Here is a 55,198-nt window from a genome sequence, read left to right on the forward strand (position 1 = left end):
ATAACATCGCCGCATCCGCGCTGCCAGTGTAGGAGCCCGCTTGCGGGCGATGCGTGGGTGGCCATCCAGCAGAATCGGCAGTGACGCCGCCATTCGCCGCGGGGTCGCGGTTCCTACGAGGCCCAGTGGATCATCAACTCGGTAGGAGCCCCGCCCCCGGGGCGAATCGATTGCGGCCGTCAGGCAATCTGCCGGTTCGCTTACCAATCGCCGGCAAGCCGGCTCCTACGGTCCGGTACCCCGATAACATCGCCGCATCCGCGCTGCCCGTGTAGGAGCCCGCTTGCGGGCGATGCGTTAGTGGTCATCCAGCAGAATCGACAGTGACGCCGCCATTCGCCGCGGGGTCGCGGCTCCTGGGTCATCAACTCGGTAGGAGCCCCGCCCCCGGGGCGAATCGATTGCGGCCATTCGGCAAACTGCCGGTTTGCTTACCAATCGCCGGCAAGCCGGCGCCTATGCAGATGATGCCCGGGGCGAGCTCACTACATGCAGCATTGCTTGTATTTCTTGCCGCTGCCGCAGGTGCATGGGTCGTTACGGCCAACCTTGGTTTCGTCCCGACGTACCGGCAGCAACGGTTCGAGATGTTCCTGCCAGTAAGCGTAGATCGCCACCGCAGCTGGTTCGAGGGTGGCGACGGAGGCATCGTACTCATCGTCTGACATGGCATTGAGCGCTTCCGAGCCGCTCTCCGCACCGTGCAGAATGATCACCGCCAACGAGGCTTCCAGCGCCTCGGGCAACCCGTCATCCAGCCAACCGGCAGTATTCGCGCCATGCAGGTAACCCGCACACCACTCGGAAACGATGAGCTTTTCACCCTTGCCGTTGTTGTCGGCCAGGAAGATCGCCTCGTAATCGTCCGGCTCTTCGCCAAGCATGTAAGCCGCTTCGCTCATCAGTTCGATGGCCAGCTTCCTGAAGGTTTCCGCCTCCTTGTCGCTTGGCCAGCGGGGCAGTTTGTCGGCCCAGATGGCCGGATACCAGACCCCCGGGTCGATCTGCCGCGGCCCGGAGACGATCCCGGCAAAGAAACCATCCAGCTCGCTGGCGGACAGAACGGAATCATCGTTGCCGTACTTGAGCAGCAACTGGTCGAGCTTTTCGAGCCCCTTGTTATCCATCGAAAACGCTCCCCGGCAAAAAAGGCCGCTAATGTCCCACAGTTAGCCATCGCCCAAAAGCCTTGCCGGCAATTGTGCCGATCAATGCCCTGCCGTGATGGCTTCGATGAAGCGCTCACGCAGCCAGATCGACCCCGGATCATGGTGCGCCCTCGGGTGCCAGGCCATCGAAAACTGGAACTGAGGAATATCGAATGGCAGGTCGACCACTTCGAGCAGGGAATCGTAACGAGCCAGCAAGCGGCTTGGCATGGTTGCCACCTGATCACTGTGCGCCAGTACCAAGGCGACCTGGTTGTAGCTGGGCACGGCCATGGCGACGTGGCGTACACGCCCCAGATCCGCTAGAACATCGTCGATGGCGGTATGAAAATGCGCCCGTTGCGACACGATCACATGCTGCAGCTGGCAGTACTCAGCCAGGGTCGGCACCACCTTGCCACGCGGGTGGCCAATGCGCTGGGCCATCAGGAAGTGATCGCTCTTGAGGAAGCGAATCTTCAATACATCCGGAATCCTGGCCGCATCACCGAGAAACAGATCGACTTCACCGCGCGCCATGCGCTCGACCAAACCTTCTTCGCTCGCCGGTATCGAGGCAATGCGCAGTCCCGGGTTTTGCAACGCTGCGGCCTGAGCCATTACCGAGAGCCCGGCGATGGTGAATACGTTGTCGTTGGCAGCGATGACGAAGGTTCGCCGCGAGGTTGCGGGGACGAACTCGCTGTCGCTCACCACCGCCTCACGCAGGCCTGCCAGCGCCTGGCCAAGCGGCCCGCGCAGCTCCAGCGCTCGCGGGGTCGGCACCATACCGCGCCCGTTGCTGGATGGCATCAGCAGTGCATCGCCGAACAACATACGCAGCCGCGAAAGCTGCCCGGACAGGGTCGACTGGCTGATATTCAGACGCCGGGCGGCGCGGGTGACATTCTGCTCTTCCAGCAGCACGTCAAGCGAGATCAACAGGGGAAGCTCCGAGCGTCTGATATCCAAATCACCAATACCTCGTATGGAATCTGCCCACTAACACCCCTGAGCCTGGCGGCGTTAGCTTAGCAGCACCAGAGAAAACAACCTATGTTGGCTTACAGGCATCCTTAATACCGATACCTGATCGAGCCCGAGCGAACCAATCGACAACGGAGCATTCATGTCTCGCACGCCCCTCGCCCTCCTCCTCAGCGCCCTGACCCTTGCCACTGCAGGCGCGCTCCCCGCCCATGCTGCACAACCGGCGCTGGCAGCGAGCGCAACAACCGAGCAGGCCACCCAGGCCGGTTACTACCGCTTCAATGTCGGTGAGCTGCAGGTCACGGCACTGAGCGACGGTTCGGTTCCGGTGGACAGCCATGCGCTGCTCAAGGGACTGTCCACCGAGCAGATCGACAAACTGCTCGCGCGCGGCTTCCAGACCAATCCGGTGGAAACCTCGATCAACGCCTTTCTGATCGACACTGGCAAGCGTCTGGTGCTCGTCGATACTGGCGCAGGCACTCTTTTCGGCGCCCACACCGGCGGCAGGCTGCTAGGCAGCCTCTCGCGGATCGGCGTGAAGCCGGAGCAGATCGATGACATTCTCATCACCCACCTGCACAGCGACCACAGCGGTGGCCTGGTTCAGGGCGGGCAGATCGTGTTCCCCAATGCCGTGGTGCATGTGGCCAAGAGCGATATCGACTATTTCCTGGCCGCCGACCGCCAAAACGGCGTACCCGGTTATGACAAGTCCTACTTCAAGATCGCCAGCGACAGCATCTCGCCCTACCTGGCATCGGGTCAGGTGAAAACCTTCGAGGGCAGCAGTGAAGTGCTGCCAGGAATCACCACGATCCCGGCTCCAGGCCATACGCCTGGGCACAGCAACTTCCGCCTGAAGAATGGGGAAGACAGCATCACCTTTATCGGCGACCTGGTGCATGTCTATGCCGTGCAGATGCCCAACCCTAAGGTCACCATCGATTTCGACCTCGACCAACCGAGTGCCTCCGCCCAGCGCAAGAACCGCTTCGATGCCTTCGTCGCACAGCGCGAGCGCATTGCCGCTGCTCACCTGCCTTATCCCGGCATCGGCCATCTACGCCAGGACGGCCAGGGCTATGCCTTCGTACCGGTGGATTATCGTTTCCGGCCGTAGTGCTCCTAGCTTTCCAGGGCAGGACGGCACCTAAACGACCTGCGAGGGCTGCAGAGTTGTGCAGGCTCGGCGCCTGCTGGCAGGGCTGGCCGCCGGCTACAGGCAACCAACCGGCGGCTCGGGGTGCCCTCCGCCCCGCAGGCCGGTACAATGCGCACCTCGACCGTGCTCAGCCCTATAAAGAAAAAACATGTCCTTGCCCAAGAACCACCTGGAACTGCTCAGCCCTGCCCGTGATGTCAGCATCGCCCGCGAGGCCATCCTGCATGGCGCCGACGCCATCTACATCGGCGGCCCGAGCTTCGGCGCACGGCACAACGCGTGCAACGATGTCAGCGATATCGCCGGGCTCGTGGAGTTCGCCCGCCGCTATCACGCCCGGGTGTTCACCACCATCAACACCATCCTGCATGACGATGAGCTGGAGCCAGCACGCACGCTGATCCACCAGCTCTACGACGCGGGCGTGGATGCATTGATCGTGCAGGACCTGGGCGTGCTGGATCTGGACATTCCGCCGATCGAGCTGCACGCCAGCACGCAGACGGACATCCGTACCCTGGGCAGGGCCAAGTTCCTCGATCAGGCCGGTTTCTCGCAACTGGTCCTGGCCCGCGAGCTGAACCTGCAGGAAATCCGCGCCATCGCCGATGAAACCGATGCAGCCATCGAATTCTTCATCCATGGCGCGCTGTGCGTGGCCTTCTCCGGGCAGTGCAACATTTCCCACGCCCAGAACGGCCGCAGCGCCAACCGCGGCGACTGCTCCCAGGCCTGTCGCCTGCCCTACACCCTGAAGGACGATCAGGGTCGCGTGGTAGCCTTCGAGAAGCATCTGCTGTCGATGAAGGACAACAACCAGAGCGCCAACCTGCGCGCGCTGGTCGAAGCTGGCGTGCGTTCGTTCAAGATCGAAGGCCGCTACAAGGACATGGGCTACGTGAAGAACATCACTGCCTACTACCGCCAGCGTCTCGACGACATCCTCGAAGACCGCCCGGATCTCGCCCGTGCCTCGAGCGGCCGCACGGCGCATTTCTTCCTGCCCGACCCGGACAAGACCTTCCACCGCGGCAGCACCGACTACTTCGTCACCGACCGCAAGGTCGATATCGGCGCCTTCGATTCGCCGACCTTCACCGGGCTTTCCGTTGGCCACGTCGAGAAAGTGAACAAGCGCGACCTGATCGCCGTTACCTTTGAACCGCTGTCCAACGGTGACGGCCTCAATGTGCTGGTCAAACGCGAAGTGGTGGGCTTTCGCACCAATATTGCCGAGTTGAAAGAAGAGTTCGAAGAAGACGGCGAGAAGCGCTGGCGCTATCGCGTCGAGCCCAACGAGATGCCGGCGGGCATGTTCCGCCTGCGCCCCAACCATCCACTGAGCCGTAACCTCGACCACAACTGGCAGCAGGCACTGCTCAAGACCTCCGCAGAGCGCCGCATCGGTATCCAGTGGAAAGCAGAACTGCGCGAAGAACGCCTGACCCTGACCGCAACCAGCGAGGAAGGCCTGAGCGCCTCTGCCAGCCTGGACGGCCCGTTTGGTGCGGCCAACAAACCGGAGCAGGCCCTCGAAGGGCTGCGTGATCTGCTCACCCAACTGGGCACCACCATCTACCATGCCCAAGGCGTCGAACTGGATGCGCCCCAGGCGTTCTTCGTACCGAACTCGCAGCTCAAGAGCCTGCGCCGCGAGGCCATCGACGCGCTGACCGAAGCCCGCATCGCCGCCCACCCGCGGGGCGGGCGCAAGGCCGAAAGCACACCGCCCCCGGTTTACCCGGAGTCGCACCTGTCGTTCCTGGCCAACGTCTACAACCACAAGGCTCGCGAGTTCTACCATCGCCACGGCGTACAGTTGATCGACGCAGCCTACGAGGCCCACGAGGAACTGGGTGAAGTGCCGGTGATGATCACCAAGCACTGCCTGCGCTTCTCCTTCAACCTGTGCCCGAAACAGGCCAAGGGCGTCACCGGCGTGAAGACCAAGGTCGCACCGATGCAACTGGTACACGGCGATGAAGTGCTGACCCTGAAATTCGACTGCAAGCCTTGCGAGATGCACGTGATAGGCAAGATGAAGGGTCATATCCTCGACCTGCCACTACCCGGCAGCGCCGCGGCTCAAGTGGTCGGCCACATCACCCCGGAAGACCTGATGAAGACCGCACGCCAGCGCGGACCGCACTGAGCGAGGTGAGGGACCTGTGTAGGGTGGAACACGCTGCATCGTTCCCCTATGGTTAAGGCCAAGGCCGAACGCTACAGCGAAGAACCCAGACAGGCGGGCACACCGATGAGCCCGCCTCGACTATCGACAAGGATGTTGCCGCATGACCCGCTGGCTGGATAAACCCTCGATGGACAGCGACGAACTGATCGATCACGTGATCGAGCGTTCGCAGCGTTTCTTTGCCCGGTACTCCTCTCCTGTCGCCAAATTCTGTCCGCCATTATTCGGCTTCGCCATCTTCCTCTTCTACTTCAACCGACACGGGTTCTACCCGACCTTCGATCTGTTCCAGTTTTCCTCGTTGCTGCTGGCCGCAGCCATTCTCGGCTTCGTGCTCATCGGCACTTACGTTTTACTGCTGATGGTTCCCGGCGCCTGGCTGCACTACGGATTCACCAACTCCCCCGCCATCAAAGATGACCTGCGCTATATCCGACCGTCCAGCGACAGGCAGACCTATCGGTTTGTCGGGATTTTGATCGGCCTGGTCTACATTGCGCCATTCGCCGGCAGCGCGCTCAGCGTGATGTACGTGACAATCAACTACACGTCGCTATTTCAGCCGGCAATTTTTCTGATCCCAGCTCTGGTCACCCTGGTCTCCGGGCTGGCGGTGCAAAAGCTGCTGGAGCTGCGCAGCTACAGTTTTCTACGCTACATGTGGTCCGCCTATATTCCGGCCGTGATCGTTGCGCTCTTCAGTTTTCTGATCATTCGCGACGCAGCCACCGGCATTGACCGGATTGAGAGCGGCCTGCTGCGGGCCTGCGTCGTCTACGGCACCCCGCTCTTGATCAGTGCCTTGGCTGGACTCTGTGCCATCAGCTTCGTGGCCGGTTGGAGCTTCACCCTGCACTTCGCCACTTTCTTCGCGCTGCTGATCGCCTTCTACAGCGGTCTGTTAACCGCGTTGCCTGACAAGACCATTGGCAGCATCGGCCTGGGCAACTACCAGGCAGAACGGATCATCTTCGACGACGCGTATTGCGACGCAGAAACCAGGCAGGCGCTGGCGCTGGATGAGCGGTGCTCGCTGGAAAACGTGCATGTGGTCTGGCTGATGGGCGACACACTGTCGTTCAAGGCCACGGCAGAGAGTGACCGGTTGATCCAGGTGCCGTCTCGCTTCATCAAGCTCGTGATCAAGGCGCCCAAATGAGCCGAGTCACCCGCGTCAACGCGCCCAGCGATCACACGCGGCGGTGGCTCATCCGCCAATAGCCCTGAACGATCTCGAACGCAGCCCCCACCCCTGCTGCATACCCGCGGCGGCCAGCAGGATCGCCGCGACACCCAGCCACTGCAGCATGCTCAGTCGATGGTCGAACGCGATCCAGTCGACGGCGATCGCGGCGACCGGGTAGATGAAGGACAGCGCACCGGTCAACGCCGTGGGCAGTTTCTGAATGGCACCGTACAGCAGCACGTACATGCCGCCCGTGTGCACCACACCCAGGGTGATCAGAATCGACCAGACCTGCTCACCATGCGCAAGGCTGGAAAGGTCGACCAGCGGCGCCAGCACCAGTACGCCGACGCTGACCTGAATCAACGCGATCAGATGCGGCGGTACGCCCGACAGCTTCTTGATGATCAACGCTGCAATCGCATAGAGAAACGCTGCGCCAAGCGCCAGGCCGATGCCCAGCAGATAGTCGCCGCCCCCCTGCTCCTGGCTGCCATGGGCACCGACGATGGCGAGCATGCCCAGGAAAGACACCGACAACCATGCCAGCTTCTGCAAGGTGAGTTTCTCACCGAGAAAGATCGCCGCCAGGCCGACCAGCATGAAGGGCTGTACGTTGTACACCGCGGTGCCGATGGCGATCGAGGCGCGCGAATAGGAGGCGAACAGCAGGAGCCAGTTGCCGACGATGGCCAGGCCACTGGCAACCGCCAGCAACAGGGTGACGCGGGTCAGCAGGCCGGGGCGCAGCAAGCCCATACAGGCGCAGACCAGCAGCAAGGTCACGGCGGCGAACACGCAGCGCCAGAACACCACGTCGATCACCGGCAGGCCAGACAGCATGACCAGCCAGCCGATGGTGCCGGAAATGAGCATGGCGGCAATCATTTCCAGCGAGCCTCGATTCACTTGCTTGTCCATCAGGGAGCTCCTTTTGCAGTGCGCAAAGTATGGCAAGCGCACCGGGTGCCACTCCATGGCGAAAGAAAGGCAGAAACCCCATCCAGCCTTTACTATCATGGCACTTAGAGAAAAAAGCCTAAGGTACGACCATGACCGACGAGATCGACCATCTGCTGATCGTTGCGCTGACCGAAGACTCCCGGCGCTCGCTCAAGGCCCTGGCACAGATCAGCGGCCTGTCATCGCCAAGCGTCGCCGAGCGCCTGCGCAAGCTCGAAGAACGAGGCGTACTGAAGGGCTATGGTGTGGATATCGATCCCCGTGCCTTTGGTTACCAGCTACAGGCAATCGTGCGGATTCGCCCGCTGCCGGGGCAGTTGCATGAGGTGGAGCGGCAGATCGAGGCGACCCCGCAGTTCACCGAATGCGACAAGGTCACCGGGGAAGACTGCTTCATCGCGAAGCTTCACGTTCGCTCGATGGAGCAGTTGGACGAGATACTCGACCGCATCAACATCCATGCGGTGACCAACACCGCCATCGTCAAGAAGACCACGGTGAAGCGGCGCCTGCCGCCGATGTCGTGATAGCCATCGGCGGCACAGCGGCCGTCTTTCTCCAGCGCAGTTTCCCTGGTTGAAGAGCTACTTCAACTGGCTGGCGAAACGTTCGACCGCAGCCAGCACCTGCTTGGCGCCCTGGCGGATTTCGACGATCACGTCACCGGCCTCGTTGGCAAGCTCCAGACCCGCTTCGGCCTGGGTGCGGCTGCTGGCCATGTCACGCACGGCGGCATCCACCAGTTTCTGGTTTTCCTGAACCACGCCGACGATTTCCTCGGTGGCGTTGCTGGTGCGGCTGGCCAACTGCCGAACTTCATCGGCGACCACGGCGAAACCACGGCCCTGCTCACCGGCCCGCGCTGCCTCGATAGCGGCATTGAGCGCCAGCAGGTTGGTCTGCTGGGCGATGCTGCCGATGGTCTGCACCATGGTGCTGATCAGCACTGACTGCTTGCCCAGCGCTTCGATACCCTGGGACGCGGAGGTCATCTGCTCGGAAATCCGCTGCATGGTCTGCACCGTGTCGGTGACCACCTGGGCGCCGCGCTGGGCGGTGGTGTCGGTCTGCTGGGAAATTCCGTAGGCGATACCGGCGGCGTCGTTGACCTCTTCCTCACGATTCACCTGGTCGGTGATCACCGTGGCGAACTTGACCACCTTGTAGAGCTTGTCCTGGGTGTCGTGTACCGGGTTGTAGGTCGCCTCCAGCCAGACCACCCGGCCGTGGCTGTCGATGCGTTTGAAACGGCCAGCGACGAACTCGCCACGGTTGAGGCGCTCCCAGAACTGCTTGTACTGCGGAGTATGGGTTTCCTGAGGATCGCAGAACAGGCTGTGGTGCTTGCCCTTGATACGCTCCAGGCCATACCCCATGGCCTGCAGGAACTGATCGTTGGCGGTCAGCACGTTGCCACCGAGGTCGAACTCGATCACTGCGGTGGAGCGCAGCAAGGCGTTGATGAAATCCTCGTTCTCACGTGCCCGGTTCATGCTCTCGGTAATTTCCGAGCCGAAACACTGGACCCGTCGTACCACGCCGCTCTCGTCCAGCACCGGTTGCCAGCAGGCCTGAATCCACACCAGCGCGCCATCGGCACGCAGAAAACGGTAGCGATCACTTACCGATTTGCCGGTTCGCACCGCCTCGCGCAGGTTCTTGAAGCACGGCAAGGCCTTCACGTAGGCCGGCACGATATCGGTCATCGGCCGACCGCCCAGTTGTTCGGCGCTGTAGCCGACGAAACGGGTGAAGTTGGCGTTGCAATCGATGATTCGATACTCGGGATCGACCGTCAGCATGATCATCTCGGTCTGGATACCCTGATAAAGCTGCCGCAGCAATGACAGTTCGGCATCCTTGGTCTGCAATTCTTTTTTCAAGCGACTACCGAACATGCTCTTTCTCCATAAGCAATAAGCAATCTTGTCGAAGGTCATCGGCCGCTCGGGCATTTAATTGAGCGAACTTGGTAAACGACGCGAGCGCGTGCTGCGCCTGCCATCAAGCATAGAGGCCAGGTGCGCGGCCATGATGATTTCGAAGCAAATAATGCCGCGCTGCCAGCCGGCGCAGAACGGGGGACGAATTGACATGTTTTTTCCGCCGAAGGTGCCACACGCCCATCAATACCTCGGTAACCGAGGCCGCGGTTGCGCTACTCTGGGCACATCATCGACACGGAGCTTACGCATGGCTTACCCACCCTATTTGCAGGCCGGTGATCGGGTCGTGCTGTTCGATGGCGTGTGCAAATTGTGCAATGGCTGGAGTCGCTTCCTGATCCGCCATGACCGTGCAGGCAAGCTCAAGCTGTGCAGCGTGCAATCCCCGCAAGGCCAGGCGATCCTGGCCTGGTTCGGCATGCCGCTGGACCATTTCGACACGCTGCTCTATGTCGAGGGTGATCGGGCGTTGAAGCGCAGCGACGCCATTCTGGCGATCCTTCGACAGTTGCCGGCTCCATGGCGCTGGGCGACAGTGCTAGGTGTCATACCGCGGAGCGTGCGCGACTGGGCTTACGATCCCATCGCCCGTAATCGCTACCGCCTGTTCGGGCGTCACGATCATTGCCAGATGCCTCGCCCCGAAGACCGCGAGCGCTTCCTGCATGACTGATGCCTTGTTGGCGCGCCTGACCCTGGGGGTGATCTTCATCTACCACGGCCTGGTACCGAAGCTGCTGTTTCTCAGCCCCACCGAACTGCGCATGCTCGACGCCCATGGCCTGCCTCACGCCGTGGCTGCGCTGGCAGGAGTCGCCGAGATCCTGCTGGGGCTGGCGATCCTGCTGCTGCGTCGCCAGCGCTGGCCGCTGTGGTTGGCGCTGGCAGCGCTGATCCTGTTGCTGGTGGATGTGGCGATCTTCGTTCCGGCGCTGCTGGCGGATGCGTTCAACCCGGTGACCGTCAACCTGGCGGCCAGCGTGTTGTGCGTGATAGCGCTGCGAGCCAAGCGCGCCGAGTAGGCGCGACTAGTTGCCGCCCCGCTCGCGCAACAGACGTGCAATTTCCGCCTGACGCCGATAGGCAGGTGCCTCGACCGCATTGAAATCGCGACTGTAGCGCGCGGCGAAGCCGGCGGTGCCCCACTCCCGATACTGCTGCACATGCAGCAGCTCGTGGGCCCACAGCGCGGCGTCCTGCCCGGCCATCTGCGCATCGCGAAACACGATGATATCGATCAGGGTGACGGCCTTGATGTCGGGGTTCTGCATCACGTTGCGCGCGGCGCTCAGCTCATCGAGGTCGCCTACCTTGTAGCGCACGGCGTCGAGCAATTCGGCGGCATAGAACGGCAGCAACTGGCGACGGATTTCAGCCGGAATCGGCAACGTGCCCTGGCGCGCCGCCGATTCGCGCGAGCGCAGGATCCAGCTTTCCAGTGCAGCCGCACTGATCTGCCCCGCTTGTTCCTGCATGGGACCCAGCACGCCGTTCGGGTCGGGTACGCAGATGCAACCGCCCAGGCAGACCTGGGTTTCACCGGGTGCACAGGCCAGCGCGGGGGATACCTGGAAAACCGCTAGAAGGACGAACGCCAGACCGCGTTTGAACATGGATCGCTCTCGATTACGCAAAGAGGCGACCTTGGCGTCAGCGGCGCAGAATGTCCAGCCTCTTGGAGACTGTTCCCAATCTCCATTCCGGGCGTTATCTACTTTGACTGCGACGTGGCGAAAGCGGACGGCCGACCGCCACTTGTGGGCACGGGCCATGCCCGTGATTTCGCGGGCATGGACTGGGCGTCCCCGCCCGCTCCCACAGGTACTGCATCGATGGCCGCTTTTGCCTTGTAGTTACCCGTACGCATGCCCAGAAAGATCGTGAACAGGCTCTTAGGTGTCAGCTCAGTGAGTCCAGGCCCAAAGCCTTGACGCAAGCCTGTAGCGAGCGACGCTGGGTGTCGGCGTACAGACTCAGTTCGTCCTGCACGCTGGCGCCCAGGGCTGCCTGGAAGTCCGCCTGGTTCGAGTCGACGGTGTAGTCGGTCTGCGCGCCTTCCCCGAGGTTGGACTGAAAGATCCCGGCAGCGCTGACCGGCAGAAAGTCTTCGTAAACCAGCGGCTCGAAGCGCACATGACCAGCTTCGATCAGGGCATCCAGTTGCTGCGGGCGCTCCTCCTGCAACGCCGCGGCGATACCTGCGGGCGTGGCGAAGTAGCGGAAGTAGGCCAGGCCATCGCGGCGCATGGCCTCATGATCGTCGGGGAAGGCCTGGAAGTGTTCGGCCATCAGCGCGTCGTAGCGCTCGGCATTGGCTTCGCTCGGCGTTTCGCCCAGGGCCTCGCGGGCGCTGTCGAGCAGGCGGTCGTAGAGTTCGCGACCTTTGGGCGTCAGTGCCGCGCCGCGCTGTTCGATCTCGCCGAAACGGGCGGTATGGCTACCCTGCGGGCCATCCTGGCCGACGAAGGCCACCGCCTCCTGCAGCGCCTTGAAGCTGGTCTGGCGCAGCAGGATCGGACAGTTGCGCCGCGGCGGCCCTTCGATCACCGCCTTGGCAGTGATGCCGTGGCGCGGCATGCCAGCCTGAATCGCGTCGATATCCAGGGTGCGCGGTGTCAGGTGATTGATGTGTGGCCCCTTGAACGCCACCACATCGGCGATCAGACGATGCTGGTCATGCAACCGCCGATACTGCTCGGCACTGACCGTCGCCTGGGTGTGCCAGCGGAACGTCTCCAGTGCCTCGCCGACGAACTCGTCCGCCTCGCCGGCCAGCAGGCCGCCCGCGGCCTCGCACTGCTCGATCAGCTCGATGGCACGCGGGGTGAAGATTCGTCGCCTGGCCAGCAATTCGGCGGCCATGCCGCGCAATCCGGCATCTTCGATCAGCTCCAGACGCAGCAGCGAAGTGAACACCCGGAACGGGCTGGCCTGCAGCGACGCTTCATGGGTGGCGCGAAACGCCGTGGAGTGCACCGGCACCCCTGCCGGGGCCAGGTCGTAATAGCCCACCGGCTGCATGCCCATCACCGCGAACAACCGGCGAATGGTCGACAGTTCATCGGCGGTGCCGAGGCGAATGGCACCGTGGCGCTCCACGTCCAACCGCTCGATCTCGCCGGTAACGCGCAGATGCTCGGCAACCTCGGGCTGGCCCTGCATGACCTGCGCATTGGTCTGCGCCACCAGCTCCAGCAGCTTGCCGTAGAGCGGCACTTCGCTCCGGTACAGATCGGACATGGCACGGGAAAACTGCGCACGGATACTGTCCGGGCTGACGAACGCGGAGGTGTGCATGGTGAGTGGTTTCTCCCTCGAATCAGAGCCGGCGGCCGGCTGCCACCTGATCAGGATTCTGCGCAGCCCGCCCCAGCCTGGCAACCGACATCTCGTCAGCTTTTCATTCCGCCAGGGAATGCTGCACCACGATCATCGACGCTTGGCGCTTTCCACCCCGGCCCTGTCCAGCACCCACTCGACCAGCGCCCGGACCTTCGGCAACTCCAGCGACTGCTCGGCGCAGGCGATGTAGTGCGCACCGTCGCTGACCTTCAGGTGCTGCCAGGGGATCACCAGCTTGCCTTCGGCCAGCTCGTCCTCGACCAGAAAACGCGGTACCAGAGCCACCCCACAACCGTCCTGGGCAGCGCGTATGCACATATAGAAGGTGTCGAAACGCGGGCCGTGGTAACTGTACTCGGTATCGATGCCCTGCTCGTCGAACCACTGGTGCCAGGCTTCCGGCCGTGAAGCGCATTGCAGCAATACCAGAGAGGTCAGGTCCCCGGCGCTGGTGAACGCTGCGGTTGGCAGGATCGACGGCGCGCAGACCGCGATCACGTCCTCGCCGAACAGCTCGGTGCATACCGCGCCGGGCCAGGTGCCGTTGCCGTAGAAGAACGCCACGTCGGCCTTGGCCTGGACCAGATCGAAGGGCTCCAGCTCATTGCGGATATCCAGATGAATGTTCGGGTGCGCCCTGGAAAACCCCTTGAGGTTGGGGATCAGCCAGCGCACCCCGAAGGTGGGCTGGGTCGATACCCGCAGCACCTCGGTCTCGCCACCGTAGGAAAGGATGTAGCGGCTGGAGATATCGACCTGGGTGAGGATCTTGTCGACCTCGGCCAGGTACAGCTCGCCCGCGGGGGTCAGTTGCAGGCGCCGGCGAATGCGATGGAAGAGCAGATGCTGGAGCATCTCCTCGAGTTGCGCGACCTGCTTGCTGACCGCGCTCTGGGTCAGGTGCAGCTCCTCGGCGGCACGGGTGAAGCTCATGTGCCGGGCTGCCGACTCGAAACACTGCAGGGCGGCCATGGTGGGAAGCAGGCGTTTGGACATGAACACTCCGAGAGCTCGTGCAGCGATGGTTCATTCTCCGAGGGAATGATGTGGTGCGTAAAGGTCGTTTGTTCGAAAAAAACATTCGGGTCGATACTGCGTGAAGTCACTGCAAACGACGCCCCTATTCAGAGCCTGCCGACGATCGGGCACCCAGCACGCCAGATCGTCACCAGGCTGCAACGCAGGAGAGAACGATGGTTGGTCAACTGCTAGAACGCCTCGGTGTACAACCACACACCTTTCAGGGCGGCGAACATGCCGTTTACACGCCGATCGACGGCAGCCAGATCGCCGGCGTACGCCTGGAAAGCGCCGAAGCGGTGCGCGCCAAGATCGCCACCGGCCACCAGGCGTTTCTGGCCTGGCGTGACGTGCCAGCCCCCCGGCGTGGCGAGCTGGTGCGCATCTTCGGCGAGGTGCTGCGCGAGCATAAGGCCGAACTGGGCGAACTGGTGTCCATCGAGGCCGGCAAGATCACCCAGGAAGGCCTTGGCGAAGTGCAGGAGATGATCGACATCTGCGACTTCGCCGTCGGCCTGTCGCGCCAGCTGTACGGCCTGACTATCGCCTCCGAACGTCCCGGCCACCATATGCGTGAAACCTGGCACCCGCTGGGTGTGGTCGGGGTGATCAGCGCCTTCAATTTCCCGGTCGCGGTCTGGGCCTGGAATACCACCCTGGCGCTGGTAGCCGGTAATGCGGTGATCTGGAAGCCCTCGGAAAAGACTCCGCTGACCGCCCTCGCCTCCCAGGCGCTGTTCGACAAGGCACTGAAGCGGTTCGGCGACGCGCCGCAAGGCCTGGCACAGTTGATCATCGGCGATCGTGAGGCGGGCGAGGCGCTGGTCGACGATGCTCGCGTGCCACTGATCAGCGCCACCGGCAGCACGCGCATGGGCCGCGAGGTCGGGCCGCGAGTGGCAGCGCGCTTCGGTCGCAGCATCCTCGAACTGGGCGGCAACAACGCGATGATCCTGGCGCCCAGCGCCGATCTCGACCTCGCCGTGCGCGGCATTCTGTTCAGCGCCGTCGGCACCGCCGGGCAGCGCTGCACCACGCTGCGCCGCCTGATCGCCCACCGCTCGATCAAGGACGAGGTGGTCACCCGCCTCAAGGCGGCCTACGGCAAGGTACGCATCGGCGACCCGCGCCAGGACAACCTGGTCGGCCCGCTGATGGACAAGCAGGCCTTCGACGCCATGCAGAGCGCCCTGGCCCGCGCCCGCGACGAAGGCGGCACGGTATTCGGCGGCGAGCGCCAGTTGCAGGATCGTTACCCGGATGCCTACTACGTCAGCCCGGCCATCGTCGAGATGCCCAGCCAGACCGACGTCGTACGCCATGAAACCTTCGCGCCCATCCTCTACGTGCTGAGCTACGACGAGTTCGAGGATGCCCTGCACCTGAACAATGACGTGCCCCAGGGCCTGTCGTCGTGCATCTTCACCCTCGACGTGCGCGAAGCCGAGCGCTTCCAGAGTGCTTCGGGCAGCGACTGCGGCATCGCCAACGTGAATATCGGCACCAGCGGTGCGGAAATCGGCGGCGCCTTCGGTGGCGAAAAGGAAACCGGTGGCGGTCGCGAATCCGGCTCCGACGCCTGGAAGGCCTACATGCGCCGGCAGACCAACACCGTCAATTACTCGCGCCAGCTACCCCTGGCCCAGGGCATCGTTTTCGACTGAGCGAGGTCGCGCCATGCGTCAATTGCAGCATGCCTGTCTGTGGGAAACGCTCACGCCGCGCGAATCATTGTCCGGGCCGCTGAATGGCGATGCGCAGGCAGATGTCTGCATCATCGGCGCCGGCATCACCGGGCTGTCGGCCGCCTTGCACTTGCTCGAACAGGGGCGCACGGTCTGCGTGCTCGACGCCCATGAAGTGGGCCACGGCGGCTCGGGGCGCAACGTCGGCCTGGTGAATGCCGGTACCTGGATCAAGCCCGATGATGTCGAGGCGACCCTGGGCCAGCGCCACGGCAGCCGCCTCAACGAGGTGCTCGGCCAGGCACCCGCTGCGGTGTTCGCGCAGATCCGGCGCCTCGGCATCGACTGCCAGGCACGCAACGACGGCACCCTGCACATGGCGCACAACGCCGCCGGCCTGGCCGACCTCAAGGATCGCGAAGCGCAGTGGCGGCGGCGCGGTGCCGATGTCGAACTGCTTACGGGAGCGGCCTGTGCCGACTACTGCGGCACCGACAGGATCACCGGCGCCCTGCTCGACCGCCGGGCCGGCACCATCAACCCCATGGCCTACACCATGGGCCTGGCCAGGGCGGTCATGCGCCTCGGCGGCCGCATCCACCAACACTCGCCGGTCAAGGCACTGACCCGCAGTGGTGATGCCTGGCAGGTGCGCAGCGGCCAGGGCGCGGTGAACGCGCAGAAGGTGATCATCTCCACGGGCGCCTACACCGAGGGCGAATGGACGCAGCTGCAGCGTCACTACTTCCGCGGCTATTACTACCAGGTCGCCTCGGTACCGCTGCAGGGCGCCGCGGCCGATCAGGTGCTGCGCCACGGCCAGGGCTCCTGGGACACGCGCACGGTGCTCAGCAGCATCCGCCGCGACGCCGATGGCCGCCTGCTGCTGGGCAGCATGGGGCGCGCCAACAACAAGCCGGACTGGTTCATCCGCGGCTGGGCCGACCGCATCCAGCAGCACTACTTCCCGGAGTTGGGCAAGGTCGAGTGGCAACTGCACTGGACCGGCTGCATCGACTTCACCCCCGATCACCTGATGCGCCTGTTCGAGCCTGCTCACGGGCTGGTCGCGGTCACCGGCTACAACGGCCGCGGCAACACCACCGGTACGGTGGTCGGCAAGGCCCTGGCCCAGTTCCTGTTGAGCGACGACAGCGCAGCGCTGCCCATCCCTTTCTCCCCCATGCAGGCACTGCGCGGCGCAGAGCTGCGCAGCAGCATGTACGAGACCGGTTTCTCGCTGTATCACGCCGGCCAGTGCCTGAGGGTCATTCTCTGAGCCACCTCGAAGCGGCGGTCCATAGCCCCATGATGGTCAGCCACCCTGCACGAGCTGGGCAGGCGTTGCAGGCCTGAGGCCCAATCGCCGGCGAGCCGGCTCCTGCAGGATCCGGGTTACCGCCAGTGCGTAGCAGCTGGCTTGCCGGCGATGAGAACTTGCCGTGCCCAGGCGTTGCGGCGTGAAAAGCAGGCATGACAACCGCTGCATCCATCGGCACTATCATTGGCTCATCGACAGCAATGGAATGCCAGCATGCCCCTTCCCACCCTGAGCACCCCTCGCCTGCTTCTGCAGCCTCTGCAACTGGCGGACGCCGAGCAGATTCAGCCGCTGTTCGCCCACTGGGAAGTGGTGCGCTACCTCAATAGCCGCGTGCCATGGCCCTACCCGCCCGATGGCGCGTTGACCTACCTGCGTGACGTCGCCCTGCCTGCGATGGCCAGCGGCGGCGAATGGCACTGGACGTTGCGCCCGGTCAAGGATGCCGAGCGGGTGATCGGCGTCATCAGTCTGATGGATGCGCCAGACAACAACCGGGGGTTCTGGATCGCCCCGGCCTGGCAGCGCCAGGGCCTGATGAGCGAAGCCTGTGCGGCGGTCAATCGCTACTGGTTCGAGGTGTTGGAGCGGCCGCTGATGCGTGTGCCCAAGGCCGTGGCCAACAGGGCCTCGCAACGCCTTTCGGAACGCGAGGGGATGTGCCTGGTGGAAACCGGCGAGAGCGATTACGTCTCTGGCCGGCTGCCTTCGCAGATCTGGGAAATCAGCCGTGAAGAATGGCGGCGGCAACAGAGCTGATCTGCTGCCCAACAGGCTAGAGAGGTTGCGGCTTGAGCGGCCTGGAGAAGTGATAGGTGGTCACGCAGCACAGCAGCAAACCGCCGATACCGAGCATACCGCCAACGATACCGACATTGGCCACGCCCAGCTGGCTGCTCACCAGGCTGCCGAGCAAGGCGCCGCCGCCGATGCCGATATTGAAGATGCCGGAAAACAGCGCCATGGCCACATCGGTGGCGTCCGACGCCAGGTTCAGCACCTTGGCCTGCAGCGCCAGGCCGAAGCACATCATGGCGATGCCCCAGACCACGCTGAGGGTCGCCAGGTAGGCGTGCTCGCGAGCCACTGGCAGCAGGAACAGCATGCACAGGCTCAGCACGCTGATCGCCGCGATCACGAAACCGCGCGGGTAGCGTGCGCTGTAGCGGCTGAACAGGATGGAGCCGATGATGCCCGCACAGCCGAACAACAGCAGCAGCACGGTGATCATGTCGCCAGCGATGCCCGCAACCTCCAGAGCGAACGGCTCGATGTAGGTATACGCGGTGAAGTGGGCGGTGATCACCAGCGCGGTGAGCACGTACACGGTGACCAGTGCCGGGCGCTTGAACAGCACCGGCAGGCTGCGCAGCGAGCCGGAGTTCTGGCTGGGCAGCAGCGGCAGGTTCTTCATCAGGCACAGCACCACCACGCCCGCCACCACGGCGATCACGGTAAAGGTCGTGCGCCAGCCCAGCACCTCGCCGATCACGCGGCCCAGAGGAATGCCCAGCACCATGGCCAGCGCGCTGCCGGTCGCCAGCAGGCCGAGGGCTTGCGCCTGCTTGCCTTCGGGTGCCACGCGGACCGCCAGGGACGCGGTAATCGCCCAGAACAGCGCGTGCGCCAGGGCGATCCCGATACGGCTGACCATCAGCACGCTGAAGCTCCAGGCGATGCCCGACAGGACGTGGCTGGCGATGAACAGCATGAACACGAAAGCCAGCAGCTTGCGCCGCTCGATATTACGCGTCAGCAGCATCAGCGGCAGCGACGCCAGAGCCACCACCCAGGCATAGATGGTCAGCATCAGGCCGACGCTCGCGGTTGTCATGTCGAAGCTGTGGCCGATCTGGCTCAGCAAACCCACCGGCACGAATTCGGTGGTGTTGAAGATGAAGGCGCCCAGCGCCAGTGCAATCACGCTCAGCCAGCTACCGCTATGCGCCTGCTCGGGTGTGTTCATTCGGGTGATATCCGCCCTTGGGGAACGCTTCAGCTACAACGGCCTTTCGCCCGCGGCCCGAATGGCAGCGAGCGGCTGTAGGAAGAGAACGAAAAAATGGAGCCCCCATACACGACGAACACGCACACGGCAGCTCGCGCTCCCGGGGCGATGAACGCGGGGAGTGGCGGATGCGGAGAGCGGAAAATTATAGGTATGGGGATGGCCTGCGACGGCGATTCTACGCTCGGCCAGGCACCTCGACAATACGCTCGGGAAGGCGTTGCAACGCCGGGCGATGGCCGCTCTTCAGAACGAGCATCGATTGCCGTTTACGAACGTGGAAAGAGGTAGTTTCAAGGCAGAAGCGGACATCGATGCAGTACCTGTGGGAACGGGCCATGCCCGTGATTTTTTCGCGGGCATGGCCCGCTCCCACAAGTAGAGGCCTACGAACGCGTCCTCCACTTACCAGCCCTAATCCGGCACTTCCACGCTGATATGAATCGCATCATGGCGCCAGTACTCGAGGTCGCAATCGATAAGGCGGCCGCGCTGGTCGCGGTTGACCCGGACGATGCGCAACGCCGGACTGCCGGGCGCTACCTTCAGCGCCGCGGCGGCGTCGGCATGCAGTGCGGTGGGCACCATGTCGAAACGTACCCGGCCGTAGTGCACGTCGTACTCGCTGGCATATAGCTCGGTCAGCGACCGGGTCAGGTCGTAGTCGAGGATGCCGGGAAAATAGTCGGGGTTCAGGTAATGCTCGACATACAGCACCAGACGCCCGTCGATGCGCCGCGCCCGGCGGATCTGGTAGACGCTGGACAGCCCGGACAAGCCCAGCAACTGGCAGACCTGCGAGTGGGCCGGCATCAACCGCGCACTCAATACTTCGGTGGCGGGCACCCTGCCCTGCTCGGCGACCATGGCGTGAAAGTGGGTGCGCACCAGCGGGTTGTAGGCGACCCGCGCTGGCGAGACGAACCAGCCGCGGCGCTCTTCGCGGTACACCACGCCCTGGGCTTCCAGTTGCCCCAGCGCCTCACGCAGGGTGATCCGGGTGGTGTCGAACAATTCGCTCAGGCGGCGCTCGGCCGGCAGTTTGGCACCGGCAGGCAGCAGGCCATGCTCGATCTGTTCCTGCAACGCCCGGCAAATGGTGGTGACGGCCCGTGGCGTGTCGTCGCGCATCACGCTGATTCCTTTTGGACTAGACCAGCCCCATTACGGGGCAGGTAACAGCCATCGACTGGCTGCAATGCTTGCCTGCAAGCCTAGGCAAAGCGGATGACCGGCAGATGACAGGCTGCTTTCAAGCACGCCCCATGCCAGTGGCAAGCCCGCCAATTCAAAGGCTTAACCTGGTCTACGCTTGCTGAGCGGGGCCTCGCCGAAGGCTTCGGATGTGCGCGACGGCCATACCGACACAAAACTGTCATTGGCGCCGCCTACATTGGCTTGGGTCTTGCTGATCTAGACCAACCCTCAACGCAAAGGAGTTTCCAATGAAACAACTGCTACTGGCATCGCTGATGGGCAGCGCCATCGCTCTGGCTTCCCAGGCCATGGCCGCCGAGACGGATATAACTGTACTGGAACAGGCCGCACGCAAAGAAGGCGCCGTGAACAGCGTCGGCATGCCGGACAGTTGGGCCAACTGGAAGGACACCTGGCAGGACCTGAGCGACAAGTACGGTCTCAAGCACATGGACACCGACATGAGCTCGGCCCAGGAAATCGCCAAGTTTGCCGCCGAAAAGGACAACGCCAGCGCCGATATCGGTGACGTGGGCGCCGCCTTCGGCCCGATCGCCGTGCAGCAGGGCGTGACCCAGCCCTACAAACCGACCACCTGGAGCCAGATCCCGGAGTGGGCCAAGGATGCCGACGGCCACTGGATGCTCGCCTATACCGGCTCCATCGCCTTTATCGTCAACAAGCAACTGGTCAAGGACACCCCGAAAAGCTGGGCTGACCTGAAAACCGGCAAGTACCGCGTGGCCATCGGCGACGTCAGCGCTGCTGCTCAGGCGGTGAATGGCGTGCTGGCTGCGGCCATCGCCAACGGTGGCGACGAGAAGAACATCCAGCCGGGCCTGGACTACTTCGCCGAGATCGCCGAACAGGGGCGCCTGTCGCTGGCCAACCCGACCATCCAGACCCTGGAAAAAGGCGAAGTGGAAGTCGGCATCGTCTGGGACTTCAACGGCCTGAGCTACCGCGACCAGATCGACCCGAACCGCTTCGAAGTGCTGATTCCTTCCGATGGCTCGGTGATCTCCGGTTACACCACCATCATCAACAAGTACGCCAAGAACCCCAACGCCGCCAAGCTGGCCCGCGAGTACATCCTCAGCGACGCCGGGCAGATCAACCTGGCCAAGGGCAACGCCCGCCCGATCCGCGCCGAGCACCTGACCCTGCCGGCTGAAGTGCAGGCCAAGCTGCTGCCCAACGAGCAGTACGCCAAGGTCAAGCCGATCAAGGACACCGCCGCCTGGGAAACGACCTCGAAAACCCTGCCGCAGCTGTGGCAGGAAAACGTGATCATCAATATGGAGTAAGCGAGGCCGCAGCACGTAGGGTGGACCGGGGCGCGTAGCTGACGCTTTATCCGTCCACCATTTTGATATCCCAGTGGTGGATGAAAGAAGCGTCATCCACCCTACTCCTCCAGGATTACCCATGCCGTCCAAGGTCATCCTCGTCATTCTCGACGGCCTCAATTACGAGGTCGCTCGGCATGCGCTCGGCCATCTGCAGGCGTATCGCGCCGCTGGCCGTGCTGCGCTGTACAAACTCGAGTGCGAGCTGCCTTCGCTGTCCAGGCCGCTCTACGAGTGCATTCTCACCGGCGTGACACCGATCGACAGCGGCATCGTGCACAACAACGTGGTGCGCCTGAGCCATCAACGCAGCGTGTTCCACTACGCCCGCGCCGCCGGGCTGAGCACTGCAGCTGCCGCCTATCACTGGATGAGCGAGCTGTACAACCGTGCGCCCTTCGTGGCGGCCCGTGACCGCCATACCCGTGATAGCGAGCTGCCGATCCAGCACGGACATTTCTATTACGTCGACCACTACCCGGACTCGCACCTGTTCGACGATGCCGAGAGCCTGCGCCTCGCGCATGCGCCGGACTTTCTGCTGGTGCACCCGATGAACATCGACGACGCCGGCCACAAGCACGGCCTCGACAGCAGCCAGTACCGCAACGCGGCGCGGGTCGCCGACATCCTGCTGGCCGGCTACCTGCAGACCTGGCTGGACGCAGGCTATCAGGTGCTGGTGACCGCCGACCACGGCATGAACGATGACCGCTCGCACAATGGTCTGCTGGCCGAGGAGCGTGAAGTGCCGCTGTTCGTGCTCGGCGATGCCTTCAGCCTCGACGAGACCGCGACCCCGACGCAACTGGAGCTTTGCGGCACCCTCTGCGAGCTGCTCGGCGTGCCCCATGACAAACCTTCGTGCCCGGAGTTGTTGAAATGAGCACCACCCGCAAACCACGGGGCAAATGGCTGGCACTGCTGTGCCTGCTGCCCTTCACGGTGTTCTTCATCGCCTTTCAGATCGCCCCGCTGGTATGGGTGGCGCTCAACAGCCTGAACACGCCGGATGGCTGGGGTCTGGGCAATTTCGAGAAGGCGTTTTCCTCGAAGTTCTACATGCAGGCGGTCAAGCACAGCCTGCAGATCGCTTTCTGGTCGAGCCTGTTCGGCATGCTCATCGCCATCATCGGCAGCTACTCGCTGCGCCAGGTGGATTCGAAACTGCGTGACTTCGTCATCGCCTTTTCCAACATGACCAGCAACTTCGCCGGGGTACCCCTGGCCTTCGCCTTCATCATCCTGCTCGGTTTCAACGGTGCGCTGACCCTGCTGCTGATCCAGGCCGGACTGATCGAGAGCTTCAACCTGTACTCGAAGAATGGCCTGATCGTGCTCTACACCTACTTCCAGATCCCCCTCGGCGTGCTGCTGCTCTACCCCGCCTTCGACGCCCTGCGCCAGGACTGGCGCGAGTCGGCAGCCCTGCTCGGCGCTGGTACCTGGGACTTCTGGCGGCATATCGGCCTGCCGGTGCTGACGCCGGCGCTGCTCGGCACTTTCGTGATTCTCCTGGCCAATGCCCTGGGTGCCTATGCCACGGTGTACTACCTGACCACCGGCAACTTCAACGTGCTGCCGATCCGCATCGCCGCGATGATTTCCGGGGACATTTCCCTCGATCCGAACATGGCCAGCACCCTGGCGATGATCCTCGTCGGCCTGATGGCAGCGATCACCCTCGTCCACCAGTTGCTGCTGCGAAGGAGCTACCATGTCCCGCGCTAACAGGCCGTTTAAAAACGTAGGCGAGGCCGCCGATGCGAGGCAAAAACAGGCGAAAAAGCGGAGTTTACTAAAAGTAAATGAGCATTTTGAGCCTGGTTTTAACGAAGCAGCGGCAACGCAGGTAGTTTTTAAACCGCCTGTGAAAGTGCCTGCTGCCAGCCTTTACCACCGCGTGGTGGTCTGGGTGCTGTTCCTGATCCTGCTGCTGCCGCTGGCCGGCACCCTGCTCTACTCGCTGTCCACCAGTTGGTCGGCAACCATCCTGCCGGACGGCCTGACGTTCAAGTGGTACCTGGAGCTCTGGGGAGAGCCGCGCTTCCTCAAGGCGTTCGGCCAATCGCTGCTGGTCTGCTTCGGCGCCCTGGCACTCTCGGTGCTGTTGATCCTGCCGCTGCTGTTCGTCGTGCACTACCACTTCCCCAAGCTCGATGCGCTGATGAACGTGCTGATCCTGCTGCCGTTCGCCGTGCCGCCGGTGGTGTCCGCCGTGGGCCTGCTGCAGCTCTATGGCTCCGGCCCGCTGGCCATGGTCGGCACGCCGTGGATCCTGATCGGCTGCTACTTCACCATCGCCCTGCCGTTCATGTACCGGGCCATCACCAACAACCTGCAGGCGATCAACCTGCGTGACCTGATGGACGCCGCCCATCTGCTCGGCGCCAGCACCTGGAAAGCCGCCTTTCTGGTGGTGCTGCCCAACCTGCGCAAGGGTTTGATGGTGTCGCTGTTCCTGTCCTTCAGCTTCCTGTTCGGCGAGTTCGTGTTCGCCAACCTGCTGGTCGGCACACGCTATGAAACCCTGCAGGTCTACCTCAACAACATGAAGAACAGCAGTGGCCACTTCAACAGCGCCCTGGTGATCTCCTACTTCTTTTTCGTCCTGGTGTTCACCTGGGCGGCCAATCGACTGAACAGGGACAAGGCATGAGCTTCCTGAGCATCCAGAACCTGCACAAAAGCTACGGCGGCACCTCGATCTTCAGCGACATCAACGCCGAGATCGAGCAAGGCGAATTCGTCACGCTGCTGGGCCCATCGGGCTGCGGCAAATCCACCCTGCTGCGCTGCATCGCCGGCCTCACCGAGGTCAACGGTGGCAAGATCCTGCTCGCCGGCGAAGACCTGGTGCCCCTGGCGCCACAGAAGCGCGGCATCGGCATGGTGTTCCAGAGCTACGCGCTGTTCCCCAACATGACCGCCGCGCAGAACGTCGCTTTCGGCCTGCGCATGCAGAAGATCGGCAAGGACGAATCCGCCGGGCGCGTGCAGGAAGCCCTGGCCATGGTCGAGCTTGGCGACTATGCCGACCGCTACCCGCATCAGCTCTCCGGTGGCCAGTGCCAACGCGTCGCCCTGGCCCGCTCGCTGGTCACCCGCCCACGCCTGCTACTGCTCGACGAACCGCTGTCGGCGCTCGATGCACGCATCCGCAAACACCTGCGCGAGCAGATCCGCAGCATCCAGCAGGAGCTTGGTCTGACCACGATTTTCGTCACTCACGATCAGGAAGAGGCGCTGGTGATGAGCGACCGTATCTTCCTGATGAACGCCGGGCGCATCGTCCAGAGCGGCGACGCGGAAACCCTCTACACCGCTCCCGCCAACGCCTTCGCGGCCGGCTTCATCGGCAACTACAACCTGCTCGACGCGGCCACCGCCAGCCGCCTGCTCGGCTATCCGGTCAGCAGCCAGGTGGCCATCCGCCCGGAAGCCATCGTGCTCGGCCAGGGCACCATCGCAGCGCGGATTCGCAGTCACAGCCTGCTCGGTAATATCATTCGCTACCGGGTGGAAGCCGAAGGCGTGGAGCTGCTGGTCGACGTGCTCAATCGCAGCGCCGACGACCTGCATGCCGACGGCCATCCGGTCTCATTGGATATCGCGGCGAATGCCGTAAAAGAGGTGGGATAGGGTCTGTTCACCTTTCAGCACAAGCCGCGTTGCAGCGAGAACTTTCACCCGGTTAGGCGCAAGACGCAGGCAATGGCTGAACCAGCTTCACATCGTGTCACGACAGCGGGTGAAACTTCCCGCGCAACCCCTTGGGACGGGCCTATTTTTTCGCGATACTGCGTTTCTCGCTGACTCATTTGGCCCACCAAACTTCGCAGCTTGCGCCTTGCCTCGCAAAAGAATAGGCGCCGGCGCGGTCGTACTGAAAGGAAAACAGACCCTCATGGCCCTGGCAATTTTCGATCTCGACGAAACCCTGATCAATGGCGACTGTGCCAGCTTGTGGAGCGAGCACATGGCAACGCTCGGCTGGGTCGACGGAGAAAGCTTCATCGCCAAGGATCATCAGCTGATGGCGCTGTACGCCGAAGGCAAACTGGCGATGGAGGACTACATGACCTTCAGCCTGTCGCCGCTGGTGGGGCGCACGCCGGAAGAAGTCGCCTTCGTCGTCGAGCCCTTCGTGGAAGACGTGATCGAACCGATCTTCTTCAGCGACGCCACCCGCTGCCTGGCCAACCACCGCGCGGCCGGCGACCGCATCCTGATCATCTCCGCCTCGGCGCACTTTCTGGTCAGCGCCATCGCCGAACGGCTCAAGGTCGAGGAAGTGCTGGCCATCGACCTGCACGAGGAGTACGGCCACTACAGTGGCAAGACCGTGGGCGTGCTGACCTACCGTGAAGGCAAGGTCACCCGCCTGCATGCCTGGCTGGAAGAACACGGTGAAAGCCTGGAAGGCGCCTACTTCTACTCCGACTCACGCAACGACCTGCCGCTGTTGCAACGGGTCGACAAGCCCCACGCGGTGAACCCCGATCCGGCACTGCGCGAGCATGCCGAGCGCGAAGGCTGGCCGATCCTGAGCTGGTCTTGAAGTCGCTTGGAAGCTGCTCATGATCTTTGGAGGCAGCTTTCCAGCTATCCCAGATCAATAGCCGCAATAAGGCGATAGCGGACCTTCGATTTGGTGGGCTAAAGCCCACCAATTGTCCCCCGACTACGAACGGCTGCTATCGCCTCGAAGTAGCCCCTGCAGCGTGTCAGAAAAGGCCGTGAGCAGCCTAGAACGTGACACCCGCGATCAGCGCAATGTTGCTGTAGGGCCGGCACTCACCCGTACGGATCTGCACCCGAGCCCTGGCACAGGCGACCTTGAGCTCGTCGTGGCTGACCAATTGGCGCTCGCCCAGCTCGCCTTGGGCGGTCAGAGACTCGATGGCCTCAAGCGCCAGTGGCGCCACGTCCAGGGTTTCCCGGGCCAGCAGATGGCCCTGCACCTGCATCTCGCTGAGCACCACCCGCAGGGTGGTGACGAAGTCCGGCACTCCGGCGGTCAGGGCCAGGTCGATGCACGGGGTGCCCGGCGGCACCGGCATGCCGGCATCGCCGATGACGATGATGTCGCCATGGCCGAGCCGGGCGATGGCGGCGGAAAGCGCAGCGTTGAGCAGGGGCGTCTTCTTCATGCAGGCAACTCGTGACGGTAAGGAATCGAGGGTTGTGCGCCGGGCCGGGTGACGGCCAGTGCAGCGGCTTGCTGGCCCAGGCCGATGGCCGCTTCCAGCGACTGCCCGGCAGCCAGGGCGGCGGCGAAACCACCGACGAAGGTATCGCCAGCGGCCGTGGTATCCACGGCCACCACCGGGGCCACGGCGAAATGCGCGTGCCGCTCGCCATCGGCGTAGAGCACGCCCTGGGCGCCCAGGGTGATCAGCACACGGCGAGCACCGGCCTGCAGCAGCCGTTGCGCAGCGTGCAGGGCCGACTCGGGCGAGTCCACCGGCAGGCCGGTGAGTGCCGCGGCCTCGCTTTCATTGGGGATCAGATAATCGGCCAGCCCGTACCAGTGGGCTGGCAGCGGCCCACTGGCGGGAGCCGGATTGAGGATCACCGTGCAGCCGGCCTCGCGGCCACGGATCATGGCCGCCTCGACGGTGGTTTGCGGCACTTCCAGTTGCACCACCAGCACCTGGGCGGCGGCGAGCAGCGCCGCCTGCGCATCGAGGTGAGCAGGCGTCAGGGCACCGTTGCCACCTGCGACGATGACAATGGCGTTCTGGCCCGCGTCATCCACCAGAATCGAGGCGATCCCCGTCGGCACGCCCTCGATCTCGCTGACCGCCGTGCAATCGATACCTTCCACGAGCAGCGCGGTACGCAAGCGTGCGCCGTAGGCATCGGCACCGACGCAGCCGATCATCGCCACCTGCGCGCCGAGGCGTGCCGCAGCGACCGCCTGGTTGGCGCCCTTGCCGCCCGCAGCCGTGGCGAAGTCATGCCCGGTCAGGGTTTCCCCACCACGCGGCAGGCGCGGCGCACGCACGATCAGGTCCATGTTCAAACTGCCCACTACCACCAGATTGCCTTGCATCTGTTCCCGCTCCTCAGGACGCCGCTGCGCCCACTGGATAATCTTCAGCCGCCAGCGACGGCGGTGGACTCGCGCACCATCAGGGTCGGTTCGAGCAGCCATTGTTCGGCATCGAGTTCCGGGGTACGCACCCGCTGCAGCAAGCGCTCGGCAGCGCGCTCGCCGAGCTGGCCGATGTGCTGGCCGACGGTGGTCAGGGCCGGATGCAAGTAGCGACTCACTTCGATGTCGTCGAACCCCACCAGTGACAGCTCCTGGGGCACCCGCACACCACGCTCCGCGGCAGCGCGCAGCACGCCGAGGGCGATCATGTCGTTACCGGCGAAAATTGCCGTCGGCCGTGTCTCACCGCTCAGCAGGCCAAGCGCCGTGGCGTGCCCCGCCGGGCTGGTGAAGGCGCAGTGGGTTGGCTCGGCAGCTGGCAAGCCTGCCTCGACCAGCGCCCGTTGATAGCCCGCCACCCGCAACTGCGCCACCTGGGTATCCACGGGCCCGGCGATGCAGGCGATGCGCCGATGGCCGAGTTCGAGCAGATGCCGGGTCGCCAGATAGCCGCCCTGCTCATGGTCGATCTGCAGGCGATCCGCACTGACCCCGTCCAGGGACCGGTCGACCAGCATCAACGGCAGCTTTACCGCTGCCAGGGCCTGGGCGAAGGCCGCGTCGCGGGTCACGGTGGCGACGATCAGGCCATCGATACGGCGCTCCAGCAACACCCGCAGGTAACGCAACTGCTTGGCACCGTCGTCATCGGAATTGCACAGGATCACGCTGTAGCCGTTGCGCTCGGCGTGATCCTCGATGCCCCGCGCCAACTCGGCGAAATAGGGGTTGCTGGCATTCGGTACCAGCAGCCCAAGGGTACCGGTGGCACGGACTCTCAGCGATCGTGCCACGCCACTGGGCACATAGCCCAGCTCGGCGATCGCCGCCTGCACCTTGTCGCGTGCGCTGTCGCTGACCGGGCGCGTGCCGTTCACCACGTGGGAAACCGTGGTGTAGGAAATACCGGCGCGTGCGGCGACGTCCTTGATGGTAGCCATGAACGATCAGGCCCTACGCTTGGCGCGATAGCTGCGGTAGGTGTCGAGGATCACCGCCACCACGATCACCGCACCGGTGATGATCCGTTTGGTTGGCTCGCTGGCGCCGATCTGCGCCAGCCCTGCGGCCAGTACGGAAATGATCAGCACACCGAAAAAGGTGCTGATCACCGAACCACGGCCGCCCATCAGGCTGGTGCCACCGATCACCACGGCTGCGATCACTTGCAACTCCAGGCCGGAACCGGCATTCGGGTCGGCCGCCTCCAGGCGCGAAATCTGGAACAGTGCCGCCAGCCCGGCGAGCAGGCCCATCAGCGCGAACACCGAGACCTTGTAGGGTTTGGGGTTGATGCCGGCCAGGCGCACCGCCTCTTCGTTGGTGCCGATGGCCACCAGATAGCGGCCGAACACGCTGCGCGTCAGCAGCAGGTGCGCCGCGAGGATCACCAGCAGCGCGATGACGAACGACGGCGAGATACCTGCAGCGAACGGCGTCGACAGCCAGGCGTAGGCGTCGCCGATGTAAGCGGTGCGCGAGTCGGTGAGCTGGTAGGCCAGGCCACGGGCCATCTCCAGCACGCCGAGAGAGACGATGAACGACGGAATGCCCCAGGCCACGGTGATGAGCCCGGTCACGCTGCCGGCCAGCGCCGCGCAGGCCATGCCCAGCAATGCGGCGGGCACGATGCCCCAGCCGAAGCCGAGCGTCGCCACGCTGACCACGGCCGCCGCCAGCGCCAGCACCGAACCCACCGAGAGGTCGATGCCGCCAATGATCAGGATCAGCGTCATGCCCACCGCCAGCACCATCAGATCGGGAATCTGGTTGGCCAGGGTGGTGAAGGTGGCGTAGGAAAGAAAATGGCTGCTCAGCGAGGAAAACAGCACGATCATCGCCAGCAGCGCGCCAGCCAGACCCAGGTAGGTGCCCAGGCCCTGATGGGTACCACTGCGCTTGGTGGGCGTGGCGGATGGAGTGGTCATTGGCAAAGCTCCTGTAACGGGGGGGCGACCTCGCCGAGCATGGCTTCGCGGCTGCGGTAGCCGGCGAACGCGGCAGCCAGCAGGCGATCCTGACTCCAGTCATCGCGGTCGAACGTTTCGATGAGGCGGCCGGCAGACAGCACGCCGATACGGTCGCAGATCAGCATCAGCTCGCGCAGGTCACTGGACACCACCACGAGCGCCTTGCCCTGTCGCGCCAGTTCGCCGAGCAGGCCGTAGATCTCGAACTTGGCACCGACATCGATGCCGCGGGTTGGCTCGTCGAACAGCAGCACGCGACAGTCGCGCTCCAGCCAGCGGCCGATGACCACCTTCTGCTGGTTGCCACCGGACAGCTCGACCACGGCCTGATGGGGCCCGTTGCAACGAATGCGCATGGCATCGATCTGCCGCTGCGCCAGCGCCTGCTCGGCAGCCGGGCGCATCACGCCATGCCTGGAAACGGCCGGCATGTTGCCCAGCGCCAGGTTGGCGGCAATCGGCTGGCCGAGCAGCAGCCCTTCTCCCTTGCGGTCTTCGGTGATCAGCGCGATACCGTGACGCACCGCTTCGGCAGGCGAGCGGACACGCACCGGAACCGGCGGGTTGCCTAGCGACACCTGGCCGCTGTCGGCGCGGTCGGCGCCATAGATCAGCCGCAGCAACTCGGTGCGGCCGGCACCGATCAAGCCGGAAATACCGTAGATCTCCCCTGCCCGCACGCTGAAGGAAACGTCGTCGACCTTGCCGCGGCGGCTGAGATTGGTCACCTGCAACAGCGGTGCGCCGATGTTTCGCTCACCCAGGTCGATGGCTTCGCCGACCTCGCGGCCGACCATCAGGGTGACCAGTTCATCGCTGCTGTAACGGTCGATGGGTTCCACTGCCACCAGCTGACCGTCGCGCAGCACGGCGACGCGCTGCGCCACCTTCGCCAATTCTTCGAGGCGGTGAGAGATGTACACGATGGCCACACCCGCGGCGCGCAGACGCCGGATCTGCTCGAACAGCAGATCCACCTCGCGGGCGGTGAGCATCGCCGTCGGCTCGTCGAGGATCAGCACCCGGCAATCGCCGATCAGGTTGCGGGCGATCTCGACCATCTGCTGATGGCCGACGCCCAGCGCAGCTACCGGTGTATCCGGGTCCACCGCTTCCAGGCCGACCTGAGCCATGGCCTGACGCGCCATCTCCCGCAGGCGACCACGGGAAATCCAGCCGCCACGGCTGGGCAGATTGTCGAGAAACAGGTTCTCGGCCACGGTCAGGGTCGGCAGCAGATTGAGCTCCTGCAACACCATGCGCACGCCAAGGCGCTCGGCCTCGCGGCGACTGGCAGGCACGTAGGGCTGGCCCAGGAAAGTCAGCGAGCCGGTAGTCGGCTGCTCCAACCCACAGAAAATCTTCGAAAGCGTGCTCTTGCCGGCGCCGTTCTCACCGGTCAGCGCCAGCACTTCACCGGCGCGCAACTCCAGCTCGACCCCACCCAGCACCGGCTGGGCGTAGGTCTTGCCGATATTGCTGGCGGCGAGAACGGTCTCGCCGGCCACTACCGCCGTGGTCACGGCTTGGTCACGAGTTCGACCGGGGTTTCGATCACACCGTCTTTGGCGTCGGTGGCTTCGCCCTTGACCAGCTTGAGCGCCGCCTCGATGCCGAACACCGCCTGGCGAGCGGCGAACTGATCGGCAGTGGCGAGCACGCGGCCATCCTTGAGCATCGGTTTGATGGCGTTGATGTTGTCGTAACCGACCACCTGCACCTGATCTTTCTTGCCGGCAGCGCGCACGGCGGATACCGCGCCGAGCGCCATGCTGTCGTTGCCGGCCAGCAGCGCCTTCAGATCCGGGTATTCGTTGAGCATGGCGGAGGCCACGGCGTTGCCACGGTCGATCTCCCAGTTGCCCGACTGCACGCCGACGATCTTCATGCCGGCTGCTTCCATCGCATCCTTGAAGCCCGCGGTACGTTGCTGAGCATTGGTGGTGGTGGAAACGCCTTCGATGATGCCGACCTCATCACCCGCCTTGAGTTTGTTCTGGGCCAGGTACTCACCGACCAGGCGTGCACCCTTGCGGTTGTCCGGGCCCACGAACGGCACGTCCAGGCCCTTGCTCTTCACCACCTCGGGGTCGAGGCGGTTATCGATATTGACGATCTTGATGCCGGCATCACTGGCCTTCTTGATCACCGGCACCAGGGCCTTGGAGTCGGCTGGCGCGATCACCAGCGCATCGACCTTGGCAACGATCATCTGCTCGACGATACGAATTTGCGCAGAGGTATCGGTCTCGTCCTTGATGCCGTTGGCGATCAACTCGAACTGGTCCGGGTGTTCTTTCTGATAGTCCTTGGCGCCGTCTTCCATGGTGCGGAAGAACTCGTTGGCGAGGGACTTCATGACCAGCGCGACCCGAGGCGTCTCACCTTCGGCGGCATGGGCAGTGGAGAAGCTGACGAGCGCGGCGGCACCGAGAGCGATGGCGGCGCAGAGACGGGCAGGACGGAAACCGGACATGGGCGAACTCCGTGGTTATTGTCATTTTTATAGGTGCGCAAACGTTTGCGCATTACAAAAATATGAAACGGCCCGCTTTTTGTCAAATCTATCGGCGGGATCTCCGACGCTTCATTTGGGCGGCATGAGAGCGAGTAACAGGGTGTGGATCTGCTCTCAGCAAATCGAGAGCTTTTTCCCTAAATATGGCGTCCATTCAGACCCGCGGCAGCGGGATGAACGGGCTCGCGCAAAGTACGCGGCCCAACTCCTCTCTCGAACAAGGAACGTCATCATGTTGAAAAAACTGATCGCCAGCTCTGCCCTCCTCGCCTCTCTGGTACTGACCGGCTGCTCATCCGTGCCCATGGCACCCGCCGAGCAAGACTCCGCCATGAAACAATTCACAGCACCTGCTGCGGATAAAGCGGGCCTGTATATCTATCGCAACAGCTTTGCTGGCAAGGCACTGAAGAAAAGCGTATCGCTAGACGGCAAGGTACTCGGCGAAACCGCCAACAAGGTGTACTTCTACAAGGAAATCACACCCGGACAGCACGTGATCTCCACCGAGTCGGAGTTCAGCGATAACGCCCTCACCTTCCAGGCTGAAGGCGGTAAGAACTATTTCGTTCGGCAGTTCATCAAGATGGGCGTTTTCGTCGGCGGCGCCGGTGTCGAAATGGTCGATGATGCGACCGGCATGAAAGGCGTTCGTGATTCGAAACTGGCTATTTCCCAGTAATATCCGAACCGCAGGGAACCACGAGGCTGTAACGGTGGTTCCCACCCACATCAAGGACGAAAACCATGAAGAATTTCGCTGCACTACTAATCGCCAGTACCTTGCTCGCCGGCTGCATGACCCTTTCGGGCACCTATCAGCTATCGCTACAGGGTGCAGATGGACAACCTTTGGCCAAGAACATGACCATGGTCGCCGAAGGCAGCGGCATCTACACGATGCGCAACGCGATGTGTTCGGCTCACCCCGGCGCCACCGTCATCATCAAGGATGTCGAGAGCGGCGCCGAGCTGAAAAGCGAAAGCCCCTACCGGTGCTGAAGCGCCCGCCACGAGCGGTCATTCGATGCTGATGCGGTACTCCACTGCTCGTCGTTCCTGCTGATTGGGGAACGACGAGAACTTCACCGAGTCCTCACCCGCCTTGTCGCCCGCCAGATAGACGAAACGATCCACGTTCGCCACGTCACCCTCGACCTGATACTCGCGCTTGAAGCGGCCGAGTTTCGGCGTACTGCTGCCCAGTTTTTCTACCGGCATCCAGACTTCGCTGCGTGTCTTGCGGCCCTCTGCCGTCAGGTGATCGAGGATCACGCAGCGCTCGCCGGTCTTGACCCGCACCGGAATCACGTAGTTGCCATGGGCGTCATCGCGAAAGGCCGCTGCCGTGTCGACCTCGCAGGCGACCGTGATGCCGCTCGCCAGCATCACCCCCACCATGCAAAGGCAGCGCCGGATCATTTGACCACCACTTCAGTCGCCTGGTAACGCTGCTGCGGTTCGACGATCTGTTCCTGGGCAACCACCAGCGGCAGATCACGGGATCCCTCGGCGGTTTTCTGCACCAGGGCGTACAGCGTGGCAGTGGCCAGTTCCAGCGCCTGGGGCAGCGCATGCCCGGACAGCAGACGGGCCAGCAGCGTCGCCGAGAACACATCGCCCATGCCGTTGGGCAGCGGATGCAGCGCCAGGCGCGGGGTGCTCACCAGCCAGGCGCCTTGACCATTGACCGCCAGGGTACAGAGCTGGTCGGCTGGAATGTCCGGCGTGGCCAAACTGGTGATCACCACCACATCGGGCCCGCGACCGCGCAGCTGGCGTGCGGTGCGCACGGCCTCGTCGACGCTGTCGAGTTTGCTGCCGGTCAGCAGCTCGAACTCGAACTGGTTGGGGGTGATGATGTTGGCGCAGGGAATCGCCAGGTTGCGCAGAAAATCCGGGATCGCCGCGTTGACGAATACCCCTCGCCCCACATCGCCCATCACCGGATCGCAGAGGTAGCGCACGCCCGGGTTATCCCGGCGAATCTCGTCCACAGCTTCGAGGATCACCGCACCGATCGCCGCATCGCCCAGATAGCCGGAAAGCACTGCCGAGACCCGCGACAGCACGCCGCGATCACGCAGGCCTGCGAGCACTTCACGGATATGCTCGGCATCGAACACCTGGCCGCGGAACTGCCCGTAGCCGGTGTGGTTGGAGAACTGCACCGTGTGTACCGGCAACACTTCGAAACCCAGGCGCTGCAACGGAAACACGGCGGCGTCGTTGCCGACATGGCCCAGGGCGACATGGGACTGGATCGAGAGAACCAAAGGGGGTGTGGAGGCGCTCATGGAAAATGGATTCCTGTGTCGGGGCGGCGCTAGCCAATGGCGGCATTATTCGCCAATTCCCCCTGAGGATTCCACGACCTGACGCGAAAGCGGTCGTGACAGGCCGGCATGTCGACCTGTCACTGCGCGGTCAGGCCTTGGCGATTTCCGGTGTCAGCAGCCACTCGGCGCTGTCGTTCCAGACGTCCATGCGGGTGATCTTGCCGTCGCGGACTTCGAAACGATCCAGATAGCGGTTACCGGAAAAACTGCTGCCGTTCGGCCACTCGCCATACAGCGTGCCGTTGGAATAGACGACGGTATGGTCGTCGCGCTCGGTCCAGTCGAACTGACCGAGGGCCTTTTTCACCCAGGCGTAGCGCGAGCCGTTGAACGCGGTGATGTCCTGGGGCGTAGGCATGTGGCGCCCGCCGGTGAAGGTGATGCGCACGTCGTCACTCATGTAAGTGGCTGCCCTGACCGGATCCGGAGCCATGGATGCCGCTAGAAAATCGCTAACAATCTGCACGGCCTCGTTCATTTCATTCATACCTGCTCTCCCAATTCGTTGATCGTGCCGAGGCACCGTTCGTGCCTGCATGTGGTGCGGCATGCACGCTATTCGTGCACGTTGGCGATGGCTATTCCGGGAAAACCGCGGAATGGCCAGTTTGCGCGTTATGGCACCAGGCTTGCTAGCAAATTATATACGAATGCTAGCAATCAGGAGAAAGCTCATGCGCAAACTGTTATCCCCACTCCGCCGCCTGTTGCCCTGCGCAGCGGCTGTTGCCAGCCTTGGCATGGCGCTGAGCGCTGCGGCGCACGCCGAGGAGCCGATCAAGGTCGGCCTGGTTGCCGCCTTGTCCGGGCAGTCGGCGAAGTCCGGCGAGGCGCTTACCCGCGGGCTCACCGTGGCCATCGATGAGATCAACGCCAAGGGCGGCATCCTCGGTCGCCCGGTGCAGCTGATCCGTCGTGACGATGAAAGCAACCCGGCCAAAGGCATGCTGGCCGCCCGCGAACTGGCGCAGCGGGAAAAAGTCAGCGTGCTGTTCGGTGGCCTCGATACACCGGTTTCCCTGGCCATCGTGCCACTGGCCAATCAGTTGAAAGTGCCGTTCATGGGCATCTGGGCCGCGGGCACCAAGATCACCGAGAACGGTGCCAAGGACAATTACGTATTCCGCGTGTCGGCGGTAGACGAGCTGGTCGACGAGGCGCTGGTCGAGCACGGCATCAAGAAGGGCATGAAGAAGCCCGGGATGATCCTGATCAACAATCCCTGGGGCGAATCCAATGAAATCGGCTTCAAGGATGCCCTGGCCAAACGCGGCATGGACTACGCCGGCATCGAACGCATCGAAGACAGTGATCTCGACGTGGTGCCGCAGCTCACCCGCCTGAAGAATGCCGGCACCGACACCCTGCTGATGGTCGGCAACGTCGGCCCCTCGGCCCAGGTGGTCAAGTCCCTCGATCGCATGGGCTGGGATGTGCCGGTGGTTTCCCACTGGGGCCCGGCAGGCGGCCGCTTCAGCGAACTGGCCGGCCCCAACGCCAGCCGCGTGCACTTCATCCAGACCTACGTGTTCACCGAGAACAACAGCGCCAAGGGCGACAGCGTGCTGGCTGCCCTCAAGCAGCGCTTCCCGGAGATCAAGAGCCTGGCTGACGTGACCCCGGCAGTGGGAATCGCCAACGCCTACGACGCCATGCACCTGGCCGCCGCCGCCATCGAGAAGGCCGGCGACACCCAGGGCACCAAGGTGCGCGATGGCTTCTATGCGATCGACAGCTACCAGGGGCTGATCAAGGACTACACCCAGCCCTTCACCCCGACCAAGCACGACGCCCTGGGGCCGGACGACTACGTCTTCACCCATTTCGTCGACGGCCGCATCGTTCCGCTCGCCCCTTGAAGCCGTGAACGGACGGGCCCTGGCGGCCCGCCCGGAGGATTATCGTCATGATCACCGCCGCCATCATCACCGGGCTCGGACTGGGCAGCATGTATGCACTGCTGGCCTTGGGTTTCCATATCACCTACGTGGTTTCGCGTACGGTCAATTTCGCCCAGGGCAGCGCCATGATGGTTGGTGCCGTACTTGGCTACAGCTTCACCATCACCTGGGGCTGGCCACTGTGGCTGGCGGTTCCGGCGACCCTGACGCTGTGCGCCGTCTATGGGCTGATCATCGAGCGCTTTCTGGTGCGCCCCTTCCATTCGCGCGGCTCCGAAGCCTGGCTGATGGCGACGGTGGCAGCGGGCATCCTGGTCGATAACCTGGCCCTGTTCACCTTCGGCAAGGAGCCACGGCAGTTCACTTCGGCGCTGGCCAATCAGCACCTGGAGCTGTTCGGCAACAACGTCGGCGTGCTGCAACTGCTGATCCCCGTGGTAGGTGGCGGCATCGCCCTGGCGCTGTTTCTGGTGCGCCGCTACACGCGCCTGGGCAAGGTGCTGGAGGCCTGCGTACAGAATCCCAAGGCGGCGATGCTGATGGGTATTCGGGTCAATCGCGTGGTGGCCGTGGCCTTTGCCGTGTCGACCGTGTTCGCCGCCATAGCCGGCCTGTTGATCGCGCCGCTGTTCAGCGTGAATGCCGAGATGGGCATGTTGTTCGGCCTCAAGGCCTTCGCCGTGGCGATTCTTGGCGGTATCGCCAGCGCTGGCGGGGTATTCGCCGCCGGCCTGCTGTTCGGTCTGGTCGAGGCACTGGTGACCATCTATTTCGGTTCGGCCTTCACCCAGTTGTTCACCTTCGCCCTGGTCATTCTGGCCCTGGCGCTGCGCCCCAATGGCCTGTTCGGCAGCAAGACCCTGGTGAAAGTATGACCCTGAAGAATTCGCTGTTCGCCCCCGTTTCCCTCGCCCTGCTGACGCTGGCCTGCATCGCGGCGGCGCTGCTGCTCGACAGCTACTCGCTGCTGGTCTTCACCTTCTGCGCGCTGGCCGTGGTGGTCGGCGTGGGCCTGAACATCCTGATTGGCCTGAGCGGGCAGATCTCCTTCGGCCATATCGCCTTCTACGCCATCGGCGCCTACGTCTCGGCACTGCTGACCATGGCTGGCCTGCCCCTGGGCCTGGCGATGATCGCCGCTGGCCTGGCCTGTGGCGCCATTGGCGCGCTGCTGGCGATCCCGGCCCTGCGCGTCAGCGGCCCGTACCTGGCGATGATCACCATTGCCTTTGCCCTGGTGGTGCACCACGGGCTGATCGAATGGCGCTCGCTGACCGGCGGAGCCAACGGCCTGATGGGCATCCCCATGCCGGAAATCGGCAGCCTCGACCCGAGCGTGAGCATGGCGCTGATCGCCACCGGCCTGATGATCGCCGCCCTGGCGCTGTTCCAGCGCCTGCGCCACAGCGGCTGGGGCATGGCCATGCGCGCGGTGAAATCCACCGAAATCGCTGCCCGCTCGCTCGGTTTCAACCCGGTGCAGACCAAGACCCTGGCCTTCGCCCTGTCCGCCCTGCTCACCGGCCTGGCCGGTTCGCTGGTGGCGCCACTGATGATGTTCATCAACCCGGCCTCCTTCCCCTTCTCGCAGTCGATCCTGTTCGTGCTGGCGGTGATCGTCGGCGGCAGCGGCACTCTGTTCGGCCCACTGCTCGGCGCCCTGTTGATCGTGCTGCTGCCGGAAATGCTTTCGGATTTCGCCGAATACCGCCTGCTGATCTTCTCCGTGCTGCTGCTCAGCGTGCTCTGGGCTGCACCACGGGGCCTGCTCGGCACCCTGGCCGGCCTGTGGCTGCGGCCCGCCCACCAAGCCGCCCCGGCGACCTTCGACCAGGCGCAGTTGAGTGCGTTCTTCCAGCAAGACGTCGCCGCCCGCCAAGGCCTGCAGGTCAAGGACATCGGCATTCGCTTCGGCGGCGTCCAGGCGGCACGGAACGTCAGCCTGCAGGCTCCACCGGGCAGCATCACCAGCATCATCGGCCCCAATGGCGCGGGCAAGACCACGGTGCTGAACATGATCAGCGGCTTCTACGCACCGGACAGCGGCAGCATCGACCTGGGTCGCCCACTGGCGGGTCTGCCCGCCTGGAAAATCGCCCGTGCCGGCATCGCCCGCACCTACCAGACCACCCAGCTGTTCGGCGAGCTGTCGGTGCTGGAGAACCTGCTGGTGGCCATGCAACAGGGGCGCCTCGGTCTGCCCTTCAGTTGTGCCAGCGATACCCGACGCCAGCTGGCGCTGCAGTTGCTGACCCTGGTCGGCTACCAGGGCTCGGTGAACACCCCGGCCGATGACCTGGCCCACGTCGACCGGCGCCTGGTGGAAATCGCCCGCGCCCTGGCCACCCGGCCCAGCGTACTGCTGCTCGACGAGCCAGCGGCCGGGCTCAGCCGCAGCGACACCGACCGCCTGGCCAGCCTGTTCAGGACCCTCGCCGGGTTCGGCATCGCGGTCATTCTGGTCGAGCACGACATGGGGCTGGTGATGGCCGTGTCCGAACGTCTGCTGGTGCTCGATGCCGGCAAGCCCATCGCCTGGGGCGTACCGGATGAAGTGCGCAAGGACGAACGGGTCATCGCCGCCTATCTGGGCGGCACCAGCTACCAGGCCACGCCACGGGCCGAAGCCTGGGACGGCTCGCGCGATGCTCGTCTGTACATCAAGGATCTGGTCATCGACTACGGCGCCGCGCCGGTGGTCGACAGGGTCAATATCGTGGTCAACCCTGGCGAGCTGATCGCCATTCTGGGCGCCAACGGCGCCGGCAAATCGAGCATCCTGCAGTGCCTGGCCGGGCTGCATAAAGCCAGTGGCGGCAGCATCCTGCTCGACAACGAAAGCATCGAACACGCCGATGCCAGCACCATCGCCGCCCGGGGCCTGGCCCTGGTGCCGGAGGGGCGGCAGGTGTTCGGCCAGCTCAGCGTGCGTGACAACCTGCTGCTCGGCGCTTACTCACGCAAGGAGGCCTTCGATGCCGACGCGGAAATAGAAGCCATCCTGCGCCGCTTCCCACGCCTGCGCGAGCGTATCGACAGCTCAGCCGGCCTGCTCTCGGGCGGCGAACAGCAGATGGTGGCAGTGGGTCGCGGGCTGATGGCCAAACCGAAGATCCTGCTGCTCGACGAGCCTTCCCTGGGCCTGTCGCCAGCCATGATCGGCGAACTGTACGACGCCCTGGCCGCCCTGCGCGACGAAGGCGTGACCCTGCTGCTGGTCGACCAGATGGCCAACCTCGCCCTGCAGGTGGCAGACCGCGCCTACGTACTGGAGACCGGGCGCATCGTCAAATCCGGCAGTGCCGAAGCGTTGCGCGGCGACCCGGAACTGGAAGCGGCCTACCTCGGCGAAGGAGCCGCGGCATGAGTGCGCTGACCATCATCAACGCCCGCCTCGGCGATGGCACCCAGGCGCTGCAGACCCTGTACGTGAAGGATGGCCGCTTCGTCAGTGCGCCCAGTGCCACCGCCGAGACCCTCGACCTGAATGGCAAGCTGCTACTCCCCGGCCTGGTGGAGACCCATATCCACCTGGACAAGGCCTGCATCATGCAGCGCTGCCAACTCAGCGAAGGCACCCTGGCCGAGGCCATCGCCCAGACCCGCTCGGCCAAGGCCGATTTCACCGAGGCGGACGTCTACCAGCGCGGCGCCCAGGTGCTCGACAAGGCCATCGCCCAAGGCACCACGCACATGCGCACCCACGTCGAGATCGACCCGCAGATCGGCCTGATCGGCTTCAACGCGGTGCGCCGCCTGCAGGCGGATTACGCCTGGGCCATCAGCCTGGAAATCTGCGTGTTCCCCCAGGAAGGCCTGCTCAACAACCCCGGTACCGAAGGCCTGCTGTGCGAGGCGCTGGCCCAGGGCGCCGAGGTGCTTGGCGGTTGCCCCTACACCGATGCCGACCCTGGCGCGCAGATTCGCCGGCTGTTCGAACTGGCGGTGGAGTTCGACCGTGACCTGGACTTCCATCTGGACTTCGACCTGAACCCCGAAGGCATGACCATCGGCGAGGTGATCCGCTGCACTCACCAGCACGGCTGGGCTGGCCGGGTGACCATCGGCCATGTGACCAAGCTGTCGGCATTGCCCAGGGACACTCTGCTGGCGGTTGCCGAATCCCTGGCCGAGGCCGGTGTGCAGGTCACCTGCCTGCCGAGTACCGACCTGTTCCTCACCGGCCGCGAGCACTTTCACAACCGGCCCCGGGGCCTGGCGCCCCTGCAGCACCTGCACGCCTGTGGCGTGACCTGCTCGCTATCGACCAACAACATCGGCAACCCTTTCACCCCCTACGGAGACGCGTCGCTGGTGCGTCAGGCCAACCTGTTCGCCAACGTCGCCCAACTGGCTACCGAGGCCGAGTTGCTGCGTTGCCTGAGCTGGGTGTCGAGTGAGTCGGCACGCCTGTTGCGCCTTCCCGACTATGGCCTGACGCCGGGCTGCCGCGCCGACTTCATCGTCTTCGATGCGCCCTCACCGGCCGCAGTGGTGGCCGAGATCAGCCCGCCGCTGATGGGCTACAAGGCCGGCCGCAAGACCTTCGAACGCGCACAACCACGCCTGCTCAGGCCGTGACAGCCCACATCACCGCACGCGCCAACCTGGGGCCTGTTTATCGACGCTGCGCGGATATCGCCCCAGCCAATCGTCAAAGGAACATGTAACTACTTGAATTTTATAAATTTATAAACCTGGAACGGCACGTGCTTGCAGCTATGCACACGCCACCTTGCCAATCCGAGAACAGGGAAAACCGATGAAAGACGTCAAACCTGAAAACCTTCCGCTCAATCTGGATCGTCGCCAATTGATGAAGTGGCTGGCCGTGACGGGGAGCGCCATGACGCTCGGCAGCCTGCTTCCCGCTGGCGCGTTTGCCGCCGATGACGAGGAAATCCGTATCGGCTATTGGCCCATCGTTGGCGGCCTGCCGCTGTATGTCGCCCTGGAGCAAGGTTTTTTCAAGGAAGCGGGGCTGAACGTCAAAGGCGTCAAGTTCTCCAGCCCGCAGCAAATCGTCGAGGGCATGATCACTGGCCGGATCCACGGCTGTGCGAACGGCACCGCGACCGGCGCCCTCGGCCTGGGGGCGATCACCATGCCGGGGCTGTTCAAGATCATCTGCTCCAACCCGTCGAACCATCGACTGGTTCTGGATGAGTTCCTGGTTCCACTCGATAGCACTGCGCAGAGCATCAGCGATCTGCAAGGCAAGAAAATCGCCTGCGGCCCGGGCATCCAGAACGTCACCATGGCCAAGATCATTCTGGAAAAGAACGGCTTCAGCGATCCCTCGGTCATCGAACTGCCTGTCGGCCAGCACGCGCCAGCCCTGGCGGCCGGCCAGATCGACGGGGTCTATACCCTGGAGCCGACCGGCACCGTGGGGCGCATGAAGAACCTGTCGCGCACGCTGGAAACCGGCGTCATCTCCAAATACGTGCTCGGTAATGCCGACGCCCCTTGGTTCGGTGGCGCAGCCGCGCTGAACAGCACCTTCATCGAGAGCAAGCCGCTACAGACCAAAGCCTTCATCGCCGCCTACCAGAAGGCCGTGGCGTTCATCGCCGCGCAGCCGGAGCAGGCACGCAAGAACATCGTCGGCTACACCAGCATCGAATCGGATCTGGTGAACGAGGTGCCACTGCCGGGCTTCGTCATGTATTCCGACTTGCAAGGCGACAACCTGCAGTGGTTCCAGAAGTTCTATGACGTCTTCACCGAGCGAAAAATCTTCAGCAAACCGATCGACGTGGCTGCGCTGATCTATCAGGGCTGAGGAGAATCGTCATGACGTCACACTGGTCTTCGCGCCTGCTACCGCTGATCGGCCCGCTGCTGCTGTTTCTGTTGTGGCAGCTTGCCGTCAGTGCGCAGTGGCTGAATCCGGTTCTGCTACCCTCGCCGCTCGAGACCCTGGGCTTCATGTTCCAGTCGTTCGCCGAACCGTCCATGCGAACCGACATCGCCTCGACGCTGTACCGAACGCTGGCCGCGTTCGCTTTCGCGGCCGCGGTGGGAGTGCCGCTGGGCGTCATTCTGGGCAGTAGCGAAAAGGTCTACCGCAGCCTGGAATTTTTGATCGACTTCTTCCGCTCGACGCCCTCCTCGGCGCTGATCCCGCTGTTCATGCTGATTTTCGGCATCAGCGATGCGAACAAGATCGCCATCGCCGCGTTCGCCGCCGTGCTGGTGATTCTGTTCAACAGCGCCTACGGCGTGATGAACGCCAAGAAAACCCGGCTGATGGCCGCCAAGGTAATGGGCATTTCGCGCTGGCACATATTCAAGGACATCCTGCTGATGGAAAGCCTCGCGCAAACCTTCGTCGGCTTGCGTACCGGGGTGTCCATCGCCCTGGTGATCGTGATCGTCGCGGAAATGTTCATCGGCTCGGAAAACGGCCTGGGGCACCGGATCATCGATGCGCAACAGGTATTCAACATCAAAGACATGTACGCCTCGATCCTGATCACCGGCGCCCTGGGCTATCTGCTGAACCTGGCGTTCCTGCTGATCGAGAAAAAAACCGTCCACTGGAGTAGCCAGGCATGACGCACGCTCTTTCCCTCGCCCCAGCCCTCGACAAGCCACAGGTCCCAGGTACGGCACCGCGTGCCGACACCCATGTCACCATTCGCGGCCTGAGCAAAGCCTTTGCCGGCCAGCCGTTGTATACCGATCTGGATCTCGACCTGCCGCGCGGCAAGATCGTCTCGACCTTCGGGCCCAACGGCTGCGGCAAGTCGACACTGATGAACATGATCGCCGGGCTGATGCCGATGGATAAAGGCGAGATTCTGTTCGATGGCAAGACGCTCGCCCAGACCAAGATCGGCTACGTGTTCCAGAACTACCGCGATGCGCTCTTTCCGTGGATGAGTGCCCGCGCCAACATCGCCTATGCCTTGGTGCGTCAGGGCATGAGCAAGGCCGATGTGAACGCACGTGTCGATGAGCTGACGCGGATGTTCGATATCCGCTTCGATCTGAATCGTTATCCGTACGAGCTTTCAGGTGGCCAGCAACAGACCGTGTGCATCATGCGGGCGCTGGCGCCGCGCCCGGAAGTGATGTTCCTCGACGAGCCGTTTTCCGCGCTGGACTTCGAGATGACCTTGTTCATCCGCGACAAATTGCAGGAGGTGCAGTTGGCGACCGGCGTCACCATGCTGATCGTTTCTCACGATCTGGAAGACGCGGTATTTCTGGCCGATGAGATCCTGCTGCTGACCCGGCGCCCCACCCAGATTGCTGAAATCGTCCCATTCGATCTGCCCCGACCACGGGGCGCGGAGATCATGAGCCATCCGGAGTTCGTGCGGGTCAAGGCTCATACGCTGGAGGTGTTCAGCCGGGAAATGGCGCTCTGAGTCGCAACCCATCGCGCAACGGCGAAGGCGCCGATCTGCCGCACTCAGGGCAACGCCATGGAGGGCCGCGTCAAAGCCCTGCCAGGGCCTGACGCAGATTGACCTCGGGCTCGGCCTGATCGTCCAGGTCCAACTGGTCTTCGAGCTCGCCCAGGTGCTCGAGCATCACCGCAGCCGCCCGCTCATGCTCGCCCTTCTCCAGGGCGGTGATGATTTGCTGATGCTCGTCCGATGCGCAGGACGGTACGTCATTGCGCTGGTAGAGCGCGACGATCAGCGAACTGCGCACCATCAGATTGGCGAGGATCTCGCTGAGCACCGAATTGCCGCTGATCTCGCCGAGCATCAGGTGAAACTCGCTCAGCTCGCGAACGATGGCGCGGCGGTCGGTAGCGCTGGTGGCCTTGCGCTCATTGCTCATGTGCGTGGCCACCCGCTGACGCTGCTTGTGCATGATCGCCGGCGTGATGCTTTCGACGATGGCGCGCTCGATGGCGCGCCGTGCAGCGAAGACTTCGCGGGCTTCCTTGGCGCTGGGTTGAGCGACCATCGCGCCGCGGTTCGGCTCGATGGTGACGACGCGCTGCAAGGCCAGGCGCTGCAGCGCCACCTGCACATGATTGCGGTTGGCCTGCAGGATCTCGACGATCTGCGCTTCGATCAGGCGCGTCCCGGGCGGTAAGCGATGCTGGGCGATGGCCTTGAACAGGACATCGACGATGCGCTGCACTTCGGCTTGCTTGCTGGTTACGGTCTTCGCAGCCATCCTGTCCTCTGATCCAACCTCGACGAGCCCTGATGGCCCGTCGCGAGCGCTTCCACTGGCGCATTATCCGCCAGCCACATGGGTGGGGTAAATACGCCATGGCGACCTGATTCGCTAGCGCTGTGCAAATTGCCACCGGCTGGTGAGAAAGAGGGTAACGCCTGGCCCGAATGGCCCGCTGGAGTGCTCAAGGCGCAATGTTGCTAGCGATAGGTGAACCCCATGCTAACAACAAGACCTGCAGTGCCAAGGCATCCGCCTGGAACGAATGCCTGCCGCTACGCTCTACCTTGGCGCGAACGCGATGCAGTTGGCGCCTTGCAGATTCCTGGCCAGCTAGACTGTTGACTGGATTGGCGCGCAAAGCCCTCCGGCAACGCGAGAATGACCCTCCCCCATTCACCACAGGCCCCCATGAAAGCTGTTCTGCTTCTCTGTCTGCTGCTGTGCGGCGGCACCGTTCTCGCCACGCCCAAGGCCGATGCCGTGCGCGTCGACAAGAGCGCACGCACCCTGCAACTGATCGCCGAGGGCAAGCCTTTCGCGACGTTCGATGTGGTATTCGGCGCCAATCCCGATGGCCACAAACAGCAGGAAGGCGATGAGCGCACCCCGGAAGGACGCTATACCCTGGATTACAAGAAAGCCGACTCGGGTTACTACAAGGCCATTCACGTGTCCTACCCGAACGCTGCAGACGTAGCCAACGCCCGCTCCCGGGGAGTGGACCCAGGTGGCCTGATCATGATCCACGGCCAACGCAACGGCTGGGGCTGGTGGTCATGGCTGACCCAGCGCTTCGACTGGACAAATGGCTGCATCGCCGTTGACGATGCCTCGATGGAAACCATCTGGCAGGCCGTCGAGCCCGGCACACCGATTGAAATTCTGCCCTGAGCTTGGCCGCCGAAGGAGCGCTTTATGACGACGCTAACTCCCCAACAGCAATGGCAAGCCGCCGTGCTCGACTATGCCCGACAGGTCAATCGCTATGTCGAACAGGGTCTCAGCCAAGGCTGGGACGGCCTGAAGGAACCGCAACTGGCAGCGACCGAGCACCTGCTGCCGGCCCTGCTGGAGGCGTTGCAGGCCGCCAACGAGACGAATGCGGATGACGCCAGCCACGCCAACTTCCGTACCGACTGGCCACCGGCCCATCTGCCACTGGTGCCCCTGCTGGATGCCCAGGCCCAGGCGATAAGCGCCCTCGCCCTGCTCGACGACGGCAGCCTGCTGGCCCGCGTCGGCAGCGCCTACGAGCGTGGACGCCTGGTGCATATTCACGGCAACCAATGGCACGACGTGATCGGCATCGACTTTTTCGGACGCTGCCCGGCACGCCGTTATTTCGCCTTTGCCAGGGCATCGGGCATCAGCGTGCACGATGGCTGGGCTGGCCCGCAGGTCGCCCAGTTCGCCTGGCCCACGGGGCTGGAAGGCTTGCCTGAGGATGCCGGACTCGAGGCGCTGGAACACCCTCCAACGCCGACCGCGCTGATTCCCTTTCCGGATGGTCAGCGTGTGCTGCTGGTCAGTTCGGATGGCATCTTCGTGCTCGCCAGTGAGGCAACCACGCGCCTGCTGCCGCGCCCGGCGGATATCTGCGACGACCTGCACAAAGGCACCGCCGCCGACGACATCGTTCTGGGGCTGTCCATGGAGCACGGCGCCGTATCAGCGGATGGCCGCTGGATCGCGGTGGGCGAGCAATGTGGCAGTCATCTGGTGTTCGACAGCGCCCTGCAGCAGGTCGCCGAAGTAGGCCCGGCAGGCGAGTATCCGCATTTCGCCCTGTTCAATCGCCGCAGTGACCGCCTGATACTCAATGCCTGCCATTTCTACAACGGCGCGACCCTGAGCGTCGCCGTGGCGGACCTGCCCGGCATGCAGACCGACTTCTACAGCGACGATGAACGCACCCCGGTCGTGCAGGACGGTGCGCGGGTGTACGCCGGAGTCTCCCGTGGCGATACCTTCATCGTCGGAGATGCCTACGGCTATCTGCGGGCCTTCGACGAACAGGGCAACGAGCGCTGGCAGCATTTCATCGGCTCGACCATCTGCGCCATGGATCTGTCGGACGACGGCAGCACCCTGGCCGTGTCCAGCTATGCCGGTTTCGTCTGCCTGATCGATCTGGACGCCGGTCGCCCGGCCTGGCAGATCGGTACCGGCGAGCATCAGGAACGGCAGCGCTGGCTGTTCTGGAAAGGCCAGAGCAAACCGCTGCTCTGGTGAGCCACGCCCCGTCACCAGCGTTCGAACCTCGATCAGGAGACCCGGCCATGCCCGCCACCCTCACCGCTCTGCAGGGCGACATCACCAGACTGGACGTGGATGCCATCGTCAACGCGGCCAACTCCTCGCTGCTCGGTGGTGGCGGCGTCGACGGGGCGATCCATCGCGCCGCCGGCAGCGAGCTGGTGCACGAGTGTCGGCTACTCGGTGGCTGCAAGACCGGTGAAGCCAAACTGACCAGGGGTTACCGCCTGCCTGCCCGCTTCATCATCCACACGGTCGGCCCGGTCTGGCGCTCCGGCAGTCAGGGCGAGGCGCAGCTGCTCGCGTCCTGCTACCGCAATGCCCTGCGCCTGGCCGCGCAGCAGCGACTGAGCAGCATCGCGTTCCCCAGCATCAGTACCGGCATATACGGCTACCCGATCGAGCAGGCGGCGCGGATCGCCATCACCACGCTGCGGACCGAACTGGCCAGCCATCCAGATATCGCTCAGGTGGTGTTCTGCTGCTTTTCGGCCGGTGATCTGGCGGTGTATGAGCGGGCTCTTGCAGAGCCGAACGCCTGAGCATCCTCATGGGCCTAACCGGCGCGAGCGAAGCCGTGCACACGGGCCATGAAGATGACCAGCCATGCCAGCAATCCCAGACCCGCGGCGCCCCATGGCAGTGCTGCGGCGCCCAGGCTCTGCAGGAACAAGCCACCGCATAAGCCGCCCCCGGCAATGCCGAGGTTCCAGGCGGTCACGCACATCGATTGCGCGATATCGGCCTCCTTGCCCGCTGCGCGAATCGAGGCGGTCTGAAACAGCGTGGGTACACCGCCGAATGCCAGCCCCCAGGCGGCCACACCGGTATACACCAGCAACGCAGAAGAACCGCTCACAGCCAGCATCACGCAAGCCAGCGCCAGCAAGGCCGCACTCGACAGGCTCAGCAAGCGCAACCAGCGGTCGATCAGCATGCCGGTCAGCCAGATGCCCAGCAGCGCTGCCAGACCGAACGCCAGCAGCACCCGATCGACTTCCGCGCGCATGCCGAGGGGAGCCAGGAATGCGGCGATATAGGTGTAGAACAGGTTGTGGGCCAGCACGTAGATGAGGATGGCGAGGAGTACCGGACGGACGCCGGGCAGGCGCAATACCCGCGCAATCGGCAGCGGACCGGCACTGCGCTGCCCGGCAAAGTCCGGCAGGATGATGCGCCCCCAGACCAGCAGAATCAGGGTCAGCAAGCTCATCAGCAAGAAGGTGTAGCGCCAGCCGATCGCATTGCCGAGAAAGGTGCCTGCCGGTATGCCGAGCGATAGCGCCAGCGGCGTGCCGACCATGGCCACGGCGATGGCCCGCCCCTGAAGATGGGGCGCCACCATACGCGCCGCGTACCCGGCGACCAGCGCCCACAGCAGGCCAGCGAACACCCCGGCGAAAAACCGCGCCACCAGGGTCAGGGGGTAATGGCTGGACAGCGCAGTGACCAGATTGACTACGGCAAACCCGCCGATGGCGATCAGCAACAGCGGTCGCCGCCGCCAGCTACGCGTCAGCATCACCAGCGGTATGGCCGCCAACAGTGAGCCCAGCGCGTAGAGCGTGACCATCTGCCCGACCATGGCCTGGCTGACGCCCAGGTCCGCGCTCAGTTGCGGTAAAAGTCCTGCTGGCAATGCCTCGGTAAGGATGGTGATGAAGCCAGCGCCCGCCAGCACCAGCAAGCCGTTCAGCGGCAAACGCTCGCGCTCGTTGGCCACCAGGCTTGCAGGCAGCGGATGTTCGTCTGTGTACATGGAAAGCGCCTGTAGAAGGGCTTGGCGCAGCGGAAAGCGGCCAATCGACCCGAGCGGCAGGTTAGGCAGCGGCGTTCTCGAGAAAAACAGGCTAAGGTTCGCAACTTAGCGGACATTTCTGTCCTCAATCCAATGCCCTTGCAGTCTGGGCCCGTGATGGAGTCCCGCATGGACAACCTCAGCGGTATCGGCGTGTTCGTACAGGTGGCTAACACCCGCAGCTTCACCGAAAGCGGCCGCCTGCTTGGCATCTCCTCTTCGGCAGTCGGCAAGAGCATCGCGCGACTGGAGCAGCGGCTGGGCATCCGCTTGCTGCACCGCAGCACCCGCAGTATGACGCTGACCGCCGAGGGTCAGCGCTTTCTCGAGCGCTGCCGGCGCGTGCTGTGCGAGCTGGAAGCCGCGCAACTGGAGCTCAGCAGCGCCGCCCTGGGGCCCAGCGGGCGCCTGCGCATCAGCATGCCGCGTGTGGGTGAACTGGTCATGCCGGTGCTGATCGACTTCATGCAGCGCTATCCGCAGATCGAACTGGATATCGACCTCTCCAACCGCATGGTGGACGTCTTCGAGGAAGGCTTCGATGCGGTGATCCGCACCGGCCCCATGCAGGACTCGCGGCTGACCGCCCGGCAGCTCGGCAGCTTTGCCCAGCAACTGGTGGCCAGCCCGGATTATCTGCATAGCCACGGCACGCCCCAGCAACCGGCGGACCTGCTCGAACATGCCTGCCTGATGTACCGCTTCCACGCCAGCGGCAAGCTTGATCGCTGGCCGCTGCGCGGCGCCAATGCGGAGCTGGAAGGTGCGCTCAGGCAGCGGGTGATCTGCAACACTCTAGACAGCTTGCTGCGGGTCACCCGCTCAGGCCTGGGAATCGCCTGCTTGCCGGACTTCCTGATCGCCGAAGACATTGCCGCTGGCCGCCTGCGGCCGGTGCTCGCCGATCACATGGAGCATGGTGGCGCGTTCTGGATGCTCTGGCCCAACAGCAAATATGCGCTGCCCAAGCTGCGTGTGTTCATCGATCATATGAGCACCACGCTATTCAGCAAGCCCTGAACGTGGCGAGTGGGTGACTGAAACGGAGGCTCGTCATGGCCAGCGAATGGTGACCACTGGTGGGCTGAAGCCCACCCTACCCCCAGAGGCATGAACCGTAGAATGGTTACCGCTGGTGGGCTGAAGCCCACCCTACTCCCGGGGCATGAACCGTAAAATGGTGACCGCTGGTGGGCTGAAGCCCACCCTACTCCCGGGGCATGAACCGTAGAATGGTGACCGCTGGTGGGCTGAAGCCCACCCTACCCCCAGAGGCATGAACCGTAGAATGGTTACCGCTGGTGGGCTGAAGCCCACCCTACTCCCGGGGCATGAACCGTAAAATGGTGACCGCTGGTGGGCTGAAGCCCACCCTACTCGGGGGCATGAACCGTAGGGTGGGCTTTAGCCCACCAAAACCATTCAACCCGACGGTGGCTGTACGTTCCAGGCATGCGGTTCGGAACTTCAGCCCAGCAAAGGCTCCTTCAGTACAAGGCGCATTCTTTGCGGCTGATCGCGGTGCCCGGCCGGTAGCTGGCAGACCGGCAAGTCGTCGACCCAGACGAAGCCGTATAACCGATAAAGGGCCAGGGCTGCCCGATTGGACTTGAACACGTTCAATTCGATGCAGCGCATGCCCTGCTCGCGGCAATGCTCGATGACCTTTTCCAGCAAGCGCCGGCCCAACCCCTGGCGTCGCCAGCTGGCATGCACCTGCATGCCAAGGATGCCTACGGTCGCATCGCCCTCGGGCCGGCAGTAGCTGTCCGGGTAGGCTTCGGCGGTAGCGACGATGCGTCCTGCTTGCTCGATCACATAGACCGCCCAGCCGTTGTCGTCCGCCCGCTCCAGCGCACGTGCGATGACGGCTTTGGGCGGTGCCTGGGGGCGAGTCGAGTACAGCCCTTCCGCTGCCACCTGGCCGAACAGCTCATGAAAGGCGTCGAGGTCGTCCATGCGGATCTTGCGCGGCTGCATGCCCGGGTCATCCTGAAAATCGTCGCCCATGCTACTCCAGAGCGCATCCGCGTAACCAGAACAATGTAAAGCCAACTTGACTAACGAAAGGTCTCCCTCTAATGTAAAGCACACTTTCCATAGAAGGGATGCGTTATGAGCCAGAACCGTTTTCTCGTCCACTTCGCCCTGGCGATGGTTGCCTATGTAATCGCGGTGATCATCAGCAGCCTGTTGCTCGGCACGGTTGAGCACGGCGCGCTGCGTACCCTATGCGCGCTGATTCCCATTGCCCCGCTGATCGCCGTCGCCATCACGGTGATTCGCCAGGTTCGTCAGCTCGATGAACTGGCCCGCGCCATCCATCTGGAAGCGTTGGCCATGGCCTTCGTGGGTACAGCCCTGATCACCTTCAGCTACGGCTTTCTGGAGACTGCCGGCTTCCCGCGCCTGTCGATGTTCTTCGTGTGGCCAGTACTGGCCTGCCTGTGGGCACTGGGTTCGGTGATCGCCTGGAGACGCTACCGGTGATCAACCATGTACGTGAACGGCGCACCGAACGAGGCTGGTCACAGGCTGACCTCGGCGCGCAACTGGGCGTCTCGCGGCAGACCATCAACGCCATCGAGACCGGCCGCTATGACCCCAGCCTGCCCCTCGCCTTCAAGATCGCCCGGCTGTTCGAGTCACGCATCGAAGACCTGTTCCAGGCACCCGAGGAGTGAGCATGCCGACAGCGGAACACTCGCCCCTGCAGCGTTATCTGCATGCCGTCGAGCACCAGGGCTTCGCTGCCGACGCTGCCCAGTTGCAGGCCGCGCACCTGCTCCAGGCCTGCCATGAAGCCCTGCATGCAGCACCAGCGCGAACGCCACCAGGGGTCTATCTGTGGGGTCCGGTGGGGCGCGGCAAGACCTGGCTGATGGACAGTTTCTACCACTCGCTGCAGGTTCCAGCTCGGCGTCAGCACTTCCACCATTTCATGCGCTGGGTGCACCGGCGCCTGTTCGAATTGACGGGCACCGCCGAGCCCCTCGCGATGCTGGCTCGCGAGCTGGGTACGGAGATTCGTGTGCTGTGCTTCGATGAGCTGTTCGTCAGCGACATCGGCGACGCGATCCTGCTCGGTCGCCTGTTCGGCTCGCTGTTCGATGAAGGCGTGGTACTGGTTGCCACGTCCAACCAGCCACCGGATCAGTTGTACGCCGGTGGCCACAATCGCGAGCGCTTTCTCCCGGCGATAGCCGCGCTGCAAAGACACATGCAGGTGGTCGCCGTGGATGGCAACCAGGATCATCGTCAGCACCCAGGCCAGCACTGCCAGCGCTACTGGGTTCGCGAGCCGGGCCAGCCCAGCGCCCTGCCCGCGCTGTTCGATTCGCTGAGTGGCGGCGAAACCGCCAGCCACGAAGCGTTGGCCCTCAACCACCGATTGATTGGCGTACAACGTCACAGCGACAAGGTGCTGCATTGCAGCTTCGATCAACTTTGCGTGGAGCCTCTCTGCGCCCAGGATTTCATCCTGCTGTGCGACCGTTTCACGGCCATCCTGCTCGGAGACGTGCCGGCCCTCAGTGCGCAGCAACGCCCCTCGAAGATCGCCCGCGGCACCGAAGATGCCGCCGAGCGGGTGGTGGCCGGTGACCGTCATCTGCCCGCCCTGTCGATCCACGACAACGCCGTGCGGCGCTTCATCGCCCTGGTGGACGAGTGCTACGACCGCCGCGTGCCGCTGTATCTGGAAGCCGAAGTGGCGCTTGAAGCGCTGTACACCGAAGGCTATCTGTCCTTCGCCTTCCGCCGCACCCTGAGCCGGCTGCAGGAAATGCAGATGCAGCGCTTCGGGTGACCGCGGGTGCGCCAGATACTGACTTGGTGGGTTGCAGGCTGGGCCGGGCGGCGATCCGCTTTACCCCACCCGGTCTATAGCTCCCAGGCTCCAGCATGGGAGTTCGGGCCAGGGTGCTCCGTGCCCTATCCCTGCGCGGCCGTTGGCTCGATGCCGAGGAAAGTACATAGCTCGGCCTTCTTGGCCATGGCGTCCTGGTAGCCCAGCTCGATCAGTTCGCTGCAGTAGCCGGGTTCGAACAGCAGGTAGCTCAGCACCCCGCCACCGCCATCGCGGGTCGCGCCGGGGCCGCGCAGGAACAGGCGCAACGCGGCAGGCATTTCGCGACGATGGCGGGCGGCGATCACGTCCAGTGGCTGGCTGGGGGAAATCACCAGCACCTCGACCGGCGTCAGGCCATAGGCACGGCTGCGCTGCTCGGCGGGCACCAGCCGACCCAGCTGGTTGAGGCGCCCCAGCAGCTCGACATCGCTCTCGACGTTATCGATGAAAGTGCTGTTGAGCATGTGCCCGGCGATCTGCGCCAAGCTGGGCATGCTGCCTGCCGGCCGTGGGCTCGGTGCACCGGCGTTGGCCTGATCAGCCACCGGGTTGCCACTCACCCCCACCACCAGCACCCGGGTGGCGCCAAGGTGCAGCGCCGGGCTGATCGGTGCCATCTGCCGCACCGCGCCGTCGCCGAAATACTCGCGATTGATCTTCACGGGCTCGAAGATCAGCGGAATGGCGGTACTGGCCAGCAGATGGGGCAGCGCCAGACGGGTCGGTACGCCGACACGACGATGGCGAAACCAGGGATCGATGGCCGCCCGCCCCTGATAGAAGGTCACCGCCTGGGCCGACTCGTAACCAAAGGCCGTGACCGCCACCGCACGCAACTGGCGATGACGTATCGCGGCAGCGATGCCGGAGAAGTCCAGTTCGCGTTCGAGCAACCCGGCCAGCGGCGAACTGTCGAGCAGCGCCACCGGCACCTGCTTGCCGAGGCCAAGCATGCTGTGGCCGACGAAACGGCTGGCCTGGCGCAGCACGCCGGGCCAGTCGCTGCGATACACCTGATCGGTGTGAAAGCTGCGCCACACGGTGCTCAGTCGGCGCACCGCCTCGCGGAAATGCAGAGCACCGCAGGCCAGGCTGACCGCATTGATGGCTCCGGCCGAGGTGCCGACGATGACCGGAAACGGATTGCCTGACGAATCAGGCAGCAGATCGGCAATCGCCGACAGCACGCCGACCTGATAGGCAGCGCGAGCGCCACCACCGGAGAGAATGAGGCCAGTGGTGGACGGCTCGCTGCGGGCATCCTGCGTCATCGGGTCGATTCCAATTCGAGGTTGTCAGTAGAGCTTGGGCTCGCCTGGTGGACGGGTCTTGAAGCGGCGATGCGCCCACAGGTACTGCGTCGGACAGGTGGCGATGGCTTCCTCGACCCAGGCATTGACGCGCAGGCAATCGGCCAACTCGGTCTCGCCGGGAAAGTCTGCGAGCGGCGGGTGAATGGTCAGGCGATAGCCCTGGCCGTCCGGCAAACGCTGCTGGGTGAACGGCAGCACGATGGCGCGGCCCAGGCGGGCGAACTTGGTGGTCGCAGTGACCGTCGCGGCCTGCACGCCGAACAGCGGCGCGAACAGGCTCTGCTTGGGACCGTAATCCTGATCCGGCGCGTACCAGATCGCCCGGCCGCCACGCAGCACCTTGATCATGGCGCGCACGTCTTCACGCTCGATGGCGGTGGCATCCAGATTGTGACGCTCGCGCCCGCGCCGCTGCACGAAGTCGAACAGCGGATTGCGATGCTCGCGGTACATGCCGTCGATGGTGTGCACCTGGCCGAGCAACGCGGCGCCGATCTCCAGGGTGGTGAAATGTATCGCCATGAGGATCACGCCCTGCCCTTGGGCCTGGGCATGCTGCAGGTGTTCGATACCTTCAATATGGGCCAGTTGCGCGAGCTTTTCGCGGGGCCACCACCAACTCATGGCCATCTCGAAAAAGGCAATGCCGGTGGAGGCGAAATTTTCCTTCAGCAGTCGCTCGCGCTCGGCGGCGGACATCTGTGGAAAGCACAGTTGCAGGTTACGCGTGGCAATGCGTCGCCGGGAACCGGCCACACGGTACATCAGCCAGCCAAGGCCACGCCCCAGGCGCAGCAAGGCGCCATAAGGCAATTGCACGATCAGCCACAAAAGACCCAGCCCCAGCCATAACGGCCAGAAGCGTGGGTGAAGGAAGGAGCGACGAAATACGGGACGATCCATTGACGATCCTGGACAGCGTTCAAAGCCGCTTAGTCTAACAGCTCGGTCGGCGATGGTGCCCCACCGCCATTCAACGCCGCCAGCTGATCTGCAGCGTTTCTCCGGCGACCATGCGCTGCATGTGATCGGCCACCACGGGCTCCAGCTGCTCCAGCGTGGCCGCGTCCGGTGCCTCGATGAGCACCTCCAGGCCGCCCTCCACCACCGCCAGGGTGCAACGCGCCGGGTCGAAGAAGATCTCGCCACGGGTTTCGTCGAAGCTCACCTGAAACTTGTGGCTCCAGTGCCGACACAAACGGGTCACGCAGCGCACGGCATGTTCGGTGGTAACCGTCGCACGGGATTCGGGCATGGCAGGGCTCCTGATCGATAGGCTGTTGGCGAGGCGGGAAATCTAGCACGCCGCCTCGCTGCTCGGCATGCGGCATTGTTGATCCATACGATCGAAAAGCCTGGACTTGCATGCAGGTCGACCCGGCGTCAGGATCGTAGCCAGCCAATAACAATATCCGTCCCATCACGGCT

The 55,198-nt window shown here is 63.7% G+C and carries 55 protein-coding genes and 1 pseudogene; 31 read left to right on the top strand and 25 right to left on the bottom strand.

Annotated elements, in window-relative coordinates:
- Positions 1 to 485 precede the first annotated feature (485 nt).
- Both QRN22_RS12580 and QRN22_RS12585 read right to left on the bottom strand, forming a co-directional pair.
- Positions 486 to 1,127: a UPF0149 family protein gene (locus tag QRN22_RS12580; RefSeq protein ID WP_042552755.1), complete on the bottom strand. Its 642-nt coding sequence runs from the start codon at positions 1,125 to 1,127 to the stop codon at positions 486 to 488.
- A gap of 81 nt (positions 1,128 to 1,208) precedes the next feature.
- Complete coding sequence (locus QRN22_RS12585) at positions 1,209 to 2,090, bottom strand: LysR family transcriptional regulator (protein ID WP_197076963.1); 882 nt, start codon at positions 2,088 to 2,090, stop codon at positions 1,209 to 1,211.
- Between the two features lie 187 nt (positions 2,091 to 2,277).
- On the opposite strand from QRN22_RS12585, the gene QRN22_RS12590 reads away from it, so the two are divergent.
- From QRN22_RS12590 to QRN22_RS12600, 3 genes are all read left to right on the top strand, one after another.
- Positions 2,278 to 3,261 (top strand): MBL fold metallo-hydrolase, encoded by a 984-nt coding sequence (locus QRN22_RS12590; protein ID WP_042552753.1) that lies wholly within the window; start codon positions 2,278 to 2,280, stop codon positions 3,259 to 3,261.
- A gap of 190 nt (positions 3,262 to 3,451) precedes the next feature.
- On the top strand, positions 3,452 to 5,455 hold the full coding sequence (locus QRN22_RS12595; protein ID WP_042552752.1) for a peptidase U32 family protein: 2,004 nt from the start codon (positions 3,452 to 3,454) through the stop codon (positions 5,453 to 5,455).
- A 142-nt stretch (positions 5,456 to 5,597) separates the two neighbouring features.
- A complete protein-coding gene (locus QRN22_RS12600; protein WP_042552751.1) occupies positions 5,598 to 6,656 on the top strand; it encodes a hypothetical protein in 1,059 nt (352 codons plus the stop codon).
- Positions 6,657 to 6,704: 48 nt separating this feature from the next.
- Here QRN22_RS12600 and QRN22_RS12605 read toward each other — a convergent pair whose 3' ends face one another.
- Positions 6,705 to 7,604: a DMT family transporter gene (locus QRN22_RS12605; RefSeq protein WP_042552750.1), complete on the bottom strand. Its 900-nt coding sequence runs from the start codon at positions 7,602 to 7,604 to the stop codon at positions 6,705 to 6,707.
- 131 nt (positions 7,605 to 7,735) lie between these two features.
- On the opposite strand from QRN22_RS12605, the gene QRN22_RS12610 reads away from it, so the two are divergent.
- Complete coding sequence (locus QRN22_RS12610) at positions 7,736 to 8,173, top strand: Lrp/AsnC family transcriptional regulator (RefSeq protein WP_042552749.1); 438 nt, start codon at positions 7,736 to 7,738, stop codon at positions 8,171 to 8,173.
- 57 nt (positions 8,174 to 8,230) lie between these two features.
- Here the strand turns inward: QRN22_RS12610 and QRN22_RS26610 are convergent, their stop codons facing one another.
- Both QRN22_RS26610 and QRN22_RS26615 read right to left on the bottom strand, forming a co-directional pair.
- A complete protein-coding gene (locus QRN22_RS26610; RefSeq protein ID WP_413694638.1) occupies positions 8,231 to 8,788 on the bottom strand; it encodes a methyl-accepting chemotaxis protein in 558 nt (185 codons plus the stop codon).
- A pseudogene (locus QRN22_RS26615) lies at positions 8,768 to 9,601 on the bottom strand (PAS domain-containing protein); the annotation flags it as partial. The pseudogene QRN22_RS26615 and the gene QRN22_RS26610, both read right to left, overlap by 21 nt.
- 238 nt (positions 9,602 to 9,839) lie before the next feature.
- Between QRN22_RS26615 and QRN22_RS12620 the strand changes: the two are divergent.
- Entirely contained in the window at positions 9,840 to 10,265 is a 426-nt protein-coding gene (locus QRN22_RS12620) for a thiol-disulfide oxidoreductase DCC family protein (protein WP_042552747.1), read from the top strand.
- Positions 10,258 to 10,614: a DoxX-like family protein gene (locus QRN22_RS12625; RefSeq protein WP_042552746.1), complete on the top strand. Its 357-nt coding sequence runs from the start codon at positions 10,258 to 10,260 to the stop codon at positions 10,612 to 10,614. Before QRN22_RS12620 ends, QRN22_RS12625 begins: the two co-directional genes overlap by 8 nt.
- Before the next feature lie 6 nt (positions 10,615 to 10,620).
- Here QRN22_RS12625 and QRN22_RS12630 read toward each other — a convergent pair whose 3' ends face one another.
- From QRN22_RS12630 to QRN22_RS12640, 3 genes are all read right to left on the bottom strand, one after another.
- Entirely contained in the window at positions 10,621 to 11,205 is a 585-nt protein-coding gene (locus QRN22_RS12630; protein ID WP_042552745.1) for an eCIS core domain-containing protein, read from the bottom strand.
- Positions 11,206 to 11,491: 286 nt separating this feature from the next.
- Positions 11,492 to 12,889: a 2-oxoadipate dioxygenase/decarboxylase HglS gene (hglS, locus tag QRN22_RS12635; RefSeq protein ID WP_042552744.1), complete on the bottom strand. Its 1,398-nt coding sequence runs from the start codon at positions 12,887 to 12,889 to the stop codon at positions 11,492 to 11,494.
- A gap of 132 nt (positions 12,890 to 13,021) precedes the next feature.
- Positions 13,022 to 13,930, bottom strand: a complete 909-nt coding sequence (locus QRN22_RS12640; protein WP_042552887.1) for a LysR substrate-binding domain-containing protein — start codon at positions 13,928 to 13,930, stop codon at positions 13,022 to 13,024.
- Between the two features lie 197 nt (positions 13,931 to 14,127).
- On the opposite strand from QRN22_RS12640, the gene amaB reads away from it, so the two are divergent.
- From amaB to QRN22_RS12655, 3 genes are all read left to right on the top strand, one after another.
- The gene (gene amaB / locus QRN22_RS12645; RefSeq protein WP_042552743.1) at positions 14,128 to 15,618 is read left to right on the top strand and encodes an L-piperidine-6-carboxylate dehydrogenase; all 1,491 of its coding nucleotides are present in this window, start codon (positions 14,128 to 14,130) and stop codon (positions 15,616 to 15,618) included.
- Positions 15,619 to 15,631: 13 nt separating this feature from the next.
- The gene (gene amaA / locus QRN22_RS12650) at positions 15,632 to 16,918 is read left to right on the top strand and encodes an L-pipecolate oxidase (protein WP_042552742.1); all 1,287 of its coding nucleotides are present in this window, start codon (positions 15,632 to 15,634) and stop codon (positions 16,916 to 16,918) included.
- 255 nt (positions 16,919 to 17,173) lie between these two features.
- A complete protein-coding gene (locus tag QRN22_RS12655) occupies positions 17,174 to 17,719 on the top strand; it encodes a GNAT family N-acetyltransferase (RefSeq protein WP_042552741.1) in 546 nt (181 codons plus the stop codon).
- A 16-nt stretch (positions 17,720 to 17,735) separates the two neighbouring features.
- On the opposite strand, the gene QRN22_RS12660 is transcribed toward QRN22_RS12655, so the two are convergent.
- Complete coding sequence (locus QRN22_RS12660) at positions 17,736 to 18,926, bottom strand: sugar transporter (RefSeq protein WP_042552740.1); 1,191 nt, start codon at positions 18,924 to 18,926, stop codon at positions 17,736 to 17,738.
- 456 nt (positions 18,927 to 19,382) lie between these two features.
- A complete protein-coding gene (locus QRN22_RS12665; RefSeq protein WP_042552739.1) occupies positions 19,383 to 20,099 on the bottom strand; it encodes a UTRA domain-containing protein in 717 nt (238 codons plus the stop codon).
- Between the two features lie 314 nt (positions 20,100 to 20,413).
- Between QRN22_RS12665 and QRN22_RS12670 the strand changes: the two genes are divergently transcribed.
- The 6 genes from QRN22_RS12670 to QRN22_RS12695 all read left to right on the top strand — a co-directional run bounded on the left by QRN22_RS12670 (position 20,414) and on the right by QRN22_RS12695 (position 26,075).
- Positions 20,414 to 21,472, top strand: a complete 1,059-nt coding sequence (locus tag QRN22_RS12670) for an ABC transporter substrate-binding protein (RefSeq protein ID WP_042552738.1) — start codon at positions 20,414 to 20,416, stop codon at positions 21,470 to 21,472.
- Positions 21,473 to 21,593: 121 nt separating this feature from the next.
- Complete coding sequence (locus QRN22_RS12675) at positions 21,594 to 22,400, top strand: alkaline phosphatase family protein (protein ID WP_042552737.1); 807 nt, start codon at positions 21,594 to 21,596, stop codon at positions 22,398 to 22,400.
- On the top strand, positions 22,397 to 23,245 hold the full coding sequence (locus QRN22_RS12680) for an ABC transporter permease (RefSeq protein WP_042552736.1): 849 nt from the start codon (positions 22,397 to 22,399) through the stop codon (positions 23,243 to 23,245). Before QRN22_RS12675 ends, QRN22_RS12680 begins: the two co-directional genes overlap by 4 nt.
- Positions 23,246 to 23,384: 139 nt before the next feature.
- Entirely contained in the window at positions 23,385 to 24,173 is a 789-nt protein-coding gene (locus tag QRN22_RS12685) for an ABC transporter permease (RefSeq protein ID WP_042552735.1), read from the top strand.
- Positions 24,170 to 25,156: an ABC transporter ATP-binding protein gene (locus tag QRN22_RS12690; protein ID WP_042552734.1), complete on the top strand. Its 987-nt coding sequence runs from the start codon at positions 24,170 to 24,172 to the stop codon at positions 25,154 to 25,156. Before QRN22_RS12685 ends, QRN22_RS12690 begins: the two co-directional genes overlap by 4 nt.
- A 265-nt stretch (positions 25,157 to 25,421) precedes the next feature.
- Positions 25,422 to 26,075 carry an HAD family hydrolase gene (locus QRN22_RS12695; protein ID WP_042552733.1) on the top strand — a complete coding sequence of 218 codons (654 nt, stop codon included), beginning with the start codon at positions 25,422 to 25,424 and terminating at the stop codon, positions 26,073 to 26,075.
- A gap of 187 nt (positions 26,076 to 26,262) precedes the next feature.
- On the opposite strand, the gene rbsD is transcribed toward QRN22_RS12695, so the two are convergent.
- The 6 genes from rbsD to QRN22_RS12725 are packed head-to-tail and all read right to left on the bottom strand — an operon-like array spanning position 26,263 to position 32,120.
- Positions 26,263 to 26,667 carry a D-ribose pyranase gene (gene rbsD / locus QRN22_RS12700; protein WP_042552732.1) on the bottom strand — a complete coding sequence of 135 codons (405 nt, stop codon included), beginning with the start codon at positions 26,665 to 26,667 and terminating at the stop codon, positions 26,263 to 26,265.
- Positions 26,664 to 27,572, bottom strand: coding sequence for a ribokinase (gene rbsK / locus QRN22_RS12705; protein WP_042552731.1), 909 nt, complete (start codon positions 27,570 to 27,572; stop codon positions 26,664 to 26,666). The genes rbsD and rbsK overlap by 4 nt, the downstream gene beginning before the upstream one ends.
- Positions 27,573 to 27,616: 44 nt before the next feature.
- Entirely contained in the window at positions 27,617 to 28,615 is a 999-nt protein-coding gene (locus tag QRN22_RS12710; protein ID WP_042552730.1) for a LacI family DNA-binding transcriptional regulator, read from the bottom strand.
- 6 nt (positions 28,616 to 28,621) lie between these two features.
- Positions 28,622 to 29,602, bottom strand: coding sequence for an ABC transporter permease (locus tag QRN22_RS12715; RefSeq protein WP_042552729.1), 981 nt, complete (start codon positions 29,600 to 29,602; stop codon positions 28,622 to 28,624).
- On the bottom strand, positions 29,599 to 31,152 hold the full coding sequence (locus tag QRN22_RS12720) for a sugar ABC transporter ATP-binding protein (protein ID WP_042552886.1): 1,554 nt from the start codon (positions 31,150 to 31,152) through the stop codon (positions 29,599 to 29,601). Before QRN22_RS12720 ends, QRN22_RS12715 begins: the two co-directional genes overlap by 4 nt.
- 11 nt (positions 31,153 to 31,163) lie before the next feature.
- Positions 31,164 to 32,120 carry a sugar ABC transporter substrate-binding protein gene (locus QRN22_RS12725; protein ID WP_042552728.1) on the bottom strand — a complete coding sequence of 319 codons (957 nt, stop codon included), beginning with the start codon at positions 32,118 to 32,120 and terminating at the stop codon, positions 31,164 to 31,166.
- Here QRN22_RS12725 and QRN22_RS12730 point away from each other — a divergent pair.
- Positions 32,119 to 32,844, top strand: coding sequence for a DUF2846 domain-containing protein (locus QRN22_RS12730; protein ID WP_231570115.1), 726 nt, complete (start codon positions 32,119 to 32,121; stop codon positions 32,842 to 32,844). The two genes, QRN22_RS12725 and QRN22_RS12730, sit on opposite strands and share 2 nt — an antisense overlap.
- Before the next feature lie 65 nt (positions 32,845 to 32,909).
- Positions 32,910 to 33,164 (top strand): hypothetical protein, encoded by a 255-nt coding sequence (locus tag QRN22_RS12735; protein WP_042552727.1) that lies wholly within the window; start codon positions 32,910 to 32,912, stop codon positions 33,162 to 33,164.
- 18 nt (positions 33,165 to 33,182) lie between these two features.
- Here the strand turns inward: QRN22_RS12735 and QRN22_RS12740 are convergent, their stop codons facing one another.
- The 3 genes from QRN22_RS12740 to QRN22_RS12750 form a co-directional block, all read right to left on the bottom strand.
- Positions 33,183 to 33,584, bottom strand: coding sequence for a hypothetical protein (locus QRN22_RS12740; protein WP_156152663.1), 402 nt, complete (start codon positions 33,582 to 33,584; stop codon positions 33,183 to 33,185).
- Positions 33,581 to 34,459, bottom strand: a complete 879-nt coding sequence (pdxY, locus tag QRN22_RS12745; RefSeq protein WP_042552725.1) for a pyridoxal kinase PdxY — start codon at positions 34,457 to 34,459, stop codon at positions 33,581 to 33,583. The genes QRN22_RS12740 and pdxY overlap by 4 nt, the downstream gene beginning before the upstream one ends.
- A gap of 130 nt (positions 34,460 to 34,589) precedes the next feature.
- The gene (locus tag QRN22_RS12750) at positions 34,590 to 34,988 is read right to left on the bottom strand and encodes a nuclear transport factor 2 family protein (RefSeq protein WP_042552724.1); all 399 of its coding nucleotides are present in this window, start codon (positions 34,986 to 34,988) and stop codon (positions 34,590 to 34,592) included.
- 187 nt (positions 34,989 to 35,175) lie between these two features.
- Between QRN22_RS12750 and QRN22_RS12755 the strand changes: the two genes are divergently transcribed.
- From QRN22_RS12755 to QRN22_RS12785, 7 genes are all read left to right on the top strand, one after another.
- Positions 35,176 to 36,360 carry an ABC transporter substrate-binding protein gene (locus QRN22_RS12755; RefSeq protein WP_042552723.1) on the top strand — a complete coding sequence of 395 codons (1,185 nt, stop codon included), beginning with the start codon at positions 35,176 to 35,178 and terminating at the stop codon, positions 36,358 to 36,360.
- A 47-nt stretch (positions 36,361 to 36,407) separates the two neighbouring features.
- The gene (locus QRN22_RS12760; protein ID WP_042552722.1) at positions 36,408 to 37,277 is read left to right on the top strand and encodes a branched-chain amino acid ABC transporter permease; all 870 of its coding nucleotides are present in this window, start codon (positions 36,408 to 36,410) and stop codon (positions 37,275 to 37,277) included.
- Positions 37,274 to 39,769: a branched-chain amino acid ABC transporter ATP-binding protein/permease gene (locus QRN22_RS12765; RefSeq protein WP_042552721.1), complete on the top strand. Its 2,496-nt coding sequence runs from the start codon at positions 37,274 to 37,276 to the stop codon at positions 39,767 to 39,769. The genes QRN22_RS12760 and QRN22_RS12765 overlap by 4 nt, the downstream gene beginning before the upstream one ends.
- The gene (locus QRN22_RS12770) at positions 39,766 to 40,983 is read left to right on the top strand and encodes an amidohydrolase family protein (RefSeq protein ID WP_042552720.1); all 1,218 of its coding nucleotides are present in this window, start codon (positions 39,766 to 39,768) and stop codon (positions 40,981 to 40,983) included. Before QRN22_RS12765 ends, QRN22_RS12770 begins: the two co-directional genes overlap by 4 nt.
- Before the next feature lie 181 nt (positions 40,984 to 41,164).
- Positions 41,165 to 42,187: an ABC transporter substrate-binding protein gene (locus QRN22_RS12775; protein WP_042552719.1), complete on the top strand. Its 1,023-nt coding sequence runs from the start codon at positions 41,165 to 41,167 to the stop codon at positions 42,185 to 42,187.
- An 11-nt stretch (positions 42,188 to 42,198) separates the two neighbouring features.
- Positions 42,199 to 42,963 carry an ABC transporter permease gene (locus QRN22_RS12780; protein WP_042552718.1) on the top strand — a complete coding sequence of 255 codons (765 nt, stop codon included), beginning with the start codon at positions 42,199 to 42,201 and terminating at the stop codon, positions 42,961 to 42,963.
- On the top strand, positions 42,960 to 43,781 hold the full coding sequence (locus QRN22_RS12785) for an ABC transporter ATP-binding protein (protein ID WP_042552717.1): 822 nt from the start codon (positions 42,960 to 42,962) through the stop codon (positions 43,779 to 43,781). Before QRN22_RS12780 ends, QRN22_RS12785 begins: the two co-directional genes overlap by 4 nt.
- Before the next feature lie 70 nt (positions 43,782 to 43,851).
- Here QRN22_RS12785 and QRN22_RS12790 read toward each other — a convergent pair whose 3' ends face one another.
- Complete coding sequence (locus QRN22_RS12790) at positions 43,852 to 44,547, bottom strand: GntR family transcriptional regulator (protein WP_042552716.1); 696 nt, start codon at positions 44,545 to 44,547, stop codon at positions 43,852 to 43,854.
- A 414-nt stretch (positions 44,548 to 44,961) separates the two neighbouring features.
- Between QRN22_RS12790 and QRN22_RS12795 the strand changes: the two genes are divergently transcribed.
- The 3 genes from QRN22_RS12795 to QRN22_RS12805 are packed head-to-tail and all read left to right on the top strand — an operon-like array spanning position 44,962 to position 47,351.
- Positions 44,962 to 45,444 (top strand): L,D-transpeptidase family protein, encoded by a 483-nt coding sequence (locus tag QRN22_RS12795; RefSeq protein WP_042552715.1) that lies wholly within the window; start codon positions 44,962 to 44,964, stop codon positions 45,442 to 45,444.
- A 24-nt stretch (positions 45,445 to 45,468) separates the two neighbouring features.
- Positions 45,469 to 46,785 carry a WD40 repeat domain-containing protein gene (locus QRN22_RS12800; RefSeq protein WP_042552714.1) on the top strand — a complete coding sequence of 439 codons (1,317 nt, stop codon included), beginning with the start codon at positions 45,469 to 45,471 and terminating at the stop codon, positions 46,783 to 46,785.
- A gap of 47 nt (positions 46,786 to 46,832) precedes the next feature.
- Positions 46,833 to 47,351, top strand: a complete 519-nt coding sequence (locus tag QRN22_RS12805; protein ID WP_042552713.1) for an O-acetyl-ADP-ribose deacetylase — start codon at positions 46,833 to 46,835, stop codon at positions 47,349 to 47,351.
- Between the two features lie 14 nt (positions 47,352 to 47,365).
- On the opposite strand, the gene QRN22_RS12810 is transcribed toward QRN22_RS12805, so the two are convergent.
- A complete protein-coding gene (locus tag QRN22_RS12810) occupies positions 47,366 to 48,568 on the bottom strand; it encodes an MFS transporter (protein ID WP_042552712.1) in 1,203 nt (400 codons plus the stop codon).
- Between the two features lie 168 nt (positions 48,569 to 48,736).
- Here QRN22_RS12810 and QRN22_RS12815 point away from each other — a divergent pair, with 168 nt between their 5' ends.
- On the top strand, positions 48,737 to 49,627 hold the full coding sequence (locus QRN22_RS12815) for a LysR family transcriptional regulator (protein WP_042552711.1): 891 nt from the start codon (positions 48,737 to 48,739) through the stop codon (positions 49,625 to 49,627).
- A gap of 447 nt (positions 49,628 to 50,074) precedes the next feature.
- On the opposite strand, the gene QRN22_RS12820 is transcribed toward QRN22_RS12815, so the two are convergent.
- A complete protein-coding gene (locus QRN22_RS12820) occupies positions 50,075 to 50,617 on the bottom strand; it encodes a GNAT family N-acetyltransferase (protein WP_042552710.1) in 543 nt (180 codons plus the stop codon).
- 105 nt (positions 50,618 to 50,722) lie between these two features.
- Between QRN22_RS12820 and QRN22_RS12825 the strand changes: the two genes are divergently transcribed.
- Genes QRN22_RS12825 through zapE form a run of 3 tightly spaced genes read left to right on the top strand, consistent with a single transcriptional unit; the run spans position 50,723 to position 52,415 of the window.
- Positions 50,723 to 51,097 (top strand): hypothetical protein, encoded by a 375-nt coding sequence (locus QRN22_RS12825; RefSeq protein ID WP_042552709.1) that lies wholly within the window; start codon positions 50,723 to 50,725, stop codon positions 51,095 to 51,097.
- Positions 51,094 to 51,291 (top strand): helix-turn-helix transcriptional regulator, encoded by a 198-nt coding sequence (locus tag QRN22_RS12830; RefSeq protein ID WP_042552708.1) that lies wholly within the window; start codon positions 51,094 to 51,096, stop codon positions 51,289 to 51,291. The genes QRN22_RS12825 and QRN22_RS12830 overlap by 4 nt, the downstream gene beginning before the upstream one ends.
- A 2-nt stretch (positions 51,292 to 51,293) precedes the next feature.
- Positions 51,294 to 52,415, top strand: a complete 1,122-nt coding sequence (gene zapE, locus QRN22_RS12835; protein WP_042552707.1) for a cell division protein ZapE — start codon at positions 51,294 to 51,296, stop codon at positions 52,413 to 52,415.
- Between the two features lie 125 nt (positions 52,416 to 52,540).
- On the opposite strand, the gene QRN22_RS12840 is transcribed toward zapE, so the two are convergent.
- The 3 genes from QRN22_RS12840 to QRN22_RS12850 form a co-directional block, all read right to left on the bottom strand.
- On the bottom strand, positions 52,541 to 53,728 hold the full coding sequence (locus QRN22_RS12840) for a patatin-like phospholipase family protein (protein ID WP_042552706.1): 1,188 nt from the start codon (positions 53,726 to 53,728) through the stop codon (positions 52,541 to 52,543).
- A 24-nt stretch (positions 53,729 to 53,752) separates the two neighbouring features.
- Positions 53,753 to 54,673: a lipid A biosynthesis lauroyl acyltransferase gene (locus QRN22_RS12845; RefSeq protein ID WP_042552705.1), complete on the bottom strand. Its 921-nt coding sequence runs from the start codon at positions 54,671 to 54,673 to the stop codon at positions 53,753 to 53,755.
- 70 nt (positions 54,674 to 54,743) lie between these two features.
- On the bottom strand, positions 54,744 to 55,025 hold the full coding sequence (locus QRN22_RS12850; protein ID WP_042552704.1) for a DUF2218 domain-containing protein: 282 nt from the start codon (positions 55,023 to 55,025) through the stop codon (positions 54,744 to 54,746).
- Between the last annotated feature and the right edge of the window lie 173 nt (positions 55,026 to 55,198).

Origin of the sequence: Pseudomonas sp. MEJ086 (assembly GCF_030209025.1) — a bacterium.
In the GTDB taxonomy this organism is placed as follows: Bacteria; Pseudomonadota; Gammaproteobacteria; order Pseudomonadales; family Pseudomonadaceae; genus Aquipseudomonas; species Aquipseudomonas fulva_A.

Excerpts from the sequence above, each read along its gene's own strand:
- QRN22_RS12770 (WP_042552720.1), top strand. The coding sequence starts at position 39,766 with ATGAGTGCGCTGACCATCATCAACGCCCGCCTCGGCGATGGCACCCAG.
- QRN22_RS12845 (WP_042552705.1), bottom strand. The coding sequence starts at position 54,673 with ATGGATCGTCCCGTATTTCGTCGCTCCTTCCTTCACCCACGCTTCTGG.
- QRN22_RS12660 (WP_042552740.1), bottom strand. The coding sequence starts at position 18,926 with ATGAACACACCCGAGCAGGCGCATAGCGGTAGCTGGCTGAGCGTGATT.
- QRN22_RS12775 (WP_042552719.1), top strand. The coding sequence starts at position 41,165 with ATGAAAGACGTCAAACCTGAAAACCTTCCGCTCAATCTGGATCGTCGC.
- zapE (WP_042552707.1), top strand. The coding sequence starts at position 51,294 with ATGCCGACAGCGGAACACTCGCCCCTGCAGCGTTATCTGCATGCCGTC.
- QRN22_RS12850 (WP_042552704.1), bottom strand. The coding sequence starts at position 55,025 with ATGCCCGAATCCCGTGCGACGGTTACCACCGAACATGCCGTGCGCTGC.
- hglS (WP_042552744.1), bottom strand. The coding sequence starts at position 12,889 with ATGCACACCTCCGCGTTCGTCAGCCCGGACAGTATCCGTGCGCAGTTT.
- QRN22_RS12630 (WP_042552745.1), bottom strand. The coding sequence starts at position 11,205 with ATGTTCAAACGCGGTCTGGCGTTCGTCCTTCTAGCGGTTTTCCAGGTA.
- QRN22_RS12640 (WP_042552887.1), bottom strand. The coding sequence starts at position 13,930 with ATGTCCAAACGCCTGCTTCCCACCATGGCCGCCCTGCAGTGTTTCGAG.
- pdxY (WP_042552725.1), bottom strand. The coding sequence starts at position 34,459 with ATGAGCGCCTCCACACCCCCTTTGGTTCTCTCGATCCAGTCCCATGTC.
- QRN22_RS12820 (WP_042552710.1), bottom strand. The coding sequence starts at position 50,617 with ATGGGCGACGATTTTCAGGATGACCCGGGCATGCAGCCGCGCAAGATC.
- QRN22_RS12710 (WP_042552730.1), bottom strand. The coding sequence starts at position 28,615 with ATGGCTACCATCAAGGACGTCGCCGCACGCGCCGGTATTTCCTACACC.
- QRN22_RS12760 (WP_042552722.1), top strand. The coding sequence starts at position 36,408 with ATGATCACCGCCGCCATCATCACCGGGCTCGGACTGGGCAGCATGTAT.
- QRN22_RS12695 (WP_042552733.1), top strand. The coding sequence starts at position 25,422 with ATGGCCCTGGCAATTTTCGATCTCGACGAAACCCTGATCAATGGCGAC.
- rbsK (WP_042552731.1), bottom strand. The coding sequence starts at position 27,572 with ATGCAAGGCAATCTGGTGGTAGTGGGCAGTTTGAACATGGACCTGATC.
- QRN22_RS12625 (WP_042552746.1), top strand. The coding sequence starts at position 10,258 with ATGACTGATGCCTTGTTGGCGCGCCTGACCCTGGGGGTGATCTTCATC.
- QRN22_RS12675 (WP_042552737.1), top strand. The coding sequence starts at position 21,594 with ATGCCGTCCAAGGTCATCCTCGTCATTCTCGACGGCCTCAATTACGAG.
- QRN22_RS12785 (WP_042552717.1), top strand. The coding sequence starts at position 42,960 with ATGACGCACGCTCTTTCCCTCGCCCCAGCCCTCGACAAGCCACAGGTC.
- QRN22_RS12765 (WP_042552721.1), top strand. The coding sequence starts at position 37,274 with ATGACCCTGAAGAATTCGCTGTTCGCCCCCGTTTCCCTCGCCCTGCTG.
- QRN22_RS12620 (WP_042552747.1), top strand. The coding sequence starts at position 9,840 with ATGGCTTACCCACCCTATTTGCAGGCCGGTGATCGGGTCGTGCTGTTC.
- QRN22_RS12750 (WP_042552724.1), bottom strand. The coding sequence starts at position 34,988 with ATGAATGAAATGAACGAGGCCGTGCAGATTGTTAGCGATTTTCTAGCG.
- QRN22_RS12605 (WP_042552750.1), bottom strand. The coding sequence starts at position 7,604 with ATGGACAAGCAAGTGAATCGAGGCTCGCTGGAAATGATTGCCGCCATG.
- amaA (WP_042552742.1), top strand. The coding sequence starts at position 15,632 with ATGCGTCAATTGCAGCATGCCTGTCTGTGGGAAACGCTCACGCCGCGC.
- QRN22_RS12580 (WP_042552755.1), bottom strand. The coding sequence starts at position 1,127 with ATGGATAACAAGGGGCTCGAAAAGCTCGACCAGTTGCTGCTCAAGTAC.
- QRN22_RS12730 (WP_231570115.1), top strand. The coding sequence starts at position 32,119 with ATGGGCGAACTCCGTGGTTATTGTCATTTTTATAGGTGCGCAAACGTT.
- QRN22_RS12715 (WP_042552729.1), bottom strand. The coding sequence starts at position 29,602 with ATGACCACTCCATCCGCCACGCCCACCAAGCGCAGTGGTACCCATCAG.
- QRN22_RS12680 (WP_042552736.1), top strand. The coding sequence starts at position 22,397 with ATGAGCACCACCCGCAAACCACGGGGCAAATGGCTGGCACTGCTGTGC.
- QRN22_RS12595 (WP_042552752.1), top strand. The coding sequence starts at position 3,452 with ATGTCCTTGCCCAAGAACCACCTGGAACTGCTCAGCCCTGCCCGTGAT.
- QRN22_RS12735 (WP_042552727.1), top strand. The coding sequence starts at position 32,910 with ATGAAGAATTTCGCTGCACTACTAATCGCCAGTACCTTGCTCGCCGGC.
- QRN22_RS12825 (WP_042552709.1), top strand. The coding sequence starts at position 50,723 with ATGAGCCAGAACCGTTTTCTCGTCCACTTCGCCCTGGCGATGGTTGCC.
- QRN22_RS12690 (WP_042552734.1), top strand. The coding sequence starts at position 24,170 with ATGAGCTTCCTGAGCATCCAGAACCTGCACAAAAGCTACGGCGGCACC.
- QRN22_RS12805 (WP_042552713.1), top strand. The coding sequence starts at position 46,833 with ATGCCCGCCACCCTCACCGCTCTGCAGGGCGACATCACCAGACTGGAC.
- QRN22_RS12665 (WP_042552739.1), bottom strand. The coding sequence starts at position 20,099 with ATGCGCGACGACACGCCACGGGCCGTCACCACCATTTGCCGGGCGTTG.
- QRN22_RS12755 (WP_042552723.1), top strand. The coding sequence starts at position 35,176 with ATGCGCAAACTGTTATCCCCACTCCGCCGCCTGTTGCCCTGCGCAGCG.
- QRN22_RS12610 (WP_042552749.1), top strand. The coding sequence starts at position 7,736 with ATGACCGACGAGATCGACCATCTGCTGATCGTTGCGCTGACCGAAGAC.
- QRN22_RS12740 (WP_156152663.1), bottom strand. The coding sequence starts at position 33,584 with ATGATCCGGCGCTGCCTTTGCATGGTGGGGGTGATGCTGGCGAGCGGC.
- QRN22_RS12590 (WP_042552753.1), top strand. The coding sequence starts at position 2,278 with ATGTCTCGCACGCCCCTCGCCCTCCTCCTCAGCGCCCTGACCCTTGCC.
- QRN22_RS12670 (WP_042552738.1), top strand. The coding sequence starts at position 20,414 with ATGAAACAACTGCTACTGGCATCGCTGATGGGCAGCGCCATCGCTCTG.
- QRN22_RS12600 (WP_042552751.1), top strand. The coding sequence starts at position 5,598 with ATGACCCGCTGGCTGGATAAACCCTCGATGGACAGCGACGAACTGATC.
- QRN22_RS12810 (WP_042552712.1), bottom strand. The coding sequence starts at position 48,568 with ATGTACACAGACGAACATCCGCTGCCTGCAAGCCTGGTGGCCAACGAG.
- QRN22_RS12790 (WP_042552716.1), bottom strand. The coding sequence starts at position 44,547 with ATGGCTGCGAAGACCGTAACCAGCAAGCAAGCCGAAGTGCAGCGCATC.
- QRN22_RS12800 (WP_042552714.1), top strand. The coding sequence starts at position 45,469 with ATGACGACGCTAACTCCCCAACAGCAATGGCAAGCCGCCGTGCTCGAC.
- QRN22_RS12840 (WP_042552706.1), bottom strand. The coding sequence starts at position 53,728 with ATGACGCAGGATGCCCGCAGCGAGCCGTCCACCACTGGCCTCATTCTC.
- QRN22_RS12725 (WP_042552728.1), bottom strand. The coding sequence starts at position 32,120 with ATGTCCGGTTTCCGTCCTGCCCGTCTCTGCGCCGCCATCGCTCTCGGT.
- QRN22_RS12780 (WP_042552718.1), top strand. The coding sequence starts at position 42,199 with ATGACGTCACACTGGTCTTCGCGCCTGCTACCGCTGATCGGCCCGCTG.
- rbsD (WP_042552732.1), bottom strand. The coding sequence starts at position 26,667 with ATGAAGAAGACGCCCCTGCTCAACGCTGCGCTTTCCGCCGCCATCGCC.
- amaB (WP_042552743.1), top strand. The coding sequence starts at position 14,128 with ATGGTTGGTCAACTGCTAGAACGCCTCGGTGTACAACCACACACCTTT.
- QRN22_RS12815 (WP_042552711.1), top strand. The coding sequence starts at position 48,737 with ATGGACAACCTCAGCGGTATCGGCGTGTTCGTACAGGTGGCTAACACC.
- QRN22_RS12655 (WP_042552741.1), top strand. The coding sequence starts at position 17,174 with ATGCCCCTTCCCACCCTGAGCACCCCTCGCCTGCTTCTGCAGCCTCTG.
- QRN22_RS12795 (WP_042552715.1), top strand. The coding sequence starts at position 44,962 with ATGAAAGCTGTTCTGCTTCTCTGTCTGCTGCTGTGCGGCGGCACCGTT.